The sequence below is a fragment of the Streptomyces sp. P6-2-1 genome (assembly GCF_050613165.1).
Taxonomy (GTDB): Bacteria; Actinomycetota; Actinomycetes; order Streptomycetales; family Streptomycetaceae; genus Streptomyces.
Genome location: NZ_CP192513.1, coordinates 6,588,935 through 6,646,605, shown reverse-complemented (window position 1 = coordinate 6,646,605; position 57,671 = coordinate 6,588,935). Strand labels below are relative to the sequence as shown.

Here is a 57,671-nt window from a genome sequence, read left to right as displayed (position 1 = left end):
CGCGCGCAGCAGCGGCAACGTGCCCTCGTCCTGCTCCAGGAAGTCCGTCAGGCCCCGGCCCGCGTGGAGGGATTCCGACAGCACCAGTTCCACGAACGCGAGCGAGAGCGGGTCCAGCCAGGGCTGCCACTCCTCCGCCGCCTTGTCGGCCAGGTCGGGACGTACCCGCAGCGGCGGGTCCTCGCGGGCCGCGTCCGCGAGCGGTGTGCCCCAGGAAGCCGCGCCCTGGTTCTCGGTACGGATGACGAGAGCGCCGTCCTCGACGTACCACTCGGCCGGGGCGAGGAGGCGGTCATGATTGCCCGTCAGGCCCGCGTGGCGGCCGATGAGCAGGTACGCCTCGCGGAGCGCGCGCGGCAGGCGCAGCCCCAAGCGGGCTTCGGCCGCTCGGAGTTCGGCCTCCGGCACGCCGTGGCCCGGCTCCCGTGCCACATCCCAGGCCGCCGCGAAACCCTCGATGAAGTGCCAGGCTCCCCGCCGGTCGGCGACTGCCCGGGCGAGCGCGGCGGGCAGGGCGAACTCTCGCGTCATGGACGGAGAGTACGCGGCCGTCAGGAGGAGCCCTCGCTCAGGACGGCTCGCGGTTCCTCGGCCGGTGCCTGGTCCCGTGTCCGCAGGACGCCCGCCGCCACCGCCGCGATCACGCAGAAGGCGACCGGGAGGAAGAAGGCGAGGTTGAGGGGCACGAGGTGGGTCAGGGGGCCGATGACGGCGGGGCCCGCGAGCATGCCGAGGTAGCCGAGGCCCGCGACGCGCGAGACGTTGACACCCGCGCCCGCCGGGTCGGCGTGGCCCGCCGCGCTGAAGAGCTGGGGGACGCAGCCCGAGAGGCCCGCGCCGAAGACCGTCCAGCCGACGAGCGCGGCCCGGACGGAGGGTGCCAGGGCGGCGAGGGTCAGTCCCGCAGCCGCGAGGGCGGACCCGTACCGCAGCACAGCGAAGGAACCGAAGCGGGCCGCGATCCCGTCCGTCAGGAAGCGCCCGGCCGTCATCGCCGTCGCGAAGGCTCCGTAGGCGAAGGCGGCCGTGGACTCGGGCGCGTCGAGGACGTCCTTCAGGTGCAGCGTGCTCCAGTCGTTCGCGACGCCCTCGCTGAGCATCAGCATCATGGCGAGTGCGGCGAGGAGCCAGATGCGGCCGGGCGTGTGGGTACGGGTACGGGTTCCGGGCGTGGCCTCGGTGCCGGACACCACCGGCTCCGGACCCACACCAGCACCCGCACCCATGCCCGCACCCGGGTCGGCCTCCCCGGCCTCCCCGGCCTCCCCGGCCTCCGGCCGCAGCAGCATCGGCGTCACCGCCGCGGCGAGCACGATCCCGACCGCCGCCGTCACCGCGAAGACCGCCACCGGGGACCAGTCCAGGCGCCGCGTCTGCGAGCCTGCGAGCGCCGCGAGGACGCCACCGACCGAGAAGACCGCGTGGAAGGCGGACATGATCGGCCGCCCGTAGCCGCGTTCGACCTGCACGGCGTGTGTGTTCATGCTCACGTCGAGACAGCCGTTGCCGAAGCCGAGGACGAGGAGCGCCCCCGCGAGCGTCCACGCGTGCGTCGCGAGGCCCGGCAGGACGAGCGCGGCGGCGCACAGCGCGAGCCCGGCGGGGACGGTGCGGCGCGGGCCGAAGCGGTCGCTCAGCGATCCCGCCGCCTGCATCCCGAGGAACGCGCCGCCGCCGAGGAGCAGCAGGAGCCAGCCAAGCAGCGCGTGATCGATCCCGGCCCGCTCCTCGACGGCGGGAATGTGGACGACCCACATGCCCATGACGAAGCCGTTGAGCAGGAAGACGGCGAAGGTGGCGCGACGCCCGGCCCGCAGCACTTTGTTCATTGAGCGAACATAGCGCACATTTTTTCTGTGCGTAAAGGTGCGGTCAGGGCATCGCGGCACGGCGTTTCTCACACCTGACGTGTTTACTGGGGGCGTGTCCGGAACCGAACGATGGAAGCTGATCACGCACGCGGTGCGTGAGGCCGGGCGGCTCGGCGTCGCGGAACTCGCCGCGCTCACCGGCGCGTCCGAGATGACGATCCGCCGCGACCTCGACGCGCTCGCGCGTCAGGGCGTCCTTGAGCGCTACCGGGGCGGGGCACGCAGCCTCGTCCTGCGCGGCGACGAGGAGCCCTTCGCCGCGCGGGCCCGCGAGGGCAGCGAGGCGAAGCTCCGTATCGCCGCCGAGGCCGCCGGGCTGCTCGCGGACGGCGAGTCCGTGGTCCTCGACAGCGGGACGACGTGCGTCGAGGTCGCCCGCGCGCTCACGGGCCGCCGCTTGACGGTCATGCCGCTCTCGCTGCACGCCGCGCACGTCCTCACGGAGCGGTACGGGGGCGTCGAGCCTCCCACGACGCGCCTCCTGCTCCCCGGCGGCGAGCCGCGTCCCGGCGAACTCGCCCTCACCGGGCCGCTCACCGAGGCCTCGCTCGCCGCGCTCCGCTTCGACACGGCGGTACTCGGCTGCTGCGGCCTCACCGCGGCGGACGGGCTCACGGCGTACGACCTCGCGGACGCCGCCGTCAAGCGCGCAGCGATCGCCTCGGCCCGCCGCGTCGTCGCCGTCACCGAGGGCGCCAAGCTCTCGCGTACCGCTCTCGCCCACGTGGTCCCTGCCACCGCGCTGCACACGGTGGTCACCGACGAGGAAGCCCCGCCGGAGGAGGTCGCCGCGCTCACGGCGGCGGGCGTGACGGTACTCACGGTGCGGGGCGCGGCCGGCGGCTGAGGCGAGGCGCACGTCACCCTGGCGGCAACCGCCCACCCGTCGCCTCACGTTCACCTTCCCGTCTCCCGCGGTACTCCCGTGACGCACCCGCCGTTCTCATTGGCTCCTCATACGCCGCTGGTTACGTGGCCGTGTCCGGTCGGGCCACGACGTACGAGCGAGGAGGCACATGGTGTTCCTGTCGAGGGCGGCAACGACGAGGCGGAGGGCGGACGCGAGACGCGAGGGGCGGGCGGCGGAGCCGCCGGGCCCGGGGACCCCGGAGGCGGGCATCCCGCGGCCCGCCACGGGGGAAGCCCTCCACGCCACCGGCCGTCCGCACGCCTTCAACCGCTTCGAGCTCAAGTACCTCGTCCCGGTCGAGCAGGCCGCCGAGATCCGCGAGGAACTGGCGCAGCGCATGGACATCGACGCGCACAGCCCGCCCGGCGGCTACGGCGTGTGGAGCCTCTACTACGACACACCGCTGCTCCGCTTCTACTGGGAGAAGATCGAGGGCCTCAAGTTCCGTCGCAAGCTGCGGATTCGCCACTACGGGGAGCCCGACGGCGTGACCGACGACTCGCCCGTGTGCGTCGAGATCAAGCAGCGCGTCAACCGCGTCACGCAGAAGCGCCGCATCACGCTGCCCTACGGCGAGGCGCGGCGCCTGTGCGACGGGCGAGAGCTGGTCGCGCACGCGCCGGGCGAGAGCGCCTTCGTGCAGGAGGTGCTCGACCTGATCGTGCGGCTCGACCTGCGGCCCACCGCTCTCACCGGCTACCAGCGCGAGGCGCTCGTCGGCCGTGCGGCGGACACCGGCCTGCGCGTCACGTTCGACCGTCGCGTCCGGGGCAGGGACCGTGATTTCCACTTCGGCACCGCCACACCGGAGAACCGCTTCACGCTCCCTCCGCACATGGCCGTCATGGAGGTCAAGGTGAACGAGCGCACCCCGCACTGGATCACCGACCTCGCCGCGCGGCGGAACCTCGCCCTCGTGCGCGTGTCGAAGTACGTGCAGTCCATCGAGACCTTCGGGCTCGCCCCGCGCTCGGTCTTCCACGTCCACGAGGCGGATTGCCCGCCTCCCGCGAAACCCGCCGCGAACGAACCCGGCACCCTAACGGACGAACAGCCGCCCCCGGAGCGGCCGACGCGTCCCGACGCGTCGTCGAAAGCAGGAGCACAGTGAACTTCGCTCTCGATCTCCAGGAACTGAGCGGCACCTTCAGCGTCGCCGACGTCGTGGCGGCGCTGGCCCTGTCCTTCGTCCTGTCCGCGCTCATCGGTTTCGTGTACCGGTCCACGCACCGCAATGTGTCGTACAGCCAGTCGTACGTGCAGACGCTCGTCATCGTCGGGATGGTCGTCGCGCTCATCATGCTCGTCGTCGGCTCGAACCTGGCGCGCGCCTTCTCCCTCGTCGGGGCCCTGTCCGTGGTCCGCTTCCGCAACGCGGTCAAGGAGACGCGGGACGTCGGCTTCCTCTTCCTGGCCATGTCCATCGGCATGGCCTGCGGCGCCCGCTTCTACACGCTGGCCGCCGTCGGGGCGGTGGTCGTCTGCGCCGTCGTCCTCGTGATGTCCAAGTTCGACTGGTTCGCGCTCAACGTGCAGCGCCAGGTGGTCAAGGTCCAGGTCCCCACGGGTGAGGACCACACGCCGCAGATCCGCGACGTCCTCATCAAGTACACGACCGAGTTCGAGCTGGTGAGCACCGAGACGATACGCGGCGGCGCGCTCAGCGAGGTCTTCTACACGGTCCGGCTGAAGAAGGGCGCCGAGCCCGGCGACCTGGTCAACGCGCTCCAGGCGCGCACTTCCGGACAGCGGGTCACGGTCCTGACCGGTTACGACACGACGGACCTGTGATGGGCGGCGGAAGCGGCACGGAGCCGGGACGCGCGGCGCGGCCCGTACGGCTGCGGGACCGCGTGCCCGTCAGGCTGCGGCACCACTGGAAACCGGCCGCCGCGCTCGGCGTCGGGCTCGCCGCCGTGGTCGTCTTCCTCGGCGACGCGCGCGTCTCCCCGTACGTCACCTCCGCCTCGCGCGCGGAGGGGAACCCCGTCACCGACGACGTCGCGGGGGCGGTCGGGCTCTACGACCCTTCGGCCGCGCACGCGATCCAGCTCACGTACGAGCAGAGCGACTTCGACAAGATGATGGCGGCCTTCGAGAAGGACGGAACGAAGGACTACATCAAGGCCGACCTCGTCATCGACGGCGTCTCGCTCAACGACGTGGGGATACGGCTCAAGGGCAACTCCACCCTCTCGTCGCTGCGCGGGACCCGGGGCGCCCCCGGAGGCGGCGGAGGCGGGTTCCCCCCAGGAGGGGGCGCGGGCGGCGCGAAGACGGGAGGCGACGCGAAGGCGGGAGCAGGGGCGAAGGCGGGGGACCCCGCGAAGACCGAAGGCGGCCGGGCTTCCCAGGGCGGGGGCGCCGGGATGGGTGGCGGGATGGGTGGCGGGATGACGCAGTACGACCTGTCCGCCGCCAAGCCCGAGGAACTGCCCTGGCTCGTCAGGATCGACGAGTACGTGGAGGGCCGCGCCTACCAGGGCGAGCGGGAGATCTCCCTGCGCCCCGGCAGCGACGGCCAGGTCCCGCTCAACGAGGCCCTCTCCCTGGCGCTCACCGCGAAGAGCGGGCAGAAGGCCGAGCGGTACGGCTTCACCCGGCTCACGGTGAACAACCGCCCGGCGGCGACGCGTCTCATGGTCGAGTCGCCCGGCACCGACTACGCCGAGGACGTCGCCCAGGGCAACGGCGTGCTCTACAAGGCGAAGGCGGACGGGAGTTTCGACTACCAGGGCGACGATCCGACGGACTACGAGGATTCGTTCAAGCAGCTCAACAAGGTGGGCAGTCAGGACCTCGAACCTGTCATGAAGCTCATCAAGTGGGCGAACAAGGCGTCCGACGCGGAGTTCGCCCGCGACCTGCACAGGTACGTGGACATCAGCTCCTTCGCCCGCTACGTCGCTTCGCAGAACCTCCTGCTGAACTTCGACGACATGGCGGGCCCCGGCAAGAACTACCTGCTGTGGTACGACCTCGACACCAAGAAGTTCTCGGTGCTCGGGTGGGACTACAACATGACGTTCAGCGGGGAGGCGTCCACGGGACCGGACGACTCGGTCGGCATGGGCGGCGGGATGCCGGGGGGCGGCGCGGACGGCGGCGAAGCGGAAGGCGGCGGCCCGGTGGTGGGCGGCGGCCAGGACGGCGGCGGCCCCGGCGCGGCAGGCCGCAACGGAGCGGCCCCCGCGAGCGGGACGGACGGCGGCGCGGGCCCCCGCAGCGGTCATCTGCTGAAGACCCGGTTCCTCGCCTCCGACGCTTTCGACGCCGTCTACCACTCCGCGTACCGCGCGCTGTACGAGAAGTTCTACGCGTCGGGGGCGGCGGCGCAGGAGCTGAAGTCGATCGCCGTGCGGGCCCGCGCGGCGGTCGGCACGTCGCAGGAACTCGACAGCGCGGTGACGCGGCTGACGAAGACCGTCACCGACAGGAAGGCGGCCCTCGCCGAGGACGCGGAGGTGACGGGCTGAGCGCTCCCGGTGCCGGGGACGGCCGTGCCGCGGCGCGGCCGTCCCCGGCGTTCCCCCGTTCCCCCGCCCCCCGTTCCGCCGACACACCGCACGCCGAGGTGCCGTTCATGACCGACCCCCGCTTCCCCGCCACCGGGCACACCGTCCTGGTCGTGGAGGACGACGCCAGCATCCGGACCCTGCTCACCACCGCGCTCGGCGCGGCCGGTTACTCCGTGGCGAGCGCGGCGGACGGGCGGGAGGCCGTGGCCCTCGCGGGCAGCCGCAGGCCCGACCTCATCGTCCTCGACGTCATGCTGCCGGACACGGACGGCTTCCGGCTCACGCGCGCGCTGCGCGCCCAGGGCGTCTACACGCCGGTGCTCTTCCTCACCGCGCGCACGGGCGTGGAGGACCGCATCACCGGGCTCAGCTCGGGCGGCGACGACTACGTCACGAAGCCCTTCCACGTCCAGGAGGTGCTGCTGCGCGTGCGCGCCATCCTGCGCCGTGCGGGCGCCCCCGCCTCCACGGCGCCCGTACGGCCGCCGCTGCGGTACGGGGGTGTGACGCTGGACGAGAGCACGCACGAGGCCGAGCGCGCAGGCCGTCCCCTGCGCCTGTCCCCCACCGAGTTCCGCCTCCTGGCCTGTCTGCTCGCGCGGCCCGAGCGTGTTCTGGAGAAGGCGGAGATCCTCCAGCGGGTGTGGCGGTACGACTTCTCCGGCGATACGCGCATCGTCGACACGTACGTCAAGAACCTGCGCCGCAAGCTCGACCGCGACGGCGCGCCCCCGCTCGTCCACACGGTGCGCGGCGTCGGCTACTGCCTGCGGCTGCCGCGCGAGGCGACCGGCCCCTTGACGCCGTGAACCGTCTCCGCCGTCTCGCGCGCCTCCTGCGCACCGCCCCGTGCAGTGTCCGCCCCCGCTCCCTGCGCGCCCGGCTCGTCCTCCTCACGAGCCTGCTCGCCACGAGCGCCGTGCTGCTGTGCCAGCTCGCGGGGCTCGCGGTGCTCCGCGGCTGGCTCACCGATCAGCTCGACGACCGTCTCGCGCACTTCCGGCCGCCGCCCGGCGCCTCCGCGGACATCGCGGCCCACGGCGAGCCGCGCGGCCCCGGTGACGACGCCCTGCCCTCCGACTACCGGGTCTTCTTCTACGACGATCAGGGCCACCTCCTCCGTACGCACCTCGGCGCCGACGACGGGGCCGGGCCCGGGCTGCCCGAGCGCCTCGCCGCGCTGCCGCTCGCCGACGGCAGCCCGGGCACGCTGCCCTCGCAGGACGAGAACGGCTCCGCGTGGCGGGCCGTCACCTCGGAGGGCCCCGAAGGGACGCGCACGGTCGTGGCGCTCCCGCTGGACACCGTGGACGGCGCCACGGCGAAGCTCCTGTGGCTCGGACTCGGGCTCGGGCTCGCGGTCGCCGTGGGCGTCGTCGTGCTCGGCGGCGGCGCGGTACGGCTCGGGCTGCGGCCCCTCACGCGCGTCGAGCGGACGGCGCGGCACATCACCCAGGGCGCGCTCGGGCTCAGCGTGCCCGTCACGGACCCTGACACCGAGGTGGGGCGGCTCGGGCTGGCGCTCAACACGATGCTGGACCGGCTGCGCGCCGCGCTGCGCCGTACCGAGGCGTCCGAGACCCGGCTGCGGCACTTCATGGCGGACGCGGGGCACGAGCTGCGCACTCCGCTCACCGCGGTGCAGGGCTTCGCCGAACTCCTCATCGACGAACCGGCGATGACCCCGCAGCGTCGCGCGCAGGCGCACGCGCTCATCGCCCGCGACGCGGAGCGCATGAGCCGCCTCGTCGACGGCCTGTTCCTCCTCGCGAAACTCGGCGACTCCCCCACCACCCACCGCGAGCCCGTCGACCTCCTCTCGCTCGCCGCCGACGCCATCGCCACGACCGCGATCCGCCACCCGCGCAGGGCCATAGCCCTGGAACCCCTGGCGGCGTCCCCCGCGCACGACCTCGACGTCATCGAGGCGCCGGGCGACCCGCACCAACTCGCCCAGGTGCTCGGCAACCTCCTCACCAACGCGTGCGTCCACACCCCGCCGGAGAGCACCGTCACGGTACGGGTCGGGGCGCGCCAGGAGGCCGGGGGCGCCGTGTGCGTGGTCGAGGTCGCCGACGACGGCCCCGGCATCGCGCCCGAGGACGCCCCGTACGTCTTCGACCGCTTCTACCGCGCACGCCCTTCGGGGCAGGGGACGCCGGCGGGGGACGGCGTGGGGACGGCGTGCGGTGCGAAACGCGCGGGGGCCGCCGCGGCGGACACGGCACCCGGGGCGGGCGCGGGGCCGGACGACGACAGCGTCGGCGCCCCCGGTTCCGGCCTCGGCCTCGCCATCGCCTCGGCCATCGCCGCGGCTCACGGCGGCCGTCTCACGCTCGACAACCGCCCCGGTGCCGGTTGCGTCTTCCGCCTCGTGCTGCCGGAGCCGACAGCCCCGGGCGGCCCTCAGGGGGACGGCGGTACGCGCGACCGCGGGCGCGGGTCCCTGCGGTGACGCACGGGCGGTCCCGCCAAGGTCGCCCCCGCGCGACGCCGGTCAGCGCACGCGGGCGGGCGGGCGCCCCGCGCCGGGCGGCCCGGCGAACGCCTGGGCCACCTCCAGCCACTCCGTGGCGACGGGGCCGACGACGGTGAGGGCGAGGTCGGCGGGGTTCCTGCGCTGGGTGACGAGGAGGCAGAAGTCGAGCGCGGGGCCCGTCACGCGGTTCGCCGCTTCGACCGGGCCGTAGGACCACGTACCGCCGTCGGGGGCGGCCAGTTCGACCCGTACCGGGGCAGTGGGCAGGGGCCGTCCGTACGTCGCGAAGCCGTGCCCGATGGTGCGGAAGCCCAGGTGCGCGATGTGCCGCAGGCGCGCGGTCGCCGGGCGGCCGAGCGAGAGCGCGTCGTGGATGTCCTGCCCGTGCGCCCAGGTCTCCATGAGCCGGGCGGTGACCATCGAAGCGGGGGCCATGCGGGTGCCGATCCACGCGATCCTCGTCCCGTCAGGGACGCGCGCGAGCGCGTCGGCGAGCGCGGTGCGGCCCGTGCGCCAGCGGTCCAGGAGTGCGGCGGGAGCGGTACGGAACTCCTCGGCGCCCTCGTCGGCGAGCCGCTCCGGGCGGACGCGGGCCAGGCGCGCGGCGAACTCGCCGGGCTCCGTCGCGGCGAGGAGCGCCACGTCGTCGGTCCAGGCGAGGTGCGCGATCTGGTGCGCGACGGTCCAGCCCGGCGAGGGCGTGTCCCGGTCCCACGCGGCCTCGGGGAGACCGGCGACCACCCGGTCGAGCGCGGCCGATTCCTCGGCCAGATCGGTCAGCAGAGCGGCGAGGTCCACCACGGTGTGCTCCTTCGTCGGCGCGAGCCCGCACGGGCACGGACCGGACAGCCTCCCGCCACCCGGCCCCGCTGACCAGGGTCCTGGCCGGGACACGCCCACCCCCTCCCCACCTTCCCGATATGACTGTTTTGTGCTGGTATGTGGATTCGCTGTGTCCGCCCCGCACCCGTCGCTGCCCTCCTCTCCCCTCCCCTCCCCTCCCGTCCCGCCCCTCCGCGCCAGGAGAAGCCCCCGTGAAGATCGCCTTCCTGATCAACAACGCCTACGGCATCGGCGGCACGATCCGCTCCACCGCCAACCTCTCCCGCGCCTTCGCCGAGCGCCACGACGTGGAGGTCGTGAGCGTCCACCGCGCGAAGGACACCCCGGCGATCCCCTTCGACCCCCGCGTCAGGCTGACGACGCTCATCGACACGCGCCCCGGCTCCCGCGCCCTCACCACGGGCCCCCTCGCACAGCGCCCCTGCACGATGTTCCCCGGCCCTGCGGCGCCGCGCGTCAGCGGCAGGACCCTGTACTCGGCGCTGCACGACGAGCGGATCGGCCGCTGGCTCCGTACGACCGACGCGGACGTCGTCATCGCCACGCGCCCCGACCTCAACGGCTACCTCGCGCGCGACGGGCAGCGCCGCTGCGTGCGCGTCGGGCAGGAGCACTTGAGCCTCGCGGGGCACAGCGACGCGGTCCGTACGGCGCAGAACGGCGTGATCGGGCGGCTCGACGCCTTCGTCACGGTCTCCGAGGCGGACGCCGCCGCCTACCGCGCCGCGCTGCCCGGCGTGCCGACCCGCATCCGCTGCATCCCCAACGGCGTGCCCGCACCCGTCGTCGAGGGCTCGGCCAGGGACGCGGACGTCATCGTCGCCGCCGGGCGGCTCATCCCCGTCAAGCGGTACGACCGACTCGTCGACGCCTTCGCGCGCGTCGCCGACGCGCACCCGACCTGGACGCTGCGGCTGTACGGGCGCGGTCCCAGGCAGGCGGAGTTGCGCGAGCGGATCGACCGGCTCGGCCTCTACGAGCGCGTCCGGCTCATGGGGTCCTTCGCGCCGATCGAGACGGAGTGGGCCAAGGGCTCGATCGCGGCGGTCTCCTCGGACAAGGAGTCCTTCGGGATGACCATCGTGGAGGCGATGCACTGCGGCGTCCCCGTGATCGCCACCGACTGCCCGCACGGCCCCGGCGAGATCATCACGCACGACAGCGACGGCGTCCTCGTCCCACTGGACTCGGGCGTGGCGGGCTACGCGGCCGCGCTCGACCGGCTCATGAGCGACCGTGAGCTGCGCGGACGGCTCGCGGCCGGTGCGGTACGGCGCGCGGCGGACTACGCGCCGGACCGGATCGCCGAGCGGTACGAGGACCTCTTCCGCGCGCTCGGCGCCGGACGCGCCCCGGCCCGGCCGGCGACGCCGCCGTGGTGGCGCAGGCTGCGCGCCGCGTTCCGCCCCGTACGGGCGACGCCGCCGCGCCCCGCGACGGAGACCCGCCCGCTCGCTTCGGCGCGCTCGGGGGCCGACGGCGAGATCGTGTTCCGCTTCCCCGCAGCGTCCCTCGCCGACACCGAACTCGACCTGCTCGCCCGGCTGCGCCGCGACCCCAAGGGCCGCGAGGTACGCGTCCCCCTGCCGTCGCCCGGGGCCCGCGGCGCCGAGACGCGCGTCACGCTCGACCCGCTCACGCACCCGCTCGCCGAGGGCCGCTGGGACTGCTACGTCGTACCGCGCGGCGCGACGCGCGGGCGCAGGCGTCTCGTGTGCGAGGTCGCCGAGCGCGCGCGGCGCGTCGGTCGCGCGCCGCTCACCGCGCCGGACGGCGAGACGGTGAGCGCGCTCCCGTACGCGACGGCGGACGGCTTCCTCGCGGTACGGACCTGGCGGCGCCCCGCGCACGCGGAGGTCACGCGGATCACGGTGGGCGCCGAGTCGACGACCGTGTACGCCGCGCTGCCCGTACCGGCCCAGGGCGCCGTCGTCGTCGCCGTCTCGCGCCAGGGCGAGTCGGGGGACTTCACCGTGCCCGTGACCCCGGACGGCACGGGCCTCGTCTTCACGCTCCCCCGCACGAGACCCGCGGCCGCCCCGCACTGCCGCTGGGACCTCTACCTGCGCGTCCCTTCCCACGACGTCCCCGTCACCCTCGGCCGTATCGGCGGCGACATCATCGACCGCAACAAGACGGACCTCCTCCCGGCAAGCCGCATCGACGACGCGACGGAAGCACGCGTCCTGTTCACCGGCGCCCACAACCTGGCCTTCGAGGTGCGCACGCGGTAACGGGCGGCGCGGGCGGGTTTCCTGGCCGAGGCGCCCCCGGGCACGGCGCCGGGCACCGGGGGCGGTCTCCGGGCTATGGTGCCGGGCCGTACAGTGCTCGTACCCCCTTCCCCGCGCCCGCAGGAGCCCGCCGTGTCCCCGACTCCAGGAACGCTGCACCACGTCGAGATCTGGGTCCCCGATCTCCGGCGCGCCACCGAGGACTGGGCCTGGCTGCTCGAAGCGCTCGGTTACACGCTCCATCAGGAGTGGGACGCGGGAAGGAGCTGGCGCCTGGACGCCACGTACCTCGTCTTCGAGGAGTCCCCCGCGCTCTCCGGCGCGCGCCACGACCGCCTCGCCCCCGGCCTCAACCACCTCGCCTTCCACGCGGGGCCCCGCGCCACTGTCGACGCGCTCACCGACAAGGCCCTCTCCCACGGCTGGACGCTCCTCTTCCCCGACCGTCACCCCCACGCGGGCGGCCCCGACCAGTACGCCGCCTACCTGGAGAACCGCGACGGCTTCGAAATCGAACTCGTCGCCGCCGGCTGAGGCGGGCGGCACAGGAGACGGCGCAGCGGGCGGCAGACGGGGAATGTCGCCCCGACCGGCGGAATGCCCGCGCGCCAGGCCGGGGAGGGAGCGCGCGTCGCGCGCTCCCTCCCCGGTCATCCCCCGCGGCCTCGCCGGACACCGGGGGACGAAGCGCCGTCACGCACCGGCGACGGCGGCCTTCCCGTTGAACGGCTCGGCGCGCACGGTGAGCCGTGCGTGCCCGGCCGCGCGGGGCCAGGAGAGCGTGACGGTGCGCGTCTCGCCCGGCAGGAGCCACAGGTAGTTGTCGCTGTAGAGCGTGGGCAGGACACGTTCCCCGCCCCGCTCCTCGCGCAGCGACAAGCGGGTCATCGCGGCCACCGCGTGGCCCCGGTTGCCGACGCGTACCCGCACCTCCTCGCGGTCGCCCTTCCGCGTGCGGCCGAGGGCGGTGAGGGTGAGACGGGCGTCGGGGAGGCCGCCGATGGCCCGCATCGCCTCGGGGGTGCGGTGGCGCCAGTAGGTGTTTTCGGACAGCACCCGGCCGCCCGAGGTACTGAGGGTGAGGCGCAGCAGGTGCAGTTCGGGCAGACCCGCGGTGAACTCGCTCGTGAAGGCGCGCGCCTTGGCGGCGGCCGGGACGTCGAGCCGGGTGGAGCGGGTGCGCCCGAGTTGCCGGCCGTCGAGGGCGTACAGGCGTGCCTCGACGCGTACGTCCTTCAGGGCCTTGCCCGTGTGGTTGAGCGCGAGCACCTCGCCCTTCTCCGGGTCGGCCTGCACGTGGACCGGCTCGCAGGCGGAACGGGCCCCGTAGTACGTGCCGTTGACGTCGAAGTCGTAGTCGTAGGTCTGCCACACGGTGCTGTGCCACGCCGGGTGCGACATCCACAGCATGAGCCCGGTGGCGTCCTCCCACAGGTGGGCGTTCCATGCCTCGAACATCGCGCGCGCGTTGTCGTAGTTGACGAATTGCGCCTTGCGGGCGAAGTCGTCGAGGTCGTGCGCGGTACCGAGGCGCCGCTCGATCGCCGCCTTGTAGTGCTGCGGGGCCTGGTTGCCGTTCTCGCTCCAGTCGTGGTGGTACCAGGCGCCGCCGATGGGCCACTCCGGTTCGTCGCCTGTCATGGCGCGCAGGCTCTCGGCCGTGGAGGCGACGGGCATGCCGATCTCGGTGTGGAAGCCGAAGGAGCCGCTGCCGTACGTGTCGGCGCTGAAGTAGCTTTCTGGCTCGACGTATCCGTAGGGGCCGCCGCCTGTGGCGATGCCGCCCGCCGAGTTGTTCTGGTACAGGAGCCCGGGCGCGAGGTCGGCGACGGCCTCGCGCATCCCCTGGTCGATCGCGGCGGGCGGGTCGCCCTCGTTGGCGCCGCACCACACGACGACGCTCGGGTGGATGCGGTAGCGCAGCACGGTGTCCCTCGCCTGGGCCACGAAGACGTCGTGGTCGGGGGCGTCCATGCCCCAGGCGTTCGGGAAGTCGTTCCACACGAGGATGCCGTACTCGTCGCACTTGGCGAAGAACTCCTCGCGGTCGCAACTGCCCACCCAGTTGCGGATCATGGTGAAGTTCATGTCGCGGTGCATGCGCACGGCGGCGTCGAGCCGCTCCTCCGGCATGCGGCGCAGGAGTTCGTCCCAGCCCCAGTTCCCGCCGCGGGCGAGGACAGGGACGCCGTTGACGCTGAGGCGCAGCGGCTTCGGGGTGTTGTCGACGCTCGCGACGTCCTTCCACGTACGGCCGTCGTCGGAGACCTGCACCGTGTACGTCTTCGGGTAGGCGCGTTCCCACAGTGCCGCGACGCGGTCGAAGGTGCGGGCCCCGCCGAAGTCCAGGGCGATCCACTGCCCGTCCTCGGCCTGCGAGGACCAGCGGGTGTCGTCCCGGCCGTCGGTCGCGTGCGCCGCCGGGTGGTCGGACTCCTCGCTCGACGCCGAGACGGCGGCCTCCCGCGCGAGGTCCTTGCCTTCGTGCGGCACGCTCAGCGACCACAGCGAGTTGCCCCAGCTCGTCGCCCGCTTCCCGCAGGCGAGCCGGACCCAGCGGGCGGTCACCTCGGGGAACTCGGTGACCCGCAGGCTCGCGTCCGCGTTGCCGAAGGACAGCGGCAGGGCGGAGTTGTCGACGCTCGCCACCTCGGTCCACGAGTCGCCGTCCGAGGAGACCTGCACGGTGAAGGTACGCGCGTAGGCGCGTTCCCACGTGAGGTCCAGGCGGTCGAAGTCCTGCTCGGCGCCGAGGTCGACGCGCAGCCACTGCCCGTCCTCGTACGCCGACGACCAGCGGGTGCGCGGGTCTCCGTCGGTGGCGTGCGCGGCGGCGCCGCCGTCCCCGTCGGTGGAGGAGGCGGTGGCCTCGGCGTGCAGGGCGAGGTCGGTGCCGGGGCGCTCGCTGTCGCGTACCGCGAGCGTCCAGAGCGAGAAGCCCCAGTCGGTCGCCCGCTCTCCGCAGTTCAGCCGGACGTAGCGGGCGCTGCGGCGGCCGAGGTCCACGGACTGGACGGCGGCGTCCTCCGCGGTGCCGAAGGGCAGCGGGATTTCGTAGGCGTAGCCGAACTGGCGGACGCCGAACCGGGTCGTGCGGCGGTCGCTCTCGGTGCCGTCCACGCTCGCGGTGAGCCGGAGGCCGTACAGGTGCGGCTCACCGAGGCCGTTGGGCCACCACAGCTTCGGGTGGCGCAGGCGCAGCGCGGTGAAGGCGTCGGGCGCCAGGACCGCCTCCGTCTCCTCACCGGCGCGCACGGTCACGTTCCTGGCGACCTTGACGCCGTCGAAGGCGGCCTCGACGCGCACGGAGTGGTCACGCGTGTCCGCGTTGCGCACGGGGACGATGACGGTGACCTCGGCGACCGAGGTGTCGGGCAGCTTCGGCAGCACGGTGTCCACGCGCGGGTCGCCGATGACGACCTGCCCGGTGGCGCGCAGCCGTACGTGGTTCCAGATCCCGGCCCCCCGGTCGCGGACGGCGGGCATCCAGTCCCAGCCGGACGAGGCGAGGTAGGTGGGCGAGTTCTTGTTCATCTGCTCGGCGCCCGCGTCCACCCAGGACTCGCCCGCCGGGCCCTTGTCGCCCGGGCTGCCGGGGACGGGCATGGGGCTGACGCGCACGGCGAGGGCGTTCTCGCCGTGCGCGGCGAGGAGTGCGGTCACATCGAGCGCGGCGCGGGCGAAGGGGTGGCTCAGTTCCCCGGCCCTGCGGCCGTTGAGCCACACCTCGGCCGCGTGGTTGACGCCGTCGAACTCCAGCCACACGCGGCGGCCGCGCCCGGTGCGCAGCCCGCGTGGCGTGGCGAAGTCGCGCTTGTACCACCAGGTGTGCCGGGAGAGCGCCTCGGGGATGTGCAGGTTGTTGAGCCCGGCGACCGGGTCGGGCAGCTTGCCCTGCTCGACGAGGGCGCCGAGCACGGTGCCGGGGACGAGGGCGGGCAGCCAGCCGCTCGTGTCCACGGTGGGGCGGGAGAGCGCGGCGCCGTCCGCCTTCACCCGGTCGTCCATCGTCAGGACCCAGCCGGACTCGACCGGTACGGTCCCGTCGTCGGCGAGGGCGAGCGCGGGGGCCGCGTGGTGCCGGGTGCCCCAGTCGGTCCAGCCGGTGGCGGTGGGGCGATGGCCGGGCTCGTCCCCCCAGACGGCGAAGCCGTTGAGGCCCAGAGGGAGCGCGCCGGAGCGCTCGCGGGCGGTGAACCGGACCCAGCGGCAGGTCACGGGCCGGGACAGCGTGACCTCGGTGCGCCCGCCCTTGCCGTCGGTGACGCGGTGCACGCGCTGCCATGTCCTGCCGTCGCGCGAGACCTCCAGGTCGAAGGCGGTGGCGTAGCTGGACAGGTTCTCCTTGCCCGTGGTGCCCGTACGGGGATTGCCCGTCGTGGGCGGGGTGAAGACGGGATCTCCCGCTGCGGCCTCGAAGACGAGCCCGACGCGGCTGACCCGGCACTGCGCCTGGAGGTCGACGCTGATCCACTGCGGGTCACCGGCGGCGGCGCGCCAGCCGCTGCCCCGGGGCCCCGGGGCATCGAGGCCGTCCACGGCGAACGAGGCAGGCGTGGGCGCGTAGTCGGTCGAGGAGACGCGGACGGGACGGTGCCGGGCGAGTTCGCGGGACGTCCCGCCGCCCGGATCGGCATGAGCGGCGGCAGGTGCCACGGCGTCAAGACCGAAGCCGGCGAGAAGGGTGGCTCCGGTGACGACGACTCCGCGCCGCGTCGGACGGGACAAGGAAGGGGCGGGGAACGGCTGCTCGGCCATGCGGTGGTCATCCCTCGGGCAGCGTCCCGTCCGGCCGGCGCCGGGGCGGGCGGTGGGGCGAACGGGAACGGTGGCGGCATGTGACAACGTTGTCAGGTCAACTGAATGTGACATTCCGTGCGTTGACAACGTTGCCACAGCCTCCGTGTCACCGATGACGGCTGTCAAGATACGTGCACGAAGGAGTTCACCGGCAGCGGGACCGAAGCCGCGGTGGCGTGCCCTCCACGCGCCGGGCGCACGTCGCGCGGACCGAGCCCACGCCCGGCGGCTCGCGGGCGGCACGTCGCGCGGGGCGGACCCATGCGCGGCGGGCCACGGGCGGCACACCGGGGCGATGCGGCGCGGCGCCCGCCCTGTTCCGGCGCCGACCGCGCGGGCCTTGCCCTCATCGGCGGAGGCGAGGTCCGCGCGGACGCCTTCCTCGGTGAACGGCGGTTCGTCAGCCGGAACCGGCTTCCCGGCCCGGTGCCTGAGCCGTCGCCGTCCCGGTCAGCCGACGCAGGGTGAAGGGCGTGGCGAGGATGTCATCGAGGACGCGGGCGACGTTCTTGAAGTGGGGCGTCCGGAAGTGGGCCTCCAGAGCCGCTTCGTCGCGCCACTCCTCCAGACAGATCATCGCGCCCGGCCTCGCCGGGTCGGTGAAGGGCCGGTACCCGAGGCATCCGGCCTCGGCCTCGGAGGGCGCGACCATCGCGGCGAGCGCGTCGCTGAGCGCTTCCTCCTGGCCGGGCCCGGCCAGGAACTCGGCCACGAGGACCACCGTTCCGGTCGGCAACGGATTCCCCTCCCGGTTTCGGCCCCTTCCTTGTTGTCCGGTCATGCCGTGACCGTCACGCCCTTGAGGAGCCAGCCGATCTCCGCGTACGGGCCGACTTCCGCGAAGAACTCCTTGAAGTAGCGGCCTTCGGCGTGCGCCTGGAAGGCCGCCTCGTCGGCGTACGCCTCGTTCAGATAGAAACGGTGCGGGTTGTCGGGGTCGGCGATCAGCTCGAAACGGAGGGTGCCCGGTTCGGCCGCACCGGATTCGCGTCCGTCCTTGAGCGCGGCGGCGACGAAGTCCGCGACGCGCTCCGGCTGGACATCCCAGGAAACGGCGACGTGATACATGAGAATCTCCCGAATCGGATCGGTGTTCGTGTGGGGGTCGTTCTCGTCCGACGAGCCGACAATGACAGTGAACAGGCCCAGGGCGGTCCGGGCCAGGTCCGGTTCTGCCTAGGAAAAACCTTCCTACCCACAGGGTCCTGGCCGTGCGCGACAATGAAGGCATGGAGAGCACATCGCCCCTGGCGGACTTCCTTCGATCAGCCCGCGCACGACTGGCCCCGCAGGACGTCGGCCTCGGCAGCGGCGGACCGACCGTGCGTCGCGTCCCCGGTCTGCGGCGTGACGAAGTGGCGCTGCTCGCCGGCATGAGTGCCGACTACTACACGCGGATGGAACAGGGGCGTGTCACGCACGCGTCGGACGCCATCGTCAACGGACTCTGCGAGGCGCTGCGGCTGAACGAGACCGAGCGCGACTACCTCTTCACGCTGTTCTCGCCGAGGGCCGCGCACGCCGCCCCGCGGAAGCGCGCGGCGAAGGAGGTGCGGCCCGTTCTGCGTCAGATGATGGACCAGATGGACGACACCGCGGCATTCGTCGTCGGTGCCGGTATGGAAGTGCTGGCGATGAACGACCTGGCCATCGCGCTTCTGCACGATTTCACGAAAGAGACGGGTCTCTCCCGGAGCCTCGCCCGCTGGGCTTTTCTCACCCCCGAGGGACGTGCTTTCTATCTCGACTGGGACGCCGCCGCCGCGGATATGGCCGCGATCCTCCGGCGCGACGCCACCAATCGCCCCGACGACAGGCACGTGAACGAACTCATCGGGGAACTTTCCGTCAAGAGCGCGGAATTTCGTCGGTGGTGGTCACAGCACAAGGTGTACCAGTGTTCTTTCGGCACCAAGCGACTGATGCATCCGCTTGTCGGGGAACTCCACATCGCGTACGAGACCTTCCCGGTTCCCGGTAAGCCGGAACAGCAGCTGTTCCTCTACACCGCCGAGAAGGGATCGCCCTCGGCGGACGCGCTGCGCATACTCGCCAGCTGGGGAAGTGAGGCGTCCCTCGCCGACAGCGGCCGGCAGGACTGAGCGGCCCCCGTCCCACGACGGCACTCCTCGGGCCCGGGGAACGTGGGGCCCGCGCCGGTAGGACAGTGGCGGCCAGGGCCTGTGCCACGTGCGGCGACCGGCGCCGGCGCTTCCCGCCGCCAGTCGCCGCCGCGTCGCTCCCGGCCCCGCCACAGCCCCGCGCCCTGGGGTCAGTCCTCGAAGACGAGCACCATCCGGCCCCGTACGCCGCCCGCCTCCAGCCTGCGGTGGGCGAACGCGGCGTCCTCCGGTGCGAGGGTGCGGGCCACCCGGGGCGTGAGCACACCGCGCTCCGTGTACGTGCGCAGCGCTTCGAGTCCCGCGGGGACGGCGCCGTACGCGCTGACCATCACCGTGTGCAGCGCGATGCCGCGCCCCGGCTGCCCGTCCCAGTACCGCAGGGTGGCCATCGCGCCGCCGTCCCGGACGGCCGGAACGACCTGTTCGTTCTGCGCCGCGCAGTCGGCGAGCCCGTCCACTCCCTCCCCTCCGGTCGCCCGGCGCATCGCCTCCGCCACTCCGGCACCGCGCGGGACGACGTCGTGCGCGCCCAGCTCCCGTACGAGTGCCGTGTCGGCAGCCGAGGCGTCGGCGACGACGCGCAGCCCGGCGGCCACGGCGAGCTGGACGAGGTAGCCGCCCACCGCCCCGGCGGCGCCCGTCACGCCGAGGGTCTGTCCGGGCGTGAGGGCGAGCTGGTCCAGCGCCATGAGGGCGGTGAGCCCGTTCATCGGCAAGGTGGCGGCGGCGGGGAAATCCGTCCCCTTCGGTACGGCGGCGACGGCGTCCTCGGAGAGGACGACCTGCTCGGCGTAGGCGCCGTGCGCGCCCTTCGGCATGACGAACGCCATGACGGCGTCGCCGACGCGCAGGCCGGTGACCCCTTGGCCCACCTCGTCGATCACGCCGGCGGCCTCCATCCCGGGGACCAGCGGGAACTCCGGCTCCTCGCCCGGCGCGAGGAACATCCCGATGCGGACGCCCGTGTCGGCGGCGTTGACCGCCGCGGCGCGGACCCTGACGCGCACCTCGCCGCTCCCCGGCCGGGGAGCGGGCAGTTCGACGGGCTCCAGTACCTCGGGGCCGCCGAGCCTGTGCAGTGCGATGGCCTTCATGGGATCTGTCCTTCCGGGGTGTCGTGCGCCGCCGCTCGGCGCCTCGTGGCGAGACACCACCGGCGATCGGCGCGGGACCCGTGACCGGGCCCTGCGACGATGGTCCGGGCGTGACACTGGTGTGAAGGCAAACCGGGTTTCCCTGCCCGGCCTTCGAAGGGAGAAGCGGTGCTGATCGGAGAGCTGGCGAGGGCCACCGGGGTCCCTGCCCGGCTGCTGCGCTACTACGAGCAGCAGGGCCTGCTCCGCCCGGAGCGGACGGAGCACGGGTACCGGGAGTACCCGGCCGGTGACGTGGCGCGGGTCCAGCAGATCCGCGGCCTGCTCGACGCGGGTCTGCCCACCCGGATCATCCGCCCGCTCCTCCCGCTGCTCGACCAGGACACCAACGGCCTGATCCGGCCCGCGGACCTTCCGCGGGAGGTCGTCTCACAGCTGGAGGAGGAGGCCGCGCGCCTGCGGGAGCGCGTCGCCCGGCTGAGCCGCGACCTGGAATCGATCGAGCTGGTGCTGCGCGCGGTGCCGCCGCGGTAGGACCCGCGCGGGCCCGCGCCCCGGCCGAGAGCCTCGCGCCCGCCGCCGGCGGCGACGGTCTCCGCCTCCCCCCTCGATGCCGTGCCCGGCGCGCAAGCCCCGCGACTCCCGGTACTGCCGCGCCCCGTCGTCCTTCGTCGAGGTCAGGGCGCGCCGCATTCCGCCGAGCACCGGGTCGTGCGGCGTGGTGGGCCCGGCGCCGACGCCCGGGTCGACGAGGACGCAACCGCGAGGACGCCGCCACGCCTGATCGGCACGAGGCACGGGTTCCGAGCCGGGGTGCGCGCGGTCGCGGTCCGTCCGCCGTGGAGCCTGCCACCGGTCCCCCGCACGTGCCCGGGCGGGGGAAGTGCGGGGGGACCGGCAGGGGCCGACGGCCGAGGGCGACGGCAGGCTCCGGAGGACGAACGCCCCCGCCGGTCACCCCCGGCGCCCGCGTTCCCGCCCTCCGCCGCGCCCGGCCCGTGGTGTCGGTCCGCCCTACTGCTCGGGGGTCCCGTGGGCGGCCTCGGACACCTCGCGCCAGGCTTCCCAGGTGGCGACGCGGGACTCGTACTCGGTGGTCGCCTGCTCGATCATGTTCCGGCCGAAGAAGATCCGCAGGGGCGGCTCCTCGGCGTCGACGACGGCGAGGATCGCCTCGCGTGTCGCGGTCGGCACGCCCACCGCGCCTGGGCGGACGCGGGCGGCGCGGGCCGCGCGGGCAGGCTCGTAGACGTCCAGGGGCGTGGCGTGGACGGCGGAGGCGCCGGACCAGTCGGTCGCGTAGTTGGCGGGTTCCACGAGGGTCACGTGGACGCCGAAGGGCGCGAGTTCCTGGGCGAGTGCCTGGCTGAAGCCCTCCAGCGCCCACTTGGACGCGTGGTAGAGGCCGAGGTTGGCGTACGCGTTGATGCCGCCGATCGAGGACACCTGGACGAGGTGGCCCGCCCCTCGCTCACGCAGGTGCGGGACCACCGCCTTGGTCACCCAGAGGGCGCCGAAGAGGTTGGTGTCGATCTGTGCGCGCGCCTCTTCCTCCGACACCTCCTCGATCGTGCCGAAGAGGCCGTACCCGGCGTTGTTGACGACGATGTCGAGGTGCCCGAAGTGCTCGATCGCGCGCGCGACCGCCGCGTCCACCGCGGCCTTGTCGGTCACGTCGAGCCGCAGGGGCAGCACGGCGTCGCCGTACTTCTCCACGAGCGGATCGAGGGTCGCGAGGTCGCGGACGGTGGCGGCGACGCGGTCGCCGCGCGCCAGGGCGGCTTCGGCCCACAGACGGCCGAAGCCGCGCGAGGTGCCGGTGATGAACCAGGTCTTCATGGCGGTGTCTCCTTCTCCGGCGGACGCTGCTGTCGTGCCGGGAGCGGGGGGGGCGTGTGGTCGGTGGGGGCCGGGGGGAGGGGTCACTCCGGCCCGGGCAGGAGGCGCGCGAGGGCGGTCTCCGCCGGGGCTCGGGCGTGTGCGCCGCTCAGGGCGCGGTGCCGCTGGGACGACGGGGATGAGCGGCCCGAAGAGGATGTCGATGCCGTCGTCGACCGGGATGTCCGGGTGTACGTGACGATTCCACAGCTCGGTGATCACGGCACGGCGGCCGTCGAGGAAGTACTCGCGGGCGTGCGCCGCACCGGCGGGGTCGTCCACGCAGGCGGCGAGGAGCTGGGCGAAGACGGTGCCGGGGTCGCCAGCGCGGAAGGCGCTGACCCGCCGCACCTGCTCGACGACGGCTGTCCCGGCCGACGAGGTCGCCACCCGCGCAGGGAAACCGCGCGGCGACCCCGTCGGGCCTGCGCACCGTCGCCACGCCCAGGTGTCCCGCCGCCGGAACCGCTTCGGCGATCTCCGCACCGGGACCGCGGGACGCACCGGTGATCAACCGCACGCCCCCGCCCGGAGATATGGACAAGCTGTTCACTTGCTGCTTATATGAACACAGCGATCATATCGAGGCTGCTGGAGGCTTCCCATGAACACCACCGTTCCCACGACCCGCGTCGCCCTCGTGACCGGCGGTTCCGGCGGCATCGGCCAGGCCGTCGTCGAGCGGCTCATCAGCGACGGCTACGCGGTCGCCGTGCACTACGCGGGGAACAAGGCGAAGGCGGACGCCCTGGTGGAGAAGGTCGGGGCGGCGGGCGGCTCCGCGCTCGCCGTCGGCGGTGACGTCGCCGACGAGGAGGCCATGCGCGCCGCGTTCGACCTCGTGGAGAGCACCTTCGGCGGCATCGACGTCGTCGTGAACACCGCCGGCATCATGCGGCTCTCGCCCGTCGCCGACCTGGACCTCACGGAACTCGACCGGATGCACCGCACCAACATCCGCGGCACCTTCGTCGTCTCGCAGCAGGCCGCCAGGCGGCTGCGGGCGGGCGGGGCGCTCATCAACTTCTCGACCTCGGTCACGCGCGCGAAGTTCCCCTCGTACGCCGGTTACGCGGCCAGCAAGGCGGCCGTGGAGGCCATGTCGCTGATCCTCGCGCGCGAGCTGCGGGGCAGGGACATCACGGTCAACGCCGTGGCACCCGGCCCGACCGCGACACCGCTCTTCCTGGACGGCAAGGACGAGCAGACCATCGACAACCTGGCCAAGGCGGTCCCGCTCGAACGGCTCGGCACCCCCGAGGACATCGCCGAGACCGTCGCCTTCCTCGCCGGGCCCGCCCGCTGGGTCAACGGCCAGGTCGTCTTCACCAACGGCGGACTCGCCTGAGCCGTCCCCGCGCACTCCCCCGCTCCACTCGGCACCGCACCTCACCCCTTCGGGTCCAGGGAGAAGAACATGGGCAACATCGTCGTCATCACCGGCGCCTCCAGCGGCTTCGGCGCCCTCACCGCCCGGGCCGTCGCCGACGCGGGCGACACCGTCTACGCGGGCATGCGCCACACCACCGGGCGCAACGCGCCGCAGGTCAAGGCCGCCGCCGACTACTCCGCCGCGCACGGGGTCGACCTGCGCGCCATCGAGCTGGACGTCGGCTCCCAGGACTCCGTCGACGCGGCGATCGGGCGGATCACGGCCGAGCACGGTCGCGTCGACGTCCTCGTCCACAACGCGGGGCACATGGTCGTCGGCCCGGCGGAGGCGTTCACGCCCGAGCAGCTCGCGGAGCTGTACGACGTCAACGTGCTCTCGACCCAGCGGGTCAACCGGGCCGTGCTCCCCGGTATGCGCGCACGGCGCGCCGGGCTCGTCGTCTGGGTGTCCAGCTCCTCCGTGAAGGGCGGCACCCCGCCCTACCTGGCGCCCTACTTCGCGGCGAAGGCCGGGATGGACGCGCTCGCCGTGTCCTACGCCGGGGAGCTGGCCCGCTGGGGTGTGGAGACGTCCATCGTCGTGCCCGGCTCGTTCACCAGCGGCACCAGTCACTTCGCGCACGCCGGTCGCCCCGCCGACCACACCGCGGAGGCGGCCTACGAGGAGCACTACGCCGGTCTGATGGACCAGGTGGCAGAGAAGCTCGCCGCCCTCGCGCCCGAGGGCGCCGACGCCTCCCTCGTCTCCGACGAGATCGCCCGTATCGTCGCGCTGCCGCGCGGCGAGCGCCCCTACCGGGTCCACATCGACCCCGCGGACGACGGCTCGGCGGAGGTCTCGGACGTCGCCGACCGCGTCCGGCGCGCCTTCCTCGACCGCGTCGGCCTCGCCGACCTGCTCACCGTGACCCCGTAGCACCACCATCGCCCCACCGGGCACCGACCGCACCGGCCACCCGGCCGTGCCGCACACCGGACAAGGAGTTCCACGCCATGACCGATCCCCAGCTCCCCGACGCCATCCGCGCCTTCGTCGACGCCACCAACACCGGCGACTCCGACGCCTTCGTCGCGGCCTTCACGGCGGACGCCTACCTCAACGACTGGGGCCGCGAGTTCCACGGCCACGAGGGCGTCCGCTCCTGGGACAGCACCGACAACATCGGGGTCCACAGCCATTTCGACGTCGTCTCGCTGGCTCCCGGCGAGGGCCCCGACGAGCACGTCGTCACGCTCACCGTGACCGGCGACGGCTACAACGGCACAGGGCCGATGAGCTTCACCTTGCGCGACGGGCGCATCGCCCGCCTCACCATCAGCTGAGCACAGGACGCCCGAGCGCTCCCGCCTAGACTTCCCGCACGGGCGTCAGCGCGCTCACCAACGAAGGAGGTCCCGCGGTGCCGACCCAGCCCACCGTTCCCGCCATCGGTTCCCAGCGCCGGGGACGCGGACGCCGCCCCGCGCACGAAGTGCGCGCCGACGTCCTGCGCGCCGTGGGCGCCCTGCTGCTCGGCGACGGGCTCGCCGCCCTCACCTTCGAGCGCGTCGCCCGCGAGTCGGGCGTGAGCAGGACCACGCTGCACAAGTGGTGGCCCTCCGTCGGCGCCCTGGCACTCGACGGCTACTTCCACGCCGTCGAGGACACCCTCGCCTTCCCCGACACGGGCGACCTGCGCGCCGACGTCGGCACGCAACTGCACCACTTCGTCGAACTGATGACGACGACCCCGGCAGGACGGCTGCTGACCGAACTCATCGGCCGCTCCCAGACCGACCCCGACCTCGCCGCCGAATACCGCCGGCTGTACTCCTCGGGACGACGGCAGCTCGCCACCGACCGCTTCCGCCGCGCGCAGGAGGCCGGCCAGATACGGAGCGGCATCGACGTACGGGTGCTCGTGGATCAGCTGTGGGGAGCCGTGTACCACCGTCTCCTCATCCCGGACGAGCCCGTGGACGAGGGCTTCGCCGATGCCCTCGTGGGCAACCTGTTCGACGGGATCGTACGGACTCCGTGAGTACGGGCTCCGTGAGTCACGACCGCGCCCCGCCGCGTTCCCTTTCCCTCACAGGAACAGGAGCGCGGCGGGGGCGGTGTTCACGCGGTGCCGCTCAGGCGCTCCGCGAGGGGGTCGGGGCCGAGGAAGGCCAGGAGTTCGGCCGTGGTCGGGGCGGTGGCGGGACCGCGCCTGGCGACGGCGTACGCGGCGGCGGCGTTGGCGGCGCGGGCCGCGTCGGCGGCGGCCAGGCCCCGGCCGATGAGGGCGAGGAAGGCACCGACGTGCGCGTCCCCGGCGCCGTTGCTGTCCACCGCCTCCACACGGAATCCGGGCAGGTGGCGCGGTGGCTCGCCGGGGGCCGCGAGGAGGCAGCCGTCCTTGTCGGCGCGGACGAGGACACCGGCTTCGGGGCGCAGGCGGGCCCGCAGCGCGGGGAGTGCCGCCTCGCCCTGCGCGCCCGTGAGCAGCGCGGCCTCGCGCGCGTTGCAGCTGAGCCAGTCCGTCCGCGCGAGCACGGGCGCGAGGACGGCGTCGGGGATCGTGTCCACGAGCGGGCCCGGGTCCAGGGCGAGGAGCGTCCCCGTGGGCAGTCCTGCCGCGAGCGCGGCGAGGAGCGGCCCGGCGGTGGGCAGCGCGAGCGCGTAGCCGGAGAGGATCACCAGGTCGTCGGGGCGCAGGGCGGCGGCGATCCGTGCGGTGTCCCCGGCGTCGAGCAGGTCCTCGACGCCGAAGCGGGTCACGAAACTGCGCTCGCCGGGCTCCACGAGCGCGACGGTGAAGCCGGTGTCCGTGCCGGGGCGCGCGGGCAGGACGGTCGTGACGTCCTCGCGGGCGAGGGCGGCGCGGACGAGGTCTCCGTAGGGCCCGGTGCCGTGCGGGCCCGCGTAGAGGGCGGGGGTGCCGAGGCGGCGGGCGGCGACGAGCGTGTTGAAGCCGCCGCCCGCGGTCAGGCCGCCGCCGGTGGCGACGACGTCGCCGCCGCGCTCGGGCAGGGCGGGCACGTCGAGGACGAGGTCGGCGATGACGTTGCCGAGCAGGACGAGGCGGCGGCTCATCGCAGGGCCTCACGCGGGCTCGTGGCGGGGGAACCGGCCTCGTCGTCGGCCGCGGAGGTCTCCTGCGCGCGCGGGCCCTTCGGGGCGCCGAGCACGTAGGCGAGGGCACCTGTCGCGATGGCGAGCGCCCAGCCGAGGCCGTTGGTGCCGAGCCAGGTGTGCGCGAAGGGCCCGGCGAACCACACGTCGTCGGCGCTCGTGGACGCCTCGGTGAAGAGCAGGCCCACCACGATGGCGAGGACCCAGGCGGCGACGGCGGGCAGGCGGAAACCGGCGGTGTACCAGTAGCGGCTGCCCCGTCCCCGGGCCATGAGCGCCTCGGGGTCGTAGCGGCGCCCGCGCCCGGAGTCGACGAGCACGATGCCGACCCAGGCCGAGATCGGCACGGCGAGCAGGGTGAGGAAGGTCGAGAACGGCCCGTAGAAGTCACCGGCGATGAGCATGAAGTAGATGCCGCCGAGGAACATCAGCAGGACGTCGATGCCGACCGCGAGCGGACGCGGCACGCGCACGCCGAGGGTGATCATCGTGAGCCCGGCGGAGTACGTCGAGAGGTGGTTCGACATGAGCAGGCCACCGAAGGCCGCGATGAGGTACGGGATCGCCATCCAGGAGGGCAGCATCCCGTTGATCGCGGCGACCGGGTCGGAGGCGGTGGCGAGCGTCGAGTCACCGGCGGAGAGCAGCGAGCCGAGCGAGACGAGGACGAGCAGCGGGATGCCCGCGCCGAAGGCGGAGGCGGTCACGAGGCGGGAGCCGGGAACGGAACGGGGCAGGTAACGGGCGTAGTCCGCGCCCGCGTTCGCCCAGCCGATGCCGGTGCCCGCCGCGATGAAGCCGATGCCGCCGATGACGGCGGAGAGCGGCCCCGCCGGGGCGCTCGTCACCTTGTGCCAGTCCACGCTGTCCACGAGGAAGCCGATCACGACGAGGTTGAGGAGCCCGAAGGCGACCGTCGCCCACTTGTTGATCCACATGATCGTGGCGTGCCCGAGGCCGCTGATGAGCAGCGTGCAGGCGATGAAGACGAGGAGGCAGACCACGACGAGGACGTCGTTGCGCTCGACGCCGAAGACCTGCTTGAGCAGGGCGAGCAGCGCGAAGGCGGCGGTCGTCGTGGTGATCGTCTCCCAGCCGACCCTGCTGAGCCAGCTGATGAGCGTGGGCCCGGTGTTGCCGCGCTGGCCGAAGACGGCGCGCGAGAGCGTGAGGGCGGGGGCGCCGCCGCGCTTTCCGGCCAGGCTCAGGACGCCGACGAGGGCGAAGGAGCCGAAGGAGCCGATGAGCGCGACAAGCATCGCCTGCCAGATGTTGAGGCCCCTGAAGGCGACGAGTGTCGCGCCGAGCGGGAGCCCGAGGAGGGAGATGTTGGCGGCGAACCACGTCCAGAACATCTGGCTCGCGTGGCCGTGCCGCTCGTTGTCGGGCACGGGCTCGATGCCGCGCGTCTCGACGGTACCGACCTGAGCGCTCGCCTTCGAGTCGTTCATGACGGACCTCCTTGCGGTGTGGTGGTGCGGTGGGGACGGGGTGGAGCGGAAGGAGTGCGGGTGCGGGGGGGACGGGATGGTGCGCGAGGCGTACGGGTGCGGGGACGAGGTCAGCGGAAGCGGAGGAGGCGGGCCGTCAGGGGTTCGAGGTCGAGGGAGTTGACCTCCCGCAGCGTGCGCACGGCCTCGGCGGGGAGTGCCGCGAACCCGTGGACGGAGCCAGCGATCGCGCCCGCTATGGCGGCGATCGTGTCGCTGTCGCCACCGAGGTTCGCCGCGGTCAGCGCGGTGCGCCACGGGTCGCCGCCGGTGAGGGCGAGGACGGCGAAGGCGGCCGGGACGGACTCCTGGCTCGCCACGCTCGTCCCGACGAGATCGGTGACGCGGTCGAGCGCCGTCGCCTCGTCCAGGCTCCGCGCGAGGTCGTACGCCCACGTGATCCTGGTGGCGATGTCGGCGCCCGCGATCCAGTGGCCACGCCCGGCACCGGCGCGCGCGGCGGTGACCGCGGCCTCGACCGCGTCGTCCAGGGTGCCACCGTCGATGCCCCGGCTCACTGCGGCGGCGACGGCGGCGGCACCCGCGATGCCCACCGTCGTGTCGTGCGTCACCTGGCAGGACTCGACGACGTGGTCGAGGAAGGCGTCGAGCGGCTCGGCGCGGAAGGCGATGCCGACGGGGGTGACGCGCATGGCGGCACCGTTGGTCGAGCCGTTGCGCCCGGCCTCGGCGGGCGAGACGCCGCGCTGCACGGCCTCCAGGGCGGCCTTGGTGGAGGGGCCGAGGAGGTCGAGCGAGCCCTTGGCCCGCATCCCGTCCTCCCACTCCACGAGTGCGCGGGCGAGGAGGAGCGGGTCGATGCGGCCCTCGCCCTCGTCGATGAGCCGGCCGACGATGACCGCCTGGTCGGTGTCGTCCGTCACCGCTCCCGCGGGCATCCCTGCGCTCACGGGGTTGTCCGGGCGGGCCGGTTCGAAACCGGTGACGTGCCCGTAGACGCGGGCGACGTCGGCGCGGGACATCACCTGTGTCGGCATCCCGAGGGCGTCTCCGAGCGCGAGCCCGTAGTAGGCGCCGAGCGCGCGGTCGAGTACAGCGGCAGTGGGGGGCGGGGTCACGGGGTGCCTCCGGAGGTGGAACGGACGTGCAGTTCGAAGTGGGCCGGGTCGAGGAGGCTCACGACCCGCTCGACGAGCGAGCCGTCGGCGGCCCGGTAGACCTGGGACAGGTGGAGGAAGGGTTCGCCGGGAGTGCGGCCGAGGAGCGTCGCGTCCTCGGCGGACAGGCCGCGCACCGAGACCGTGCCCTCGCTGGAGTGCGGGACGCGGCCGAGAGCGATCAGCGTGCGGTTGAGCGAGTTCTCGCGCAGGCCGGTACGGGGGATGTCCGCCACGGCGCCTACGGCGGGGACCCGGCTGCGTTCCAGCGAGACGGCGGTGCCGTCCTCGGCGAAGCGCCGTACGCGGTCGAGGGCGAGGAAACGGTCCGTCGCGCAGCCCAGCGCGGCGGCCAGCGGCGGCTCGCTCACCTCTTCCAGGCGCAGGACCTCGGTGCGCAGGGCGCGGGACTGCCCGGCGAGCGCGTGCGCCCAGCCGAGCCGGTGGTCCAGCGGCGTACCGTCGAAGGTGACGATCGAGCCGATGCCCGCGTGGGTCTCGATGAGCCCCTCCTCGCCGAGGGTGCGCAGTGCTTGCCGCAACGTGGTCCTGCTGACGCCGAAGCGTTTGGTGAGCGTGTGCTCCCCCGGCAGCCGGCTGCCCCTGCCGTGCACTCCGGAACGGATCTCGGCGGCGAGCACCTCGGCGATGCGGTGATGTTTCTGAACCTGTCCAGGCATGTCTAGAACGTAGTGCCGGGAACGCCGGGAAGTCCACGGGGTACGGGTCCGGGGGCGACGTGACCTCGGTCACGGGGTCTTTCGGCGACGGCGCGCGGGCGCCTGCGGAGTGCCGAGCGGTCCCGGGCGGACTCCCGGCCCGCGCGGGGCGCATTCGCGCGTGGGCCGCGCATGGGCCGCGCATGGACGCACCGGCCCTACGGGTGCTCGCGCCCGCCCGCTCCGCTTCGCCGTCCGGGGGCGGACATCAGGCGGTCGGGCGGTCCGCCGGGGTGCGTGCCCGGATGAGGGCGGCCAGCGCTTCGGTGTGTCCGTCCAGGTAGAAGTGGCCGCCTTCGAAGACGGTCACCTCTGTCCCGGCCCGCGAATGCGCTCGCCATGCGGCCGCGTCGTGGACCGGGACGATCGGGTCGGCGTCGCCGACGAGCACCGTGAACGGGCAGTCCACCCGGGCCTCGCGCGGGGCGCGGTAGGCGTCGATCGCCCGGTAGTCGGCCCGCAGGGCGGGCAGCGCCATGCCGAGCACCTCCGCATCGGCGAGGATCGCCTGCGCCGTTCCGCTCAACTGCCGCAGTTCCGCCAGGATCTCGCCGTCCTCGCGCGGGCGGAACGTGTCGGTCTCGCGCAGGAAGGGCGCCCTGCACGCGGACAGGTAAAGGTGAACAGGCCCCTTCGCCCCGGGGCGGCTTTCGTAGCGGCGGGCGACCTCGAAGGCGACCGCCGCACCCATGCTGTGGCCGAAGAACGCGCAGCCCGCCGGGAGATCGGGCCCCAACGCGCGGACCACGGCGTCAGCGAGTCCGGAGATGCTCGCGACAGTGCGTTCCCTGTATCTGTCCTGCCTGCCCGGGTACTGGACGGCCAGCACCTCGGCGTGGGGCGCGAGCGCGCGCGACAGCGAGACGAAAGAGCTGGCGGCGCCGCCCGCGTGCGGAAAGCAGATCAGCGGCGGGGCGCCTGCCGGGCTCTCGCTGAAGCGGCGCAGCCACAGGCCCGTCTCGGAGTTCGACATGTCCACTCCCGAAGTCTAGGCAGGCGCGCGGGGGCGTTTCACCCCCTACGCCCCTACCCCTCGCGCCCGCAGGTCTCTTGACCGCCGTTCAGGCCACGGCTCGTACGCCTGCCCGGCCCACCACCCGGATCGTCACGCGGACCACCACCCGGGCCACCCGGGCCTCCGCCCGCACCTCCGCCCGGCCCACCACCTGGGCCTTCGCGCGACGGTGACCGTGACGGCGACGCCGCTGGACCGTGCGGCTCCGCGCCCGGCGAAAGCGCCCCGCGCAAGTCCCGGGCAGGTCCCGAACGGGCCTCAGATTAGGGGTGCCGCACGCCATTCCTGGGGTTGGGAGTAGGGGCGACGGCTTTCTAGAGTGAGACCGACTTCCTGGCCTTGTGCCGCGGTACTCCCAGCAACGGGGGCCGCGGCACGCACAGTAATGGAGGCTTTCGTGGATTCGTTGTCCGAAGCGGTTCTTTCCGGTGCTTCGGCGGATGAGCTGTTGAGTGCTCCGGTGCCATCGGAGTACGAAGCGGCGCATTTGCGGGTGACCGATGTGGAAATGTTCGCCGGGGAAACGGACAAGGACGTCCGCCGTTCCCTGCGGGTCGGCCCGGTGGCCATGCCCGAGCTGGCCCCGGACGAGGTTCTCGTCGCCGTGATGGCCAGCTCCATCAACTACAACACGGTGTGGTCGGCGATGTTCGAACCACTCCCCACCTTCGAATTCCTCGCACGCCTCGGACGCAAAGGCGGATTCGACAAACGCCACGACCAGCCCTACCACGTCGTCGGCTCCGACGCCGCAGGGGTCGTCGTCCGCACCGGCACGGGAGTACGCCGCTGGAAGGCCGGGGACCACGTCGTCATGAGCTGCGTCTCCTCCGACGCCGAGGAGCCGGCCACGCACGCCGACGGCATGCTCGGAGCCGGTCAGCGCATCTGGGGCTACGAGACGAACTTCGGCGCCCTGGCGCACTACGCGGTGGTCCGGGCGACCCAGCTGCTTCCCAAGCCCGCACATCTGACCTGGGAGGAAGCCGCCTCCATCACGCTGTGCGCCGGTACGTCGTACCGGATGCTGGTGGGCGAGCACGGGGCCAGGATCAAGCAGGGCGACGTCGTGCTCATCTGGGGCGCGGCAGGCGGACTCGGGGCCTTCGCCGTACAACTCGTCCGCAACGCGGGCGGCATCGCCGTCGGCGTCGTCAGCTCACCCGAGAAGGCCGCCCTCGTCAGAGAACTCGGCTGCGACGTCGTCATCGACCGCTCCGAAATCGGACTCGGCGACGCCACCACCGCCGTCGAAGCGGGCAAACGCCTCGGCCGCGTCATCCGCCGCGAAGTCGGCGAGGACCCCCACGTCGCATTCGACTACATCGGACGAGCCACCTTCGGCATTTCCGTCTTCGTCGTACGACGCGGCGGCACCGTCGTCACCTGCGGATCAAGCACCGGATACCAGCACGAGTTCGACAACCGCTACCTGTGGATGAACCTCAAACGCATCATCGGCAGTCACGTGGCGAATCTCCAGGAGAAGACCGAGTGCAATCGGCTCTTCGCACTCGGGAAACTCGTCCCGGCCCTTTCCTCGGTGTATCCCCTGGCCGAAGTGGGCGACGCCGCGCGCCTCGTCCAGCAGAACCGGCACACCGGAAAGGTCGGCGTCCTGTGCATGGCACCGAAAGAGGGCCTCGGAGTCACCGACCCGGAAACGCGCGAACGCATCGGCGAGAGGCACCTCAATCCCCTGCGTCCGGTCCTCTGACCCCGGCATTCGTTCTCTTCACCGACGGGTGGGTACGTCATGCAGTCGATCGGAATCCTGGGCACGGGTTCGTACGTACCGAAGCAGGAGGTGAGCAACGAGGAGGTCGCCGAGCGGGTACGGGCCGCCGACCCGTGGATGACACCCGAATGGATCGAGCGCAAGACCCGCATACGCAGCCGCCGCTACGCCGCACCCGACGAAGCGACATCCGACCTCGCCGCACACGCCGGGGCCGACGCACTCCAACACGCCGGACTCCGCCCCGAGGACATCGACTTCCTCCTCGTGTCCACCTCCACACCCGACCACCCCCAACCCCCCACCGCCCACCTCGTCCAACACCAGCTCGGCGCCTACGAAGCCGCCTGCATGGACCTCAACGTGGTGTGCAGCGGATTCGTCTACGCCCTCGCCGTCGCCCGCAGCCTCGTCGCACAGAAACCAGGCAGCCACGCCCTCGTCATCGCGGCCGACGTGTACAGCCGCATCCTGGACTTCACCGACCGGCGCACCGCCGTGCTGTTCGGGGACGGAGCAGGTGCCGCCGTGGTCGGTGGCGTCGCGCGGGGCTCGGGTTTCCTCGACTTCGCACTGGCCGGACGCGGCGCGGCCCACCGGCTGGTCCGCGTCGACGCGGGCGGCAGCCGGACGCCGCCGTCCGCGCGGACCGTCGCCGAGGGCGGCCACCTGTTCCGGATGGAGGGCCGCGAGGTGCGCGACTTCGTCATGGAGAACCTGCCGCCCGCCCTGGAGCAGCTCGCCGGACGCACCGGCGTCCCGCTCTCCGCCGTGCACCACTTCGTGCCGCACCAGCCCAACGGCGTCATGCTCCAGGAGATCGTCGACGCCTGCGGACTCGGCGGAGCACGGACCCATCTGACGCTGCCCGACTACGCGAATGTCGGCAGCGCCTCGGTCGCCGTGACCCTCGACGACGCCCACCGCGCCGGGCACCTCGCCGCCGGTGATCTCGTCCTGCTCGCCGCATTCGGCGGGGGAATGGCGATCGGCGCCGGACTGCTGCGCTGGTAGGGGTGCCGCGCGGTCGAATAGGGGGCATTAAGGGTTGGTCCCTCCAGAAGCGGCCCCTAGGGTTTTTTCATCAACTTCGACTGTGCGAAGAGGGATCATCGTGGATTCGTTGTCCGAAGCGGTTCTTTCCGGTGCTTCGGCGGATGAGCTGTTGAGTGCTCCGGTGCCATCGGAGTACGAAGCGGCGCATTTGCGGGTGACCGATGTGGAAATGTTCGCCGGGGAAACGGACAAGGACGTCCGCCGTTCCCTGCGGGTCGGCCCGGTGGCCATGCCCGAGCTGGCCCCGGACGAGGTTCTCGTCGCCGTGATGGCCAGCTCCATCAACTACAACACGGTGTGGTCGGCGATGTTCGAACCACTCCCCACCTTCGAATTCCTCGCACGCCTCGGACGCAAAGGCGGATTCGACAAACGCCACGACCAGCCCTACCACGTCGTCGGCTCCGACGCTGCCGGGGTCGTCGTCCGGACCGGCACGGGAGTACGCCGCTGGAAGGCCGGGGACCACGTCGTCATGAGTGGCGCGTACGTCGATCCCGAGGACCCCGCCACCCACGCGGACGGCATGATGAGCACCAGCCAGCTGGCCTGGGGGTTCGAGACGAACTTCGGTGGCCTGGCGCACTACGCGGTGGTCCGGGCGACCCAGCTGCTTCCCAAGCCCGCACATCTGACCTGGGAGGAAGCCGCCTCCATCACGCTGTGCGCCGGTACGTCGTACCGGATGCTGGTGGGCGAGCACGGGGCCAGGATCAAGCAGGGCGACGTCGTGCTCATCTGGGGCGCGGCAGGCGGACTCGGGGCCTTCGCCGTACAACTCGTCCGCAACGCGGGCGGCATCGCCGTCGGCGTCGTCAGCTCACCCGAGAAGGCCGCCCTCGTCAGAGAACTCGGCTGCGACGTCGTCATCGACCGCTCCGAAATCGGACTCGGCGACGCCACCACCGCCGTCGAAGCGGGCAAACGCCTCGGCCGCGTCATCCGCCGCGAAGTCGGCGAGGACCCCCACGTCGCATTCGACTACATCGGACGAGCCACCTTCGGCATTTCCGTCTTCGTCGTACGACGCGGCGGCACCGTCGTCACCTGCGGATCAAGCACCGGATACCAGCACGAGTTCGACAACCGCTACCTGTGGATGAACCTCAAACGCATCATCGGCAGTCACGTGGCGAATCTCCAGGAGAAGACCGAGTGCAATCGGCTCTTCGCACTCGGGAAACTCGTCCCGGCCCTTTCCTCGGTGTATCCCCTGGCCGAAGTGGGCGACGCCGCGCGCCTCGTCCAGCAGAACCGGCACACCGGAAAGGTCGGCGTCCTGTGCATGGCACCGAAAGAGGGCCTCGGAGTCACCGACCCGGAAACGCGCGAACGCATCGGCGAGAGGCACCTCAATCCCCTGCGTCCGGTCCTCTGACCCCGGCATTCGTTCTCTTCACCGACGGGTGGGTACGTCATGCAGTCGATCGGAATCCTGGGCACGGGTTCGTACGTACCGAAGCAGGAGGTGAGCAACGAGGAGGTCGCCGAGCGGGTACGGGCCGCCGACCCGTGGATGACACCCGAATGGATCGAGCGCAAGACCCGCATACGCAGCCGCCGCTACGCCGCACCCGACGAAGCGACATCCGACCTCGCCGCACACGCCGGGGCCGACGCACTCCAACACGCCGGACTCCGCCCCGAGGACATCGACTTCCTCCTCGTGTCCACCTCCACACCCGACCACCCCCAACCCCCCACCGCCCACCTCGTCCAACACCAGCTCGGCGCCTACGAAGCCGCCTGCATGGACCTCAACGTGGTGTGCAGCGGATTCGTCTACGCCCTCGCCGTCGCCCGCAGCCTCGTCGCACAGAAACCAGGCAGCCACGCCCTCGTCATCGCGGCCGACGTGTACAGCCGCATCCTGGACTTCACCGACCGGCGCACCGCCGTGCTGTTCGGGGACGGAGCAGGTGCCGCCGTGGTCGGTGGCGTCGCGCGGGGCTCGGGTTTCCTCGACTTCGCACTGGCCGGACGCGGCGCGGCCCACCGGCTGGTCCGCGTCGACGCGGGCGGCAGCCGGACGCCGCCGTCCGCGCGGACCGTCGCCGAGGGCGGCCACCTGTTCCGGATGGAGGGCCGCGAGGTGCGCGACTTCGTCATGGAGAACCTGCCGCCCGCCCTGGAGCAGCTCGCCGGACGCACCGGCGTCCCGCTCTCCGCCGTGCACCACTTCGTGCCGCACCAGCCCAACGGCGTCATGCTCCAGGAGATCGTCGACGCCTGCGGACTCGGCGGAGCACGGACCCATCTGACGCTGCCCGACTACGCGAATGTCGGCAGCGCCTCGGTCGCCGTGACCCTCGACGACGCCCACCGCGCCGGGCACCTCGCCGCCGGTGATCTCGTCCTGCTCGCCGCATTCGGCGGGGGAATGGCGATCGGCGCCGGACTGCTGCGCTGGTAGGGGTGCCGCGCGGTCGAATAGGGGGCATTAAGGGTTGGTCCCTCCAGAAGCGGCCCCTAGGGTTTTTTCATCAACTTCGACTGTGCGAAGAGGGATCATCGTGGATTCGTTGTCCGAAGCGGTTCTTTCCGGTGCTTCGGCGGATGAGCTGTTGAGTGCTCCGGTGCCATCGGAGTACGAAGCGGCGCATTTGCGGGTGACCGATGTGGAAATGTTCGCCGGGGAAACGGACAAGGACGTCCGCCGTTCCCTGCGGGTCGGCCCGGTGGCCATGCCCGAGCTGGCCCCGGACGAGGTTCTCGTCGCCGTGATGGCCAGCTCCATCAACTACAACACGGTGTGGTCGGCGATGTTCGAACCACTCCCCACCTTCGAATTCCTCGCACGCCTCGGACGCAAAGGCGGATTCGACAAACGCCACGACCAGCCCTACCACGTCGTCGGCTCCGACGCTGCCGGGGTCGTCGTCCGGACCGGCACGGGAGTACGCCGCTGGAAGGCCGGGGACCACGTCGTCATGAGTGGCGCGTACGTCGATCCCGAGGACCCCGCCACCCACGCGGACGGCATGATGAGCACCAGCCAGCTGGCCTGGGGGTTCGAGACGAACTTCGGTGGCCTGGCGCACTACGCGGTGGTCCGGGCGACCCAGCTGCTTCCCAAGCCCGCACATCTGACCTGGGAGGAAGCCGCCTCCATCACGCTGTGCGCCGGTACGTCGTACCGGATGCTGGTGGGCGAGCACGGGGCCAGGATCAAGCAGGGCGACGTCGTGCTCATCTGGGGCGCGGCAGGCGGACTCGGGGCCTTCGCCGTACAACTCGTCCGCAACGCGGGCGGCATCGCCGTCGGCGTCGTCAGCTCACCCGAGAAGGCCGCCCTCGTCAGAGAACTCGGCTGCGACGTCGTCATCGACCGCTCCGAAATCGGACTCGGCGACGCCACCACCGCCGTCGAAGCGGGCAAACGCCTCGGCCGCGTCATCCGCCGCGAAGTCGGCGAGGACCCCCACGTCGCATTCGACTACATCGGACGAGCCACCTTCGGCATTTCCGTCTTCGTCGTACGACGCGGCGGCACCGTCGTCACCTGCGGATCAAGCACCGGATACCAGCACGAGTTCGACAACCGCTACCTGTGGATGAACCTCAAACGCATCATCGGCAGTCACGTGGCGAATCTCCAGGAGAAGACCGAGTGCAATCGGCTCTTCGCACTCGGGAAACTCGTCCCGGCCCTTTCCTCGGTGTATCCCCTGGCCGAAGTGGGCGACGCCGCGCGCCTCGTCCAGCAGAACCGGCACACCGGAAAGGTCGGCGTCCTGTGCATGGCACCGAAAGAGGGCCTCGGAGTCACCGACCCGGAAACGCGCGAACGCATCGGCGAGAGGCACCTCAATCCCCTGCGTCCGGTCCTCTGACCCCGGCATTCGTTCTCTTCACCGACGGGTGGGTACGTCATGCAGTCGATCGGAATCCTGGGCACGGGTTCGTACGTACCGAAGCAGGAGGTGAGCAACGAGGAGGTCGCCGAGCGGGTACGGGCCGCCGACCCGTGGATGACACCCGAATGGATCGAGCGCAAGACCCGCATACGCAGCCGCCGCTACGCCGCACCCGACGAAGCGACATCCGACCTCGCCGCACACGCCGGGGCCGACGCACTCCAACACGCCGGACTCCGCCCCGAGGACATCGACTTCCTCCTCGTGTCCACCTCCACACCCGACCACCCCCAACCCCCCACCGCCCACCTCGTCCAACACCAGCTCGGCGCCTACGAAGCCGCCTGCATGGACCTCAACGTGGTGTGCAGCGGATTCGTCTACGCCCTCGCCGTCGCCCGCAGCCTCGTCGCACAGAAACCAGGCAGCCACGCCCTCGTCATCGCGGCCGACGTGTACAGCCGCATCCTGGACTTCACCGACCGGCGCACCGCCGTGCTGTTCGGGGACGGAGCAGGTGCCGCCGTGGTCGGTGGCGTCGCGCGGGGCTCGGGTTTCCTCGACTTCGCACTGGCCGGACGCGGCGCGGCCCACCGGCTGGTCCGCGTCGACGCGGGCGGCAGCCGGACGCCGCCGTCCGCGCGGACCGTCGCCGAGGGCGGCCACCTGTTCCGGATGGAGGGCCGCGAGGTGCGCGACTTCGTCATGGAGAACCTGCCGCCCGCCCTGGAGCAGCTCGCCGGACGCACCGGCGTCCCGCTCTCCGCCGTGCACCACTTCGTGCCGCACCAGCCCAACGGCGTCATGCTCCAGGAGATCGTCGACGCCTGCGGACTCGGCGGAGCACGGACCCATCTGACGCTGCCCGACTACGCGAATGTCGGCAGCGCCTCGGTCGCCGTGACCCTCGACGACGCCCACCGCGCCGGGCACCTCGCCGCCGGTGATCTCGTCCTGCTCGCCGCATTCGGCGGGGGAATGGCGATCGGCGCCGGACTGCTGCGCTGGTAGGGGTGCCGCGCGGTCGAATAGGGGGCATTAAGGGTTGGTCCCTCCAGAAGCGGCCCCTAGGGTTTTTTCATCAACTTCGACTGTGCGAAGAGGGATCATCGTGGATTCGTTGTCCGAAGCGGTTCTTTCCGGTGCTTCGGCGGATGAGCTGTTGAGTGCTCCGGTGCCATCGGAGTACGAAGCGGCGCATTTGCGGGTGACCGATGTGGAAATGTTCGCCGGGGAAACGGACAAGGACGTCCGCCGTTCCCTGCGGGTCGGCCCGGTGGCCATGCCCGAGCTGGCCCCGGACGAGGTTCTCGTCGCCGTGATGGCCAGCTCCATCAACTACAACACGGTGTGGTCGGCGATGTTCGAACCACTCCCCACCTTCGAATTCCTCGCACGCCTCGGACGCAAAGGCGGATTCGACAAACGCCACGACCAGCCCTACCACGTCGTCGGCTCCGACGCTGCCGGGGTCGTCGTCCGGACCGGCACGGGAGTACGCCGCTGGAAGGCCGGGGACCACGTCGTCATGAGTGGCGCGTACGTCGATCCCGAGGACCCCGCCACCCACGCGGACGGCATGATGAGCACCAGCCAGCTGGCCTGGGGGTTCGAGACGAACTTCGGTGGCCTGGCGCACTACGCGGTGGTCCGGGCGACCCAGCTGCTTCCCAAGCCCGCACATCTGACCTGGGAGGAAGCCGCCTCCATCACGCTGTGCGCCGGTACGTCGTACCGGATGCTGGTGGGCGAGCACGGGGCCAGGATCAAGCAGGGCGACGTCGTGCTCATCTGGGGCGCGGCAGGCGGACTCGGGGCCTTCGCCGTACAACTCGTCCGCAACGCGGGCGGCATCGCCGTCGGCGTCGTCAGCTCACCCGAGAAGGCCGCCCTCGTCAGAGAACTCGGCTGCGACGTCGTCATCGACCGCTCCGAAATCGGACTCGGCGACGCCACCACCGCCGTCGAAGCGGGCAAACGCCTCGGCCGCGTCATCCGCCGCGAAGTCGGCGAGGACCCCCACGTCGCATTCGACTACATCGGACGAGCCACCTTCGGCATTTCCGTCTTCGTCGTACGACGCGGCGGCACCGTCGTCACCTGCGGATCAAGCACCGGATACCAGCACGAGTTCGACAACCGCTACCTGTGGATGAACCTCAAACGCATCATCGGCAGTCACGTGGCGAATCTCCAGGAGAAGACCGAGTGCAATCGGCTCTTCGCACTCGGGAAACTCGTCCCGGCCCTTTCCTCGGTGTATCCCCTGGCCGAAGTGGGCGACGCCGCGCGCCTCGTCCAGCAGAACCGGCACACCGGAAAGGTCGGCGTCCTGTGCATGGCACCGAAAGAGGGCCTCGGAGTCACCGACCCGGAAACGCGCGAACGCATCGGCGAAAAGCGTCTCAATCCCCTGCGGCAGCCCTGAATCCGTCCCTCACGTCCGGGCTGTGCGGCCCGGGCCGTCTTCTTCGGGAAAATCCCCAGCGAAAGGCTGATCTGTGGCGACCACAGCGAGCACGTCCATCGGAATCCTGGGCACGGGTTCGTACGTACCGAAGCAGGAGGTGAGCAACGAGGAGGTCGCCGAGCGGGTACGGGCCGCCGACCCGTGGATGACACCCGAATGGATCGAGCGCAAGACCCGCATACGCAGCCGCCGCTACGCCGCACCCGACGAAGCCACGTCCGACCTCGCCGCACACGCCGGGGCCGACGCACTCCAACACGCCGGACTCCGCCCCGAGGACATCGACTTCCTCCTCGTGTCCACCTCCACACCCGACCACCCCCAACCCCCCACCGCCCACCTCGTCCAACACCAGCTCGGCGCCTACGAAGCCGCCTGCATGGACCTCAACGTGGTGTGCAGCGGATTCGTCTACGCCCTCGCCGTCGCCCGCAGCCTCGTCGCACAGAAACCGGGCAGCCACGCCCTCGTCATCGCGGCCGAGGTCTACAGCCGCTTCATCGACGTCACCGACCGGCGCACCGCCGTGCTCATGGCGGACGGGGCGGGCGCGGCCGTGGTGGGGCCGACCGACGACGGCTACGGCTTCGTCGACTTCGAACTCGCCGGGCGCGGCGACGCCCACGGCCTGATCCGTATCGACGCGGGTGGCAGCCGGGTCCCGCCGTCCGCGCGGACCGTCGCCGAGGGCGGCCACTTCGTGAAGATGGAGGGGCGTGGCGTACGCGATTTCGTCCTGGAGAACCTGCCGCCCGCCCTGGAGAAGCTCGCCGGACGCACCGGCGTCCCGCTCTCCGCCGTGCACCACTTCGTCCCGCACCAGCCCAACGGCGTCATGCTCCAGGAGATCGTCGACGCCTGCGGACTCGGCGGAGCACGGACCCATCGCACGCTCGACACGTACGGCAACGTCGGCAGCGCCTCGGTGGCCCTCACCCTCGACGATGCCCACAGGGCGGGGCACCTCGCCCCCGGCGATGTCGTCCTGCTCGGCGGTTTCGGTGGCGGGATGGCCATCGGGGCCGGGCTGCTGCGCTGGGCGGTGACGGCATGACCGCCGCCATCACACGCGTGGGCGTCGTCGGCAGCGGCCTCATGGGCACCGGCATCGCCGAGGTGTGCGCGAAGGCCGGACTCGATGTCCGGGTCGCCGTCTCCCGTCCGGCCTCGCTCGAAACGGGCCGCAGGCGCGTCGTGGGCTCACTGGACCGGGCGGTGCGCAAGGGCAAGGTCACCGAGCGGGAGCGCGACGAGGCGCTGGGGCGGATCGCGTTCACGACCGATCTCGTGGACCTCGGCGACCGGCAGCTCGTCATCGAGTCGGTCAAGGAGGACGAGGCGACGAAGGCGGACGTGTTCGCCGCGCTCAGCAAGATCGTCGAGGACCCGGAGGCGATCCTCGCGACCAACACCTCCTCGCTGCCGATCATGCGGCTCGCGCGGGCCACCGACCGCCCCGAGCACGTCATGGGCATCCACTTCTTCAGCCCTGCCCCTGTGCTGCCCCTCGTCGAGCTGATCACCTCGCTGCACACCGCCGACGACGTGACCGACCGGGCCGAGGAGTTCGTGACGGGAACGCTCGGCAAGGTGCCGGTGCGCTCGCACGACCGCACCGGTTTCGTGGTCAACGCCCTGCTCGTCCCCTACCTGCTCGCGGCGGTGCGGATGCTGGAGAGCGGCTTCGCCACGGCCGAGGTGATCGACCGGGCCATGATCCTCGGCTGCTCGCACCCGATGGGGCCCTTGCAACTCGCCGACCTGATCGGCCTCGACGTCGTGGCCTCGGTGGGCGACGCGCTCTACGAGGAGTTCAAGGAGCCGCTGTACGCGCCGCCGCCGCTCCTCGTCCGGATGGTCGAGGGCGGATTCCTGGGGCGCAAGTCCGGGCGCGGCTTCCACACCTACGGCTGACCCCGGCAAGAGACCCCTGGCAAGAAATCCCCTGGCATGAACGGACCGGAGAGGAAGACATGAGCATCGAAGCCGGCGTCGACGCGGTCGCGGGGGCGGCGCGGGGAAAGCCCATCGCCGTGGTGGGCCTCGCCTGCCGCCTGCCGGGGGCACCGGACCCGGATGCCTTCCTGCGGCTGCTGACGAGCGGAACGGACGCGGTCGGCGCGCCACCTGCCGGCCGCCCGGAGTTCTCGGGCGCGGGGCGCGAACTGCGGGGCGGGTTCCTGGACCGGGTGGACGAGTTCGACCCCGCCTTCTTCGGGATCTCGCCCCGGGAGGCCGCGGGGATCGACCCGCAGCAGCGCCTGGCTCTGGAACTCGCCTGGGAGGCCCTGGAGTACGCGGGAATCGTGCCCGGTGCGCTGAGCGAGTCGGACGCGGGCGTGTTCGTCGGGGCGATCTGGGACGACTACGCCAAGCTCGCGCACGCGGCGGGCGAGGAGGCGGTCACCCACACCTCCATCACGGGGCTCAGCCGGGGGATCATCGCCAACCGCCTCTCCTACTTCCTCAAGCTGCGCGGCCCGAGCATCGTGGTGGACTCGGGGCAGTCCTCCGCCCTCGTCGCCGTCCACCTCGCCTGCGAGAGCCTGCGCCGCGGTGAGTCCCACGTGGCGCTTGCGGGCGGGGTGAGCCTGAACCTGACCGCGGACGGCTTCACCGTCGCCGAACGCTTCGGCGCGCTCTCGCCGGACGGCCTGGCCCGCACCTTCGACGCCGGGGCCAACGGCTATGTCCGCGGCGAGGGCGGTGGGTTCGTCGTACTCAAGCCGCTCGACCAGGCGCTCGCCGACAACGACACCGTGCACGCGGTGATCCGGGGCAGCGCGGTCAACAACGACGGCGGCGGGGACACCCTCACCGCGCCCCGCGGCCTCGCGCAGGAGGACGTCCTGCGGCGAGCCTGCCGGGAGGCGGGCGTCACGCCCGCCGATGTCGACTTCGTGGAACTCCACGGCACAGGTACGCCGGTCGGTGACCCCATCGAGGCCGCCGCGCTCGGCGCGGTGCTCGGCCACGGCCGTGACCCGGGGAGCCCGCTGCTCGTCGGCTCGGTCAAGACCAACATCGGCCACCTCGAAGGCGCGGCCGGGATCGCCGGCCTCCTCAAGGCGATCCTGTGCCTGCGCGAGCGGACGCTCGCGCCGAGCCTGCACTTCACCGCACCGAACCCGGCCATCGCGCTGGACACGCTCCGGCTCCGGGTCAACGACACGCTGCTGCCGCTCGCGGCGCCCGGTGAACGGCCCCTGACCGCCGGGGTCAGCTCCTTCGGCATGGGCGGCACCAACTGCCACGTGGTGCTCAGCGAGGGCCCCAGGAAGGACGCGGGCACCCGCCCCGACCCCGTACCCCTGCCCGTACTGCTCTCGGGACGGAGCGCGGGCGCGCTGCGGGACCAGGCCGCGCGGCTGCGGCAGCACATCGAAGCGCATCCCGGGACCGACCTCGACGACCTCGCGCACACGCTCGCGGTCGGGCGTACCCATTTCGCGCACCGGGCGGCACTGAGCGCGCGCGACCGCGACGGACTCGTCGACGCGCTCGCCCGGCAGGCCGCCTCGGCGGACTCGCGGCCGGGCGCCGCGGGCGGGCTCGCGTTCCTCTTCACGGGTCAGGGCAGTCAGTACCCGGGCATGGGCCGTGCCCTGCACCGGAACTTCCCCGTCTTCGCCGAAGCCTTCGACGCCGCCTGCACGGAACTCGACCGCCACCTGGCGGGCTCGGTGCGCGACCTCGTGCTCGACCCCGGCAGTGTCGCTGACCCGCGGGCGCTCGACCTGACGGGGAACACCCAGCCGGCGCTGTTCGCCTACGAGACCGCGCTCTTCCGGCTCCTGGAGTCCTGGGACCTCGCCCCCGGCTTCCTGCTCGGGCACTCGGTGGGGGAACTCGCCGCCGCCCACGTCTCGGGGATGCTCTCGCTCGCCGACGCGGCCGCGCTGGTGGCGGCCCGGGGCACGCTCATGCAGGACCTGCCCCCCGGCGGCGCGATGGTCTCCGTGCAGGCGGCGGAGGAGGAGGTCGCCGCCGAACTCGGCCCGTTCGCGGGGCGGGTGGAGATCGCCGCCGTCAACGGGCCGTCGTCGCTCGTCCTGTCGGGCGACGAGGACGCGGTCGTGGCGCTCGCCGAGAGCTGGCGGGCCAGGGGCCGCAGGACCAAGCGGCTGCGGGTCAGCCACGCCTTCCACTCGCCCCACATGGAACCGATGCTCGCGCGGTTCCGCGAGGTGGCCGCAGGCATCACCTACCGCGCTCCGCACATCCCTGTCGTCTCGAATGTGCTGGGCAGAGTCGCTGACGGCGCCGAGATGGCACACCCCGACTACTGGGTCCGCCACGCCCGCGAAGGGGTGCGGTTCCTGGCGGGCATGCGCGCGCTGGAAGCGGCGGGGGTGCGCACCTTCCTCGAAGTCGGCCCCGACGCCGTACTCGCGAGCATGGGCAGGGACTGCGTCACCGCCGGGGACGCGGTCCTCGTCCCCGCCGCGCGCGCGGGCAAGGCGGAGCCCCGAGCCCTCACCGGCGCGCTGGGCGCCCTGCACACCCGTGGCGTCCCGATCGACTGGCGGCGGGTCGGCAGCACCGGCGCCGCGGGGCCCCGCAGGGTTCCGCTGCCCGCGTACGCCTTCCAGCGCGACCGGCACTGGCTGGCCGCTCCGGCTCCCGCGCGTGACCTGAGCGCGGCCGGGCTCGGCTCCGTCGATCATCCGCTGCTGGGCGCGGTCGTGGCGCGGGCGGACGCGGGGGAATTCGTGCTCACGGGGCGCTTGTCGGGCACGGAACAGCCGTGGCTCGCCGGGCAGCGGCCGCACGGCCGAGGGGTCGTCCCCGCGACGACCTTCCTCGAACTCGCCCTGCGGGCAGGCGCGGAGAGCGCCGCCGGGCAGGTCACCGAGCTGCGGATCGACCGCCCTCTCGTCCTTCCCGCCGAAGGGGCGCTCCAGCTTCAGGTGGTCGTCGGCACGCCGGACGGCGCGGGAGCGCGTCCCTTCGGTGTCCACGTGCGGCCCGAGCGCACGGGGGCAGGCTGGGTACGGCACGCCGGCGGCACTCTCGCGCCGGCTCCACGGGCACGGCCCGGCGACAGCGGCGAGTGGCCGCCGAGGGACGCGGTACGCCTTGATCCGCCCGTGGGCGACGCGCTCCCCGGCGCCGGTGACGCGCCTTCTCTCGCCGGCCTGAGCGCGGCGTGGCGGCGTGACGGCGAACTGTTCGCCGAGGTGGACGTGCCCGAGGCGGCCGGGTCGGGGGCGGAACGGTTCGCCGTTCACCCCGTCCTGCTGGAGGCGGCGCTGAGCCTCGTCGCCCCCGACCGCTCCGATGCGGCCCGGCCGCGCTCCGATGCGGCCCAGGGGCATCCGGGAGAAGCTTCGCGGCGCTCCCAGGAACCGGCGGGCACCGGCCAGGATGACCTCGCGATGCCCGGCGCCTGGGACGGTGTCGTGCTCCACGCGACCGGGGCGGCCCGGCTGCGTGTCCGGCTGACGCCCCGCCCCGACGGCGCGTGGGCCCTGTCGGCGTCCGATCCCTCGGGCCACGTGGTGCTGACCGCCGCGTCGGTGCGCCACCGCTCGTACGCCGCGCGGGACGTGGCGCCGAGCGCCGCGGCGGGCAGCGAGCTGTACCAGGTGCGGTGGCAGGAGGCCCCGGGGCCCGCGGTCACGGACGCGCAGGGCGAGGAGCCCGCGTCCGGGGCGCACGCCGCCGTCGTCGGCACCGACCGGTGGGGCCTCGCCGACGCGCTCGCCTCCGGCGCGGGAGAGGTACGCACCCACACCGGGCTCGCGGCGCTGCTCGACGCCGGAGGACCGGCTCCCGAAGTGGTGTTCGTCCTCTCTCCTCCCGAGGACGAACACCGCAGGGCCGACGAGGCCGTACGCGCGACGACCGCGTCGCTCGGCGCCTGGTTCGCCGCGCCGCTGTCCGCTCGCTCCCGGCTGGTACTGGTCGGGGAGCGGGCCGTGAGCACGGACGCGGCCGACGCCCCGCCGCTCCTCGCGCGGGCAGCCGCGTGGGGGGCCGCCCGCGCCCTCCAGTCGGCGCACCCCGGTCGGCTGACCCTGCTCGACATCGGCCCCGGGCACGACGCGGCCTCCCTCCTGGCGGCCGTCGCCGACCACGACGAACCCGAACTCGCGCTGCGCGAAGGGCGGGTACGGGTGCCCCGGCTGGCCTCCGTGGCCGAGGGCGCGCCTGGCGCCGCGGCCTGGGAGTGCGGCGGCACGGTCCTGATCACCGGCGGCACCCGGGGACCGGGCGCGGAGGTGGCCCGCGCGCTCGCCACCGGACGCGCGGTACGCCGCCTCCTGCTCGTCGGCCCGGGCGCGGACAGCGACCCCGCCGCGGCGGCGCTGGTGGCCGAGCTGAGCGCGCACGGGGTGCGGGCCGTCGCCGTCGGCGGCGATCCCTCCGTACGCGAGGACCTGGCCGCGGTGGTGGCCGGGCAGCCGGGCGAGCACCCGCTCACGGCGGTCGTGCACGCCTGGGAGCCGCAGGACGTGCCGGTGGACCGGCTCATGGCCGCCGCCACGCACCTGCACGAACTCACCGCCGGTCACCGGCTCTCCGATTTCGTGCTGCTCTCCTCGCACCCGGGAGACCTGGACGGGCCCGCCGACCGTGCCGCGCTCGGCGCCCACCTCAGCGGGCTGGCCCTGGCCAGGCACGCCGATGGGCTGCCCGCGCTGGCCCTCGCGCTCCCGGCGGCGGCCTTCGCCGACGGCCGGGCTCAGGGCGCGGACGACGTGGTGCGTGCCGTGCCCGCGTGGCTGGACGGCGCGCGGTCCACGGGGCTCGCGGCCCTGCGGTACGCGCACATCGACCGGGCCCCGGCCCGGTCGACACCACCCGCGCTGCTCAGCGCGCTCGTCCACGAGCTGCCTCCCCCGGCCGAACGGCGGACGCGCCCTGCGGCCGCCGTGCCCGCCGACGGGGGCCCGGCCCCCGAGGGGTTCGCGGCGCGGGTGCGCGCCCGGCCCGAGAGCGAGCGCGAGGAGATGATCAAGGACGTGGTGCGCGCCCATGCCCGGGCCGTGCTGGAACTCTCCGACGCCGACGACATCGACGGCGACAGGAGCTTCAAGGACCTCGGCTTCGACTCGCTGATGGGCGTCGAGTTCCGCGACCGCCTCGCCGCGGCGACCGGCCTCGCCCTGCCCTCCACACTCGTCTTCGACCACCCCACGGCCGCGTCCGTGACCGCCCTGCTGCGCGCGGAAGTCCTCGGCGCGGCCGGGGAGCCGCTCGCGGAGCCGCCCCGGGACCCAGTCGCCCACCGCACCGAGGACGACCCCATCGCCGTCGTCGCGATGAGCTGCCGCTACCCCGGCGGCATCGCTTCGCCCGAGGACCTGTGGCAGGTCGTCAGCGAGGGGCGCGACGTGGTGGGGCCCTTCCCCACCGATCGCGGCTGGGACCTCAAGGGCACCTACGACCCCGAGGGCACGACGCCGGGGAAGCACTACGTGCGCGAGGGCGGCTTCCTGGCCGGCGCCGCCGAGTTCGACGAGGCGTTCTTCGGGATCTCGCCCCGCGAGGCGACCGCGATGGACCCGCAGCAGCGCCTGGTCCTGGAGATCGCCTGGGAGGCCCTGGAGCGCGGCGGCCTCGATCCGCGCGGCCTCACCGGCACCCCGACCGGCGTGTTCGTCGGGACCACCTTCCAGGACTACGGGCCGCGCCTGGCCGAGGGGACCCCTGACACCGAGGGCTACCTGATGACGGGCAGTACGCCCAGTGTCGTCTCCGGGCGTGTCGCCTACACCCTGGGCCTCGAAGGACCGGCCGTCACCGTCGACACCGCCTGCTCCGCCTCGCTGGTGGCTCTGCACCTGGCCTGCCAGTCGCTGCGGCAGGGCGAGTCCACGCTGGCGCTCGCCGGTGGGGTCACGGTCATGGCCACGCAGGGGGTCTTCGTCGAACTCACCCGCCAGCGTGCCCTGTCCCCCGACGGCAGGTGCAAGGCCTTCTCGGCGTCGGCCGACGGCACCGGCTGGGCGGAGGGCGCGGGGATGCTGCTCCTTGAGCGGCTGTCCGACGCGCGGCGCAACGGGCACCCCGTCCTCGCCCTCGTCAAGGGCTCGGCCACCAACCAGGACGGCGCGAGCAACGGCCTGACCGCACCCAGCGGTCCCGCGCAGCAGCGCGTCATCCGCCGCGCCCTGAGCAACGCGCGGCTCACCGCGGCCGAGGTCGACGCGGTGGAGGCGCACGGCACGGGCACCCGGCTCGGCGACCCCGTCGAGGCCCACGCCCTGCTCGCCACGTACGGTCGCGCGCACTCGGCCGAGACCCCCCTGTGGCTCGGCTCCGTGAAGTCCAACCTCGGCCACACCCAGGCAGCGGCCGGTGTCGCCGGGGTGATCAAGATGGTGCAGGCGATGCGTCACGGCGTACTGCCGCAGACCCTGCACGCAGAGGAACCGTCCCCGCGCATCGACTGGGATTCCGGGGCCGTCTCGCTCCTGACCCGGCAGCGGGCCTGGCCGGACACCGGCCGGCCCCGCCGGGCCGGAGTCTCCTCGTTCGGCATCAGCGGCACCAACGCGCACGTCATCCTGGAGCAGGTGCCCGCGCAGGCACGCGAGGAGCGCGAGGAGCCCGCGGCGGGCCCCTACCCCTGGGTGCTGTCCGCGCAGCATCCCGAGGCGCTGCGCGCGCAGGCCGGGCGGCTCGGCTCCCACGTGGCCGGCGCCCCGTCGTCGCCCGCCGACGTCGCCGCCGCGCTCGCCACCACCCGCACGGCCTTCCGGCACCGGGCCGTCGTGGTCGCCGAGGACATCGCCGGCTTCCGCACGGCCCTCGACGCCCTGGCCCGCGACGAGGCCGCCGCCACCGCCGTACGGGGGACGGCCGAGGCCGGGGGACGCACGGTGTTCGTCTTCCCGGGGCAGGGCTCCCAGTGGGCAGGGATGGCGGCACGGCTGCTCGACGAGGAACCGGAGTTCGCCCGGCAGCTCGCCGTGGCCGCCGCCGCGGTCGAGGCGCACGTCCCGTGGTCGGTGACCGCCGTCCTGCGCGAGGAGGAGGGGGCGCCCGCGCTGGACAGGATCGAGGTGGTCCAGCCCGTCCTGTTCGCCGTGCACGTGGCCCTGGCCGGGCTGTGGCAGGCGCACGGGGTGACGCCGGACGCCGTGGTGGGGCACTCGCAGGGCGAGGTCGCCGCCGCGTACGTCGCGGGCGCGCTCAGCCTGGAGGACGCGGCCCGCGTCGCCGTCGTGCGCTCGCGGCTGTACGCCGACGCGCTCGTCGGGCACGGCGCGGTCGCCTCCGTCGCGCTGCCGCGCGCGGCGGTCGAACCCCGGCTCCTGCCGTACGCGGACCGGCTGTCCGTCGCGGGCGAGAACAGCCCGGGCACGGTCACGGTCGCCGGGGAGACGAAGGCGCTCGAAGAGTTCGTCGCCACGCTGCGCGAGGAGGGCGAACGCGCCCGCGTCGTGCCCGCCACCGTCGCCTCGCACAGTCCCCAGGTGGAGCCGCTGAGGGAGCGGCTCGCCGCGCTCCTGTCCTTCGTCCGCCCGAGGACGGGTACCGTCCCGCTCTACTCCACGGTGACGGGCGAGGTCCTGAAGGGCCCGGAGCTGACCGCGGAGTACTGGTACGAGAACTGCCGCCGCCCTGTCGGCTTCCTGACGGCCGTGCGGGCGCTGCTCGCCGACGGTTTCCGGACGTTCGTCGAGACGAGCGCGCATCCGGTGCTCACCATGAGCGTCGAGGAGACGGCGGACACCGAGGGCGTCACCGCGGCCGTGATCGGCACGCTGCGGCGCAACGCGGGCGACCGCGCCCGGTTCCTCACCTCGCTCGGCGAGGCGTGGGCCCACGGGCTGCCGGTGGACTGGCGTCCCGCCCTCGGCGCCGGACGCGCCGAGGGCGTCACCCTGCCCACCTACGCTTTCCGGCGCAAGCGTTTCTGGGCCCGCGAGGGCACCGCGCCCGCGCCCGCCGCCGGGTTCGGCCCGGCCTCCGATCACCCCCTGGTGGGTGCCGTCGTCCCCCTCGCGGAGAGCGAGGGGCTCGTACTCGGCGGGCGGATCGGCCTGGACGAGCAGCCGTGGCTCGCCGACCACGCGGCGCTGGGCACCGTCCTGCTGCCGGGAGCGGCGCTCGTCGAACTCGCGCTTCAGGCGGGCGAGCGCGCCGGCAGCCCGGTACTGGCCGATCTCACCCTGGAATCCCCGGTGTTGCTGCCCGCCGAAGGCGGCCGTCTGCTCCAGGTCACGGTCGGCGCTCCCGACAGCACCGGGCACCGCCCTTTGAGCGTGCACTCCCGCCCCGACGCGGACACGGCGGCCGGGTGGACCCGCCACGCGACCGGGCTGCTCGCTCCGGAGGGCGCCACGGAACCGGACGAGGGCCTGGGGATGGCGGGCACCTGGCCACCGCCCGGTGCCGAGCCCGTGCCGCTCGACGGCTGGTACCGGACCCTCGCCGAGAGCGGCTACGTGTACGGCCCCGCCTTCCGCGGCCTCGTCGCCGCCTGGCGCCGAGACGGTGACGTGTTCGCCGAACTCGCCCTCCCCGAGGGCGAGTCGGAGCGAGCCGGCCGGTTCGCGCTGCACCCCGCGCTGCTCGACTCCGCGCTGCACGCCATCGAGCTGGGCGCGCTGCCCGGCACGGGCGACACCCGGCTGCCGTTCGCGTGGAGCGACGTACGGCTGTACGCCACGGGAGCCACCCGGGCGCGCGTGCGGGTCACCGCGGACGGGCCTGACGGCGTCCGCCTGGACCTCACCGACGCGGCCGGACGGCCACTGGCCCGCGTCGCGTCCATGACGCGGCGACCCGTCGCCGCGCGGCAGCTGAGCGGCTACGCCGACAACGAGGCGCTGTTCGCCGTGGAGTGGACGCCGCTCACGCTTCCGGCAGCCCCGGCGGGCGAGCCCTGGCCGGTCGTCGCCGACGAGGACGCCGAGGACCTCGTCGGTCCCGGCAGGCCCCGCCACTCGGGCCCGGACTCCGTGCCGGGGGACGCGGCGGGCGTCCTGGTGGTACGTACGGGTCCCGGGGACGTCGCGGACCAGGAGGCGCCCGAGGCGCTCGCGCGCGCCACCACGAAGGCCCTGGCCCTGCTCAAGGACTGGCTCGCCGACCCGCGTAGGGAAGCGGCCCGCCTGGTCCTCGTCACGCGGGGTGCCGTCGCCACGGTGGACGAGGAGGACGTGGCCGACCTGCCGCACGCGGCGGTGTGGGGGCTCGTGGGCTCGGCGCAGTCCGAGCACCCCGGGCGGATCACGCTCGTCGACGTCGACGGCACAGCGGCCTCCTGGCGCGCCCTGCCCGCCGCACTGGCCTCGGCCGAGCCCAGGATCGCGTTGCGGGAAGGACGGGCCACCGCGCCCCGCCTGGTGCGCGCCACCCCGGGCGACCGGCCCGCGCCGTGGACGCCGGAGGGCACCGTGCTGATCACCGGCGGCACCGGGGCCCTGGGCCGCCTGACCGCCCGGCACCTGGCCGCCCGGCACGGGGTCCGGCACCTGCTCCTCGCCAGCCGCTCCGGGCCCGCGGCACCGGGGGCCGACACGCTGGTCGCGGAACTGGCGGCGGCGGGTGCCGAGGCGCACCTCGTCCGCTGCGACATCGCCGACCCCGAAGCGGTGCGCGAACTGCTCGCCGGTATACCCGCGTCCCGGCCCCTGACCGCGGTGGTGCACACCGCGGGGGTGCTCGACGACGCCACGCTCGCCGCGCAGACACCCGAACGGCTCGTGAAGGTGCTGCGGCCCAAGGCCGAGGCCGCCTGGCGGCTGCACGCGCTCACCCGTGACGCGGGGCTCGCCGCCTTCGTGTCCTTCTCCTCGGTCCAGGGTCTCTTCGGCGGCGCCGGACAGGCCAACTACGCGGCCGCGAGCGCTTATCTGGACGCGCTCGCGCACCGCCGAAGGGCCGCGGGAGCGGCGGGCACCTCACTGGCCTGGGGCCTGTGGGAGGAGGGCGGTATGGAGGCGGCCCTGAGCGAGACCGACCGGGCCCGTCTCGCCCGCGCGTCCGGTATGACGGCGCTGACGGGCGAGGAAGGGATGCGCCTCTTCGACGCCGCGCTGGCCACGGGCCGTACCGTGGTCGTCCCCGCGCGGCTGGACCTCGCGGCGCTGCGCGGCGCCACGTCCGTACCGGCCCTGCTGAGCGGGCTGGCACGTCCGGCGGTACGCCGCCCGGCCGCCTCGTCGGGCACCGCGGGCGACCGGGACGGGGCGGAGCAGGGGGCGGACACGTTCGGCAGCCGCATGCTCGCCCTGCCGCCCGCCGAGCGGGACAAGGCGCTGATCGCTCTCGTCCGCGCCGAGGCCGCCGCGGTCCTGAACCACGAGACGGCGCAGGACATCGGCAGCACCAGGGAGTTCAAGGAACTCGGCTTCGACTCGCTGACAGCCGTCGAGCTGCGCAACAGGCTCGGCAGGGCGACCGGGCTGCGGCTGCCCGCCACGTCCGTGTTCGACCATCCCACGCCCGAGGCGCTCGCGCACCGGATCGGCGCCGAACTGGCGCCGCCGCCGGAGAGCGACAGCCCGGCGGGCGCAGCGGAGCCGCGGCGGGTGGCGGAGCCGGAGGCGGGTCCGGACGAGCGGCTCATCGACAGTCTCGACGTCGACGAGCTGATCCGGCTGGCGGGCGAGGGGCTGGGGACGTGACGCCGACCGTGGCCAGGTCCGGCGGCGAACGCGGAGAACGTACAGGAGGAACGAGATGACGAGTACATCCCAGGAAGCGGTGGTCCAGGCGCTTCGTGACGCGCTCAAGGAGGCCGCACGGCTCAAGCAGGAGAACCACGCACTGCGCGCGGCCGCCACCGAGCCGGTCGCGATCGTCGGGATGAGCTGCCGCTTCCCCGGCGGGGTGCGCTCACCCGAGGACCTGTGGGAACTGCTCACCTCCGGCGGCGACGCGGTCTCCGCGTTTCCCGACGACCGCGGCTGGGACCTCGAAGGGCTCGCCGACCAGGACCCGGAGCGCCCGGGCACTTCGCACACCCGGAACGGTGGGTTCCTGTACGACGCGGGGGAGTTCGACGCGGAGTTCTTCCGCGTGAGCCCGCGTGAGGCACTCGCGATGGACCCGCAGCAGCGGCTGTTCCTGGAGACGTCGTGGGAGGCCCTGGAGAGGGCGGGGATCGACCCCGCCGGACTGCGCGGCAGCCGCACCGGCGTCTACGCGGCCTCCTTCTACCACGACTACGGTCCACCCCTGCACGAGACCACCGAAGGCGTCGAGGGCTACCGGCTGACCGGCAGTCAGTCCAGCGTGCTGTCGGGCCGGGTGGCGTACACGTTCGGCCTGGAAGGCCCCGCGGTCACCGTCGACACGGCCTGCTCCTCGTCGCTGACCGCCCTGCACCTCGCCGCTTCGGCGCTGCGCCAGGGCGAGTGCACCCTCGCCCTGGCGGGCGGTGTCACCGTGATGGCGACGCCCGGCACCTTCGTGGAGTTCAGCCGTCAGCAGGGGCTCGCCAGGGACGGTCGCTGCAAGTCCTTCGCCCAGGGCGCCGACGGCACCGGCTGGTCCGAGGGCGTCGGTGTCCTGGTCCTGGAGCGGCTGAGCGAGGCGCGGCGCAACGGGCACCGGGTCCTCGCCGTGGTACGGGCCAGCGCGCTCAACCAGGACGGCGCGAGCAACGGCCTGACGGCCCCCAACGGACCCGCCCAACAGCGCCTCATCCACCAGACCCTGGCCACGGCGGGCCTCGGCACGGGGGACGTGGACGCGGTGGAGGCGCACGGGACGGGGACCCGCCTCGGCGATCCCATCGAGGCGCAGGCGCTCCTCGCCACGTACGGGCAGGGCCGCGCACCGGACCGCCCCTTGTGGCTCGGCTCCGTGAAGTCCAACCTCGGCCACACCCAGGCCGCCGCGGGCGTCGCGGGCGTGATCAAGATGGTGCTGGCCCTGCGCGAGGGGGTGCTGCCGCGCACCCTGCACGTGGACGAACCGTCGTCGTTCGTGGACTGGGACGCCGGTGCCGTCTCCCTCCTGACCGAGCAGCGGGAGTGGCCGGACACGGGCCGCGCGCGCCGCGCCGCCGTCTCCGCCTTCGGCATCAGCGGCACCAACGCCCACGTCATCCTGGAGCAGGCGAAGGACCCGGTTCCCGACGCGGTCCCCGAGCGGGTGCCCGCCGCCCCGGTACGGGAGCCCGCGACGCTCCCGCTCCTCGTGTCGGCGGCGAGCGCTTCAGGACTGCGGGCCCAGGCGGACCGCCTCGTCCACCACCTGACCGCGCACCCCGAGGACGCGCCCGCCCCGATCGCCCGCGCCCTCGCCACCGGGCGGGCCGCACTCGACCACCGCGCCGTCGTCCTCGGCACCGACCGCGCACAGCTCCTCACCGGACTGCGCGCACTCGCCGACGGCTCGCCCGCACCCGGGCTGCTCACCGGGCGGGTGGGCCACGACGGCTCGCTCGCCTACCTCTTCACCGGACAGGGCAGCCAACGCCCGGGCGCGGGGAGGGAGCTGTACGACACGTATCCCCTCTTCAGGGAAGCACTCGACGAGTTGAGCGAGGCGTTCGCCGGGCAGCTCGATCTGCCGCTGCTCGACGTCATGTTCGCCGAACCCGGGACCGGGGCGGCGAAGGCCCTCGACACCACCGCCTTCGCCCAGCCCGTCCTCTTCGCCCTGGAGGTCGCGCTCTTCAGGCTGCTCGGCTCCTGGGGCCTCGCCCCGGACTACCTGCTCGGTCACTCCGTGGGCGAGATCGCGGCCACGCACGTGTCGGGAGCGCTCGGACTGCGGGACGCCTGCACCCTCGTCGCCGCGCGCGGGCGCCTCATGCAGGCGCTGCCCGACGGCGGTGTCATGGTGTCGGTGAGCGCCGGGGCCGAGGAGGTCGCCGATGTCCTCGCGGGGCACGAGGACCTGGCGGGGATCGCCGCGGTCAACGGCCCGGCGTCCGTGGTGATCTCCGGTGAGCGGGAGACCGTCGGGCGGATCGCACGGACACTGGCCGACCGGGGGCACAAGACGCGCGCGCTCGCGGTCAGCCACGCCTTCCACTCGCCCCTCATGACCCCCATGCTCGACGCGTTCCGGCGCGTCGTGGCCGCGCTCGACTTCGGCGAGCCGCGCGTCCCCGTGGTCTCCGACGTCACGGGACGTCCGCTGGACGCGGCCGAGCTGGCCTCCCCCGACTACTGGGCCCAGCAGGTCAGGCAGCCGGTCCGGTTCCTCGACGGAATGCGGTTCCTGGAGGCCGAGGGAGTCACCGTCCACATCGAACTCGGTCCCGACGCGGTGCTCACCGGCATGGGACAGGACTGCCTGAAGGAGCCGGGCACAGGAGACACCGCTCCGGTGTTCGCCCCCCTGCTGCGCCGTGGCCACGCCGAGGAGCTGTCGCTGCTGCGCGCCCTGGCCGAGGCCTCGGTGCAGGGGGTACGGGTGGACTGGGCCGCGCTGCTGGGCGGCGGGAGCACCCCGCGGGTCGAGCTGCCCACGTACGCCTTCCAGCGGCGGCGCTACTGGCTCTCGACGACCGGCACGGGCGGGCGGATGAAGGACCTCCCCGCGCCCCCGCCGGCCGAGGACACGCCCGGGTACGCCGGTCTGGGCGACCTTCCGGAGCCGGAGCGCGGGCGCCGTCTCCTGGACCTCGTCCGCACCGAGATCGCCGCCGTCCTGGCCCACCCCACGACCGAGTCCGTGCAGGCGGGGCGGGCGCTGAAGGACCTGGGATTCGACTCGCTCGCCACGGTGAAACTGCGGAACCGGCTGAGCCGCGCCACCGGACTCGACCTGCCGCCCACGGTGATCTTCGACCACCCGACACCCGCCGCGCTCGCGGGGCACCTGAGCACCCTGTTCACACCCCCCGCTCCCGGGGCCGACGAGCCGGGCGCCGCGCCCGCGCCGCAGCCCGCCGACCACGCGCTCGCCGACCACGCGCTCGCCGAGCGCATCGACACCGCGTCCGACGACGACCTCTTCGCCCTCATCGACAGCGAGCTGGGCGCCCCGACCGACGAGGACAGCGATGTCTGACACAGACAAGCTCCGTGACTACCTCAAGCGCGCCACGGTCGAACTCCAGGACGCCCGCCGCCGTTTGCGCGAGACCAGGGAGCGGGCCACCGAGCCGGTCGCGATCGTCGGGATGAGCTGCCGCTTCCCCGGCGGGGTGCGCTCGCCCGAGGACCTGTGGGAGCTGGTGACCTCCGGCGGCGACGCCGTGTCCGGTTTCCCCCAGGACCGCGGCTGGGACCTGGAACACCTCTACGATCCCGACCCGGACAGGGCCGGCACCTCGTACGTGCGCGAGGGTGGGTTCCTGTACGACGCGGCGGAGTTCGACGCGGAGTTCTTCCGCGTGAGCCCGCGCGAGGCACTCGCGATGGACCCGCAGCAGCGGCTGTTCCTGGAGACGTCGTGGGAGGCCCTGGAGAGGGCCGGGATCGACCCCGCCGGACTCCGCGGCAGCCGCACCGGCGTCTACGCGGGCTGCGCCGCCGCGGACTACCAGGCGATGCTGCACGCGCCGCCCGCCGACATCGAGCCCTACCGGCTCACCGGCGTCTCGGGCAGCGTGCTGTCGGGCCGGGTGGCGTACACGTTCGGCCTGGAAGGCCCCGCGGTCACCGTCGACACGGCCTGCTCCTCGTCGCTGACCGCCCTGCACCTCGCCGTGCGCGCGCTGCGCTCCGACGAGTGCTCGCTCGCCCTGGTCGGCGGGGTCAGCGTGATGACCACCCCCTCGTCGTTCGTGGACTTCAGCAGGCAGCGCGGCTTCGCGGCGGACGCCAGGGTCAAGGCGTTCGCCGAGGCCGCCGACGGCACCGGCTTCTCGGAGGGCGTCGGGGTCCTCGTCGTGGAACGGCTGAGCCAGGCGCGCCGCAAGGGGCACCGGGTGCTCGCCGTGGTGCGGGGCAGCGCCCTCAATCAGGACGGCGCCAGCAACGGCCTGACCGCGCCGAGCGGTTCAGCCCAGCGCGGAGTCATCCGCGCGGCCCTCGAGGACGCCGGTCTCGGCACGGGGGACGTGGACGCGGTGGAGGCGCACGGGACGGGGACCCGCCTCGGCGATCCCATCGAGGCGCAGGCGCTCCTCGCCACGTACGGGCAGGGCCGCGCACCGGACCGCCCCTTGTGGCTCGGCTCCGTGAAGTCCAACCTCGGCCACACTCTCGCCGCCGCGGGCGTCGCGGGGGTCATCAAGATGGTGCTGGCCCTGCGCGAGGGACTGCTGCCGCGCACCCTGCACGTGGACCGGCCGTCGTCGTTCGTGGACTGGGACGCCGGTGCCGTCTCCCTCCTCACCGAAGAACAGGAGTGGCCGGACACCGGCCGCGCGCGCCGCGCCGCCGTCTCCGCCTTCGGGATGAGCGGCACCAACGCCCACGTCGTCCTGGAGCAGCCCCCCGAGGAGCCCGCGGCCACCGCGGAGCGGGAGGCGGAGCACGAGGCCGTGCCGCCGGAAGCGGCCGGGCACGAAGCCGGGACGGCACCCGCGACCGTCCCGCTCCTGGTGTCGGCCGCGAGCGCGGCCGGGCTGCGGGCCCAAGCGGCCCGCCTCGTACACCACGTGACCGGACACCCCGAACACTCCCCCTCCCGGATCGGCCACGCCCTCGCCACCAGCCGCGCCACGCTCGACCACCGCGCCGTCGTCCTCGGCACCGACCGCGCACAGCTCCTCACGGGGCTGCGCGCACTCGCCGCCGGTGAGCCGTCCGAACGAGTGGTGACAGGGGTGGCCGGGGACAGGGACGGCGTGGTCTTCGTCTTCCCCGGCCACGGCTCGCAGTGGGTGGGAATGGCCGAGGAACTCCTCGCCGCCTCACCGGTGTTCCGGACCCGTTTCGACGCGTGCGCGGCGGCGCTCGGCCCCTACGTGGACTTCTCGCCCGCGCGGGCGCTCGGCGACGCCGCGCTCCTGGAACGCGTCGACGTCGTCCAGCCGGTGCTGTGGGCCGTCATGGTGTCGCTCGCCGGGTTGTGGCGTGCGCACGGGGTCGAACCGGCCGCCGTGGTCGGGCACAGCCAGGGCGAGGTCGCCGCAGCGACCGTCGTCGGCGCGC

Annotated in this window: 38 protein-coding genes and 1 pseudogene (2 of these 39 running past the window's edge); 26 read left to right on the top strand and 13 right to left on the bottom strand. The window is 73.2% G+C overall.

The genetic code is table 11. The features are described from left to right. A protein-coding gene (locus ACQYWQ_RS27975; RefSeq protein ID WP_431038494.1) for an SMI1/KNR4 family protein crosses the window boundary here: on the bottom strand, positions 1–531 show its 5' portion. It extends 183 nt beyond the left edge of the window; 531 of the gene's 714 nt are visible here — the first part of the coding sequence; it begins with the start codon at positions 529–531; its stop codon lies beyond the left edge, outside the window. Positions 532–551: 20 nt separating this feature from the next. Beyond that, positions 552–1,829 (bottom strand): MFS transporter, encoded by a 1,278-nt coding sequence (locus tag ACQYWQ_RS27970; RefSeq protein ID WP_431038492.1) that lies wholly within the window; start codon positions 1,827–1,829, stop codon positions 552–554. Positions 1,830–1,923: 94 nt separating this feature from the next. Between ACQYWQ_RS27970 and ACQYWQ_RS27965 the strand changes: the two genes are divergently transcribed. From ACQYWQ_RS27965 to ACQYWQ_RS27940, 6 genes are all read left to right on the top strand, one after another. Beyond that, positions 1,924–2,718 (top strand): DeoR/GlpR family DNA-binding transcription regulator, encoded by a 795-nt coding sequence (locus ACQYWQ_RS27965; RefSeq protein ID WP_431038490.1) that lies wholly within the window; start codon positions 1,924–1,926, stop codon positions 2,716–2,718. 169 nt (positions 2,719–2,887) lie between these two features. Then, positions 2,888–3,892 (top strand): polyphosphate polymerase domain-containing protein, encoded by a 1,005-nt coding sequence (locus ACQYWQ_RS27960; protein ID WP_431038488.1) that lies wholly within the window; start codon positions 2,888–2,890, stop codon positions 3,890–3,892. Next, complete coding sequence (locus ACQYWQ_RS27955) at positions 3,889–4,572, top strand: DUF4956 domain-containing protein (protein WP_431038486.1); 684 nt, start codon at positions 3,889–3,891, stop codon at positions 4,570–4,572. The genes ACQYWQ_RS27960 and ACQYWQ_RS27955 overlap by 4 nt, the downstream gene beginning before the upstream one ends. Further along, a complete protein-coding gene (locus ACQYWQ_RS27950) occupies positions 4,572–6,257 on the top strand; it encodes a CotH kinase family protein (protein ID WP_431038484.1) in 1,686 nt (561 codons plus the stop codon). Before ACQYWQ_RS27955 ends, ACQYWQ_RS27950 begins: the two co-directional genes overlap by 1 nt. Before the next feature lie 107 nt (positions 6,258–6,364). Continuing rightward, complete coding sequence (locus tag ACQYWQ_RS27945; RefSeq protein ID WP_431038482.1) at positions 6,365–7,108, top strand: response regulator transcription factor; 744 nt, start codon at positions 6,365–6,367, stop codon at positions 7,106–7,108. Further along, on the top strand, positions 7,105–8,754 hold the full coding sequence (locus ACQYWQ_RS27940; RefSeq protein ID WP_431038480.1) for a sensor histidine kinase: 1,650 nt from the start codon (positions 7,105–7,107) through the stop codon (positions 8,752–8,754). The genes ACQYWQ_RS27945 and ACQYWQ_RS27940 overlap by 4 nt, the downstream gene beginning before the upstream one ends. Before the next feature lie 42 nt (positions 8,755–8,796). Here the strand turns inward: ACQYWQ_RS27940 and ACQYWQ_RS27935 are convergent, their stop codons facing one another. Continuing rightward, positions 8,797–9,576, bottom strand: a complete 780-nt coding sequence (locus ACQYWQ_RS27935) for a TIGR03084 family metal-binding protein (protein ID WP_431039381.1) — start codon at positions 9,574–9,576, stop codon at positions 8,797–8,799. A 236-nt stretch (positions 9,577–9,812) separates the two neighbouring features. On the opposite strand from ACQYWQ_RS27935, the gene ACQYWQ_RS27930 reads away from it, so the two are divergent. After that, positions 9,813–11,855, top strand: a complete 2,043-nt coding sequence (locus ACQYWQ_RS27930) for a glycosyltransferase (protein ID WP_431038478.1) — start codon at positions 9,813–9,815, stop codon at positions 11,853–11,855. Positions 11,856–11,987: 132 nt separating this feature from the next. Next, positions 11,988–12,389 carry a VOC family protein gene (locus ACQYWQ_RS27925; RefSeq protein ID WP_431038476.1) on the top strand — a complete coding sequence of 134 codons (402 nt, stop codon included), beginning with the start codon at positions 11,988–11,990 and terminating at the stop codon, positions 12,387–12,389. Positions 12,390–12,548: 159 nt separating this feature from the next. On the opposite strand, the gene ACQYWQ_RS27920 is transcribed toward ACQYWQ_RS27925, so the two are convergent. From ACQYWQ_RS27920 to ACQYWQ_RS27910, 3 genes are all read right to left on the bottom strand, one after another. Further along, positions 12,549–16,613, bottom strand: a complete 4,065-nt coding sequence (locus tag ACQYWQ_RS27920) for a discoidin domain-containing protein (RefSeq protein WP_431038474.1) — start codon at positions 16,611–16,613, stop codon at positions 12,549–12,551. A 442-nt stretch (positions 16,614–17,055) separates the two neighbouring features. After that, a complete protein-coding gene (locus ACQYWQ_RS27915; RefSeq protein WP_431038472.1) occupies positions 17,056–17,391 on the bottom strand; it encodes a putative quinol monooxygenase in 336 nt (111 codons plus the stop codon). A 41-nt stretch (positions 17,392–17,432) separates the two neighbouring features. Next, on the bottom strand, positions 17,433–17,723 hold the full coding sequence (locus ACQYWQ_RS27910) for a putative quinol monooxygenase (RefSeq protein ID WP_431038470.1): 291 nt from the start codon (positions 17,721–17,723) through the stop codon (positions 17,433–17,435). A gap of 143 nt (positions 17,724–17,866) precedes the next feature. Between ACQYWQ_RS27910 and ACQYWQ_RS27905 the strand changes: the two genes are divergently transcribed. Continuing rightward, positions 17,867–18,757: a helix-turn-helix transcriptional regulator gene (locus tag ACQYWQ_RS27905; RefSeq protein WP_431038468.1), complete on the top strand. Its 891-nt coding sequence runs from the start codon at positions 17,867–17,869 to the stop codon at positions 18,755–18,757. Positions 18,758–18,927: 170 nt separating this feature from the next. Here ACQYWQ_RS27905 and ACQYWQ_RS27900 read toward each other — a convergent pair whose 3' ends face one another. Then, complete coding sequence (locus tag ACQYWQ_RS27900; protein WP_431038466.1) at positions 18,928–19,872, bottom strand: quinone oxidoreductase family protein; 945 nt, start codon at positions 19,870–19,872, stop codon at positions 18,928–18,930. A gap of 168 nt (positions 19,873–20,040) precedes the next feature. On the opposite strand from ACQYWQ_RS27900, the gene ACQYWQ_RS27895 reads away from it, so the two are divergent. Further along, on the top strand, positions 20,041–20,406 hold the full coding sequence (locus ACQYWQ_RS27895; RefSeq protein WP_431038464.1) for a MerR family transcriptional regulator: 366 nt from the start codon (positions 20,041–20,043) through the stop codon (positions 20,404–20,406). Between the two features lie 480 nt (positions 20,407–20,886). On the opposite strand, the gene ACQYWQ_RS27890 is transcribed toward ACQYWQ_RS27895, so the two are convergent. Next, positions 20,887–22,140: an SDR family NAD(P)-dependent oxidoreductase gene (locus tag ACQYWQ_RS27890; protein WP_431038462.1), complete on the bottom strand. Its 1,254-nt coding sequence runs from the start codon at positions 22,138–22,140 to the stop codon at positions 20,887–20,889. 214 nt (positions 22,141–22,354) lie between these two features. On the opposite strand from ACQYWQ_RS27890, the gene ACQYWQ_RS27885 reads away from it, so the two are divergent. From ACQYWQ_RS27885 to ACQYWQ_RS27870, 4 genes are all read left to right on the top strand, one after another. Further along, positions 22,355–23,098 carry an SDR family oxidoreductase gene (locus ACQYWQ_RS27885; RefSeq protein WP_431038460.1) on the top strand — a complete coding sequence of 248 codons (744 nt, stop codon included), beginning with the start codon at positions 22,355–22,357 and terminating at the stop codon, positions 23,096–23,098. A gap of 69 nt (positions 23,099–23,167) precedes the next feature. Further along, positions 23,168–24,058: an SDR family oxidoreductase gene (locus tag ACQYWQ_RS27880; protein ID WP_431038458.1), complete on the top strand. Its 891-nt coding sequence runs from the start codon at positions 23,168–23,170 to the stop codon at positions 24,056–24,058. A gap of 77 nt (positions 24,059–24,135) precedes the next feature. After that, the gene (locus tag ACQYWQ_RS27875) at positions 24,136–24,465 is read left to right on the top strand and encodes a nuclear transport factor 2 family protein (protein ID WP_431038455.1); all 330 of its coding nucleotides are present in this window, start codon (positions 24,136–24,138) and stop codon (positions 24,463–24,465) included. Between the two features lie 77 nt (positions 24,466–24,542). Beyond that, positions 24,543–25,163: a TetR-like C-terminal domain-containing protein gene (locus ACQYWQ_RS27870; RefSeq protein WP_431038453.1), complete on the top strand. Its 621-nt coding sequence runs from the start codon at positions 24,543–24,545 to the stop codon at positions 25,161–25,163. Between the two features lie 80 nt (positions 25,164–25,243). On the opposite strand, the gene ACQYWQ_RS27865 is transcribed toward ACQYWQ_RS27870, so the two are convergent. The 5 genes from ACQYWQ_RS27865 to ACQYWQ_RS27845 all read right to left on the bottom strand — a co-directional run bounded on the left by ACQYWQ_RS27865 (position 25,244) and on the right by ACQYWQ_RS27845 (position 30,539). After that, positions 25,244–26,200: a PfkB family carbohydrate kinase gene (locus tag ACQYWQ_RS27865; protein ID WP_431038452.1), complete on the bottom strand. Its 957-nt coding sequence runs from the start codon at positions 26,198–26,200 to the stop codon at positions 25,244–25,246. Next, entirely contained in the window at positions 26,197–27,690 is a 1,494-nt protein-coding gene (locus ACQYWQ_RS27860) for a purine-cytosine permease family protein (protein WP_431038450.1), read from the bottom strand. Before ACQYWQ_RS27860 ends, ACQYWQ_RS27865 begins: the two co-directional genes overlap by 4 nt. 110 nt (positions 27,691–27,800) lie before the next feature. After that, a complete protein-coding gene (locus ACQYWQ_RS27855) occupies positions 27,801–28,808 on the bottom strand; it encodes an ADP-ribosylglycohydrolase family protein (protein WP_431038448.1) in 1,008 nt (335 codons plus the stop codon). After that, positions 28,805–29,527, bottom strand: coding sequence for a GntR family transcriptional regulator (locus ACQYWQ_RS27850; protein ID WP_431038446.1), 723 nt, complete (start codon positions 29,525–29,527; stop codon positions 28,805–28,807). Before ACQYWQ_RS27850 ends, ACQYWQ_RS27855 begins: the two co-directional genes overlap by 4 nt. A gap of 247 nt (positions 29,528–29,774) precedes the next feature. Beyond that, positions 29,775–30,539 carry a thioesterase II family protein gene (locus tag ACQYWQ_RS27845; RefSeq protein ID WP_431039380.1) on the bottom strand — a complete coding sequence of 255 codons (765 nt, stop codon included), beginning with the start codon at positions 30,537–30,539 and terminating at the stop codon, positions 29,775–29,777. Between the two features lie 439 nt (positions 30,540–30,978). On the opposite strand from ACQYWQ_RS27845, the gene ccrA (ACQYWQ_RS27840) reads away from it, so the two are divergent. The 12 genes and pseudogenes from ccrA (ACQYWQ_RS27840) to ACQYWQ_RS27785 all read left to right on the top strand — a co-directional run. Continuing rightward, positions 30,979–32,298, top strand: coding sequence for a crotonyl-CoA carboxylase/reductase (gene ccrA, locus ACQYWQ_RS27840; protein ID WP_431038444.1), 1,320 nt, complete (start codon positions 30,979–30,981; stop codon positions 32,296–32,298). A gap of 39 nt (positions 32,299–32,337) precedes the next feature. Then, entirely contained in the window at positions 32,338–33,333 is a 996-nt protein-coding gene (locus tag ACQYWQ_RS27835; RefSeq protein WP_431038441.1) for a 3-oxoacyl-ACP synthase III family protein, read from the top strand. A gap of 100 nt (positions 33,334–33,433) precedes the next feature. Continuing rightward, the gene (gene ccrA / locus ACQYWQ_RS27830; RefSeq protein WP_431038443.1) at positions 33,434–34,753 is read left to right on the top strand and encodes a crotonyl-CoA carboxylase/reductase; all 1,320 of its coding nucleotides are present in this window, start codon (positions 33,434–33,436) and stop codon (positions 34,751–34,753) included. A gap of 39 nt (positions 34,754–34,792) precedes the next feature. Further along, complete coding sequence (locus ACQYWQ_RS27825) at positions 34,793–35,788, top strand: 3-oxoacyl-ACP synthase III family protein (RefSeq protein WP_431038441.1); 996 nt, start codon at positions 34,793–34,795, stop codon at positions 35,786–35,788. Positions 35,789–35,888: 100 nt separating this feature from the next. After that, on the top strand, positions 35,889–37,208 hold the full coding sequence (gene ccrA, locus ACQYWQ_RS27820) for a crotonyl-CoA carboxylase/reductase (RefSeq protein WP_431038443.1): 1,320 nt from the start codon (positions 35,889–35,891) through the stop codon (positions 37,206–37,208). Between the two features lie 39 nt (positions 37,209–37,247). After that, on the top strand, positions 37,248–38,243 hold the full coding sequence (locus ACQYWQ_RS27815) for a 3-oxoacyl-ACP synthase III family protein (protein ID WP_431038441.1): 996 nt from the start codon (positions 37,248–37,250) through the stop codon (positions 38,241–38,243). Between the two features lie 100 nt (positions 38,244–38,343). Continuing rightward, entirely contained in the window at positions 38,344–39,660 is a 1,317-nt protein-coding gene (gene ccrA, locus ACQYWQ_RS27810) for a crotonyl-CoA carboxylase/reductase (RefSeq protein ID WP_431038440.1), read from the top strand. 73 nt (positions 39,661–39,733) lie between these two features. Continuing rightward, entirely contained in the window at positions 39,734–40,756 is a 1,023-nt protein-coding gene (locus tag ACQYWQ_RS27805) for a 3-oxoacyl-ACP synthase III family protein (RefSeq protein WP_431038438.1), read from the top strand. Then, a complete protein-coding gene (locus tag ACQYWQ_RS27800; protein ID WP_431038437.1) occupies positions 40,753–41,616 on the top strand; it encodes a 3-hydroxybutyryl-CoA dehydrogenase in 864 nt (287 codons plus the stop codon). Before ACQYWQ_RS27805 ends, ACQYWQ_RS27800 begins: the two co-directional genes overlap by 4 nt. Positions 41,617–41,675: 59 nt before the next feature. Further along, on the top strand, positions 41,676–52,292 hold the full coding sequence (locus ACQYWQ_RS27795) for an SDR family NAD(P)-dependent oxidoreductase (RefSeq protein WP_431038435.1): 10,617 nt from the start codon (positions 41,676–41,678) through the stop codon (positions 52,290–52,292). 148 nt (positions 52,293–52,440) lie between these two features. Then, positions 52,441–55,440 (top strand): annotated as a pseudogene (locus ACQYWQ_RS27790) (type I polyketide synthase); the annotation flags it as partial. Positions 55,441–55,630: 190 nt separating this feature from the next. Then, a protein-coding gene (locus ACQYWQ_RS27785; protein WP_431038433.1) for a type I polyketide synthase crosses the window boundary here: on the top strand, positions 55,631–57,671 show its beginning. Its footprint extends 3,611 nt past the window's final position; 2,041 of the gene's 5,652 nt are visible here — the first part of the coding sequence; it begins with the start codon at positions 55,631–55,633; its stop codon lies off the right edge, out of view.

What these genes read in the sequence shown, in the direction of transcription:
- ACQYWQ_RS27970 (WP_431038492.1), bottom strand. Translation starts at nt 1,829, where the DNA reads ATGAACAAAGTGCTGCGGGCCGGGCGTCGCGCCACCTTCGCCGTCTTC.
- ACQYWQ_RS27960 (WP_431038488.1), top strand. Translation starts at nt 2,888, where the DNA reads ATGGTGTTCCTGTCGAGGGCGGCAACGACGAGGCGGAGGGCGGACGCG.
- ACQYWQ_RS27950 (WP_431038484.1), top strand. Translation starts at nt 4,572, where the DNA reads ATGGGCGGCGGAAGCGGCACGGAGCCGGGACGCGCGGCGCGGCCCGTA.
- ACQYWQ_RS27945 (WP_431038482.1), top strand. Translation starts at nt 6,365, where the DNA reads ATGACCGACCCCCGCTTCCCCGCCACCGGGCACACCGTCCTGGTCGTG.
- ACQYWQ_RS27920 (WP_431038474.1), bottom strand. Translation starts at nt 16,613, where the DNA reads ATGGCCGAGCAGCCGTTCCCCGCCCCTTCCTTGTCCCGTCCGACGCGG.
- ACQYWQ_RS27910 (WP_431038470.1), bottom strand. Translation starts at nt 17,723, where the DNA reads ATGTATCACGTCGCCGTTTCCTGGGATGTCCAGCCGGAGCGCGTCGCG.
- ACQYWQ_RS27900 (WP_431038466.1), bottom strand. Translation starts at nt 19,872, where the DNA reads ATGAAGGCCATCGCACTGCACAGGCTCGGCGGCCCCGAGGTACTGGAG.
- ACQYWQ_RS27885 (WP_431038460.1), top strand. Translation starts at nt 22,355, where the DNA reads ATGAACACCACCGTTCCCACGACCCGCGTCGCCCTCGTGACCGGCGGT.
- ACQYWQ_RS27880 (WP_431038458.1), top strand. Translation starts at nt 23,168, where the DNA reads ATGGGCAACATCGTCGTCATCACCGGCGCCTCCAGCGGCTTCGGCGCC.
- ACQYWQ_RS27875 (WP_431038455.1), top strand. Translation starts at nt 24,136, where the DNA reads ATGACCGATCCCCAGCTCCCCGACGCCATCCGCGCCTTCGTCGACGCC.
- ACQYWQ_RS27865 (WP_431038452.1), bottom strand. Translation starts at nt 26,200, where the DNA reads ATGAGCCGCCGCCTCGTCCTGCTCGGCAACGTCATCGCCGACCTCGTC.
- ACQYWQ_RS27860 (WP_431038450.1), bottom strand. Translation starts at nt 27,690, where the DNA reads ATGAACGACTCGAAGGCGAGCGCTCAGGTCGGTACCGTCGAGACGCGC.
- ACQYWQ_RS27850 (WP_431038446.1), bottom strand. Translation starts at nt 29,527, where the DNA reads ATGCCTGGACAGGTTCAGAAACATCACCGCATCGCCGAGGTGCTCGCC.
- ACQYWQ_RS27845 (WP_431039380.1), bottom strand. Translation starts at nt 30,539, where the DNA reads ATGTCGAACTCCGAGACGGGCCTGTGGCTGCGCCGCTTCAGCGAGAGC.
- ACQYWQ_RS27835 (WP_431038441.1), top strand. Translation starts at nt 32,338, where the DNA reads ATGCAGTCGATCGGAATCCTGGGCACGGGTTCGTACGTACCGAAGCAG.
- ACQYWQ_RS27825 (WP_431038441.1), top strand. Translation starts at nt 34,793, where the DNA reads ATGCAGTCGATCGGAATCCTGGGCACGGGTTCGTACGTACCGAAGCAG.
- ACQYWQ_RS27815 (WP_431038441.1), top strand. Translation starts at nt 37,248, where the DNA reads ATGCAGTCGATCGGAATCCTGGGCACGGGTTCGTACGTACCGAAGCAG.
- ACQYWQ_RS27800 (WP_431038437.1), top strand. Translation starts at nt 40,753, where the DNA reads ATGACCGCCGCCATCACACGCGTGGGCGTCGTCGGCAGCGGCCTCATG.
- ACQYWQ_RS27795 (WP_431038435.1), top strand. Translation starts at nt 41,676, where the DNA reads ATGAGCATCGAAGCCGGCGTCGACGCGGTCGCGGGGGCGGCGCGGGGA.